Source organism: Hymenobacter aranciens (assembly GCF_030580865.1).
Classification (GTDB): domain Bacteria; phylum Bacteroidota; class Bacteroidia; order Cytophagales; family Hymenobacteraceae; genus Hymenobacter; species Hymenobacter aranciens.
Genome location: NZ_JAUQSY010000010.1, coordinates 1 through 55,884, shown reverse-complemented (window position 1 = coordinate 55,884; position 55,884 = coordinate 1). Strand labels below are relative to the sequence as shown.

Annotated in this window: 53 protein-coding genes (1 of these 53 only partly in view); 34 read left to right on the top strand and 19 right to left on the bottom strand. The window is 61.9% G+C overall.

What is annotated here, in order from left to right; genetic code table 11:
• The 5 genes from Q5H93_RS15650 to Q5H93_RS15630 all read left to right on the top strand — a co-directional run.
• Positions 1-912, top strand: the 3' portion of a protein-coding gene (locus Q5H93_RS15650) for a hypothetical protein (protein WP_305007538.1). 18 nt of this gene lie to the left of the window's left edge; 912 of the gene's 930 nt are visible here — the last part of the coding sequence; the start codon falls outside the window, past its left edge; it ends in the stop codon at positions 910-912.
• 163 nt (positions 913-1,075) lie between these two features.
• The gene (locus Q5H93_RS15645) at positions 1,076-1,789 is read left to right on the top strand and encodes a hypothetical protein (RefSeq protein ID WP_305007537.1); all 714 of its coding nucleotides are present in this window, start codon (positions 1,076-1,078) and stop codon (positions 1,787-1,789) included.
• Positions 1,790-1,813: 24 nt separating this feature from the next.
• Positions 1,814-3,151: a T9SS type A sorting domain-containing protein gene (locus Q5H93_RS15640; RefSeq protein WP_305007536.1), complete on the top strand. Its 1,338-nt coding sequence runs from the start codon at positions 1,814-1,816 to the stop codon at positions 3,149-3,151.
• Between the two features lie 21 nt (positions 3,152-3,172).
• A complete protein-coding gene (locus Q5H93_RS15635) occupies positions 3,173-3,895 on the top strand; it encodes a porin family protein (RefSeq protein ID WP_305007535.1) in 723 nt (240 codons plus the stop codon).
• 371 nt (positions 3,896-4,266) lie between these two features.
• Positions 4,267-6,177 (top strand): ABC-F family ATP-binding cassette domain-containing protein, encoded by a 1,911-nt coding sequence (locus Q5H93_RS15630; protein ID WP_305007687.1) that lies wholly within the window; start codon positions 4,267-4,269, stop codon positions 6,175-6,177.
• Positions 6,178-6,220: 43 nt separating this feature from the next.
• Here the strand turns inward: Q5H93_RS15630 and Q5H93_RS15625 are convergent, their stop codons facing one another.
• From Q5H93_RS15625 to Q5H93_RS15615, 3 genes are all read right to left on the bottom strand, one after another.
• Positions 6,221-6,727, bottom strand: a complete 507-nt coding sequence (locus Q5H93_RS15625) for a GNAT family N-acetyltransferase (RefSeq protein ID WP_305007534.1) — start codon at positions 6,725-6,727, stop codon at positions 6,221-6,223.
• Between the two features lie 72 nt (positions 6,728-6,799).
• The gene (locus Q5H93_RS15620) at positions 6,800-7,363 is read right to left on the bottom strand and encodes a DUF4256 domain-containing protein (RefSeq protein ID WP_305007533.1); all 564 of its coding nucleotides are present in this window, start codon (positions 7,361-7,363) and stop codon (positions 6,800-6,802) included.
• 4 nt (positions 7,364-7,367) lie between these two features.
• A complete protein-coding gene (locus tag Q5H93_RS15615; protein WP_305007532.1) occupies positions 7,368-7,805 on the bottom strand; it encodes a hypothetical protein in 438 nt (145 codons plus the stop codon).
• A gap of 123 nt (positions 7,806-7,928) precedes the next feature.
• On the opposite strand from Q5H93_RS15615, the gene Q5H93_RS15610 reads away from it, so the two are divergent.
• Positions 7,929-9,257, top strand: coding sequence for a type IX secretion system plug protein (locus Q5H93_RS15610; RefSeq protein ID WP_305007531.1), 1,329 nt, complete (start codon positions 7,929-7,931; stop codon positions 9,255-9,257).
• A 301-nt stretch (positions 9,258-9,558) separates the two neighbouring features.
• Here Q5H93_RS15610 and Q5H93_RS15605 read toward each other — a convergent pair whose 3' ends face one another.
• Entirely contained in the window at positions 9,559-10,389 is an 831-nt protein-coding gene (locus Q5H93_RS15605; protein ID WP_305007530.1) for a J domain-containing protein, read from the bottom strand.
• Positions 10,390-10,500: 111 nt separating this feature from the next.
• Between Q5H93_RS15605 and Q5H93_RS15600 the strand changes: the two genes are divergently transcribed.
• Together Q5H93_RS15600 and Q5H93_RS15595 are read left to right on the top strand one after the other, a co-directional pair.
• The gene (locus Q5H93_RS15600; RefSeq protein WP_305007529.1) at positions 10,501-11,907 is read left to right on the top strand and encodes a M48 family metalloprotease; all 1,407 of its coding nucleotides are present in this window, start codon (positions 10,501-10,503) and stop codon (positions 11,905-11,907) included.
• Positions 11,908-11,942: 35 nt separating this feature from the next.
• Positions 11,943-12,413, top strand: coding sequence for a Uma2 family endonuclease (locus Q5H93_RS15595; RefSeq protein WP_305007528.1), 471 nt, complete (start codon positions 11,943-11,945; stop codon positions 12,411-12,413).
• A 70-nt stretch (positions 12,414-12,483) separates the two neighbouring features.
• Here Q5H93_RS15595 and ychF read toward each other — a convergent pair whose 3' ends face one another.
• Both ychF and Q5H93_RS15585 read right to left on the bottom strand, forming a co-directional pair.
• On the bottom strand, positions 12,484-13,584 hold the full coding sequence (ychF, locus tag Q5H93_RS15590) for a redox-regulated ATPase YchF (protein ID WP_305007527.1): 1,101 nt from the start codon (positions 13,582-13,584) through the stop codon (positions 12,484-12,486).
• Positions 13,585-13,801: 217 nt separating this feature from the next.
• Positions 13,802-14,173, bottom strand: a complete 372-nt coding sequence (locus tag Q5H93_RS15585) for a DUF3276 family protein (RefSeq protein ID WP_305007526.1) — start codon at positions 14,171-14,173, stop codon at positions 13,802-13,804.
• 326 nt (positions 14,174-14,499) lie between these two features.
• Between Q5H93_RS15585 and Q5H93_RS15580 the strand changes: the two genes are divergently transcribed.
• From Q5H93_RS15580 to Q5H93_RS15550, 7 genes are all read left to right on the top strand, one after another.
• Entirely contained in the window at positions 14,500-15,414 is a 915-nt protein-coding gene (locus tag Q5H93_RS15580; RefSeq protein WP_305007525.1) for a DUF58 domain-containing protein, read from the top strand.
• A 19-nt stretch (positions 15,415-15,433) separates the two neighbouring features.
• Positions 15,434-15,649, top strand: a complete 216-nt coding sequence (locus tag Q5H93_RS15575) for a hypothetical protein (protein ID WP_305007524.1) — start codon at positions 15,434-15,436, stop codon at positions 15,647-15,649.
• 44 nt (positions 15,650-15,693) lie between these two features.
• Entirely contained in the window at positions 15,694-16,149 is a 456-nt protein-coding gene (locus Q5H93_RS15570) for a hypothetical protein (RefSeq protein ID WP_305007523.1), read from the top strand.
• Between the two features lie 153 nt (positions 16,150-16,302).
• Positions 16,303-17,241 carry a helix-turn-helix domain-containing protein gene (locus Q5H93_RS15565; protein WP_305007522.1) on the top strand — a complete coding sequence of 313 codons (939 nt, stop codon included), beginning with the start codon at positions 16,303-16,305 and terminating at the stop codon, positions 17,239-17,241.
• Between the two features lie 93 nt (positions 17,242-17,334).
• Entirely contained in the window at positions 17,335-18,087 is a 753-nt protein-coding gene (locus tag Q5H93_RS15560) for an SDR family oxidoreductase (protein WP_305007521.1), read from the top strand.
• A gap of 263 nt (positions 18,088-18,350) precedes the next feature.
• Complete coding sequence (locus Q5H93_RS15555; protein WP_305007520.1) at positions 18,351-19,661, top strand: cystathionine gamma-synthase family protein; 1,311 nt, start codon at positions 18,351-18,353, stop codon at positions 19,659-19,661.
• Between the two features lie 205 nt (positions 19,662-19,866).
• The gene (locus Q5H93_RS15550) at positions 19,867-21,264 is read left to right on the top strand and encodes a HEPN domain-containing protein (protein WP_305007519.1); all 1,398 of its coding nucleotides are present in this window, start codon (positions 19,867-19,869) and stop codon (positions 21,262-21,264) included.
• A 204-nt stretch (positions 21,265-21,468) separates the two neighbouring features.
• Here the strand turns inward: Q5H93_RS15550 and Q5H93_RS15545 are convergent, their stop codons facing one another.
• Positions 21,469-22,770, bottom strand: coding sequence for a PQQ-dependent sugar dehydrogenase (locus Q5H93_RS15545; RefSeq protein ID WP_305007518.1), 1,302 nt, complete (start codon positions 22,768-22,770; stop codon positions 21,469-21,471).
• Between the two features lie 106 nt (positions 22,771-22,876).
• Here Q5H93_RS15545 and Q5H93_RS15540 point away from each other — a divergent pair, with 106 nt between their 5' ends.
• From Q5H93_RS15540 to Q5H93_RS15525, 4 genes are all read left to right on the top strand, one after another.
• Complete coding sequence (locus Q5H93_RS15540) at positions 22,877-23,647, top strand: DUF3667 domain-containing protein (RefSeq protein WP_305007517.1); 771 nt, start codon at positions 22,877-22,879, stop codon at positions 23,645-23,647.
• Positions 23,648-23,683: 36 nt separating this feature from the next.
• Entirely contained in the window at positions 23,684-24,124 is a 441-nt protein-coding gene (locus Q5H93_RS15535) for a hypothetical protein (RefSeq protein ID WP_305007516.1), read from the top strand.
• Positions 24,121-24,258, top strand: a complete 138-nt coding sequence (locus Q5H93_RS15530) for a hypothetical protein (RefSeq protein WP_305007515.1) — start codon at positions 24,121-24,123, stop codon at positions 24,256-24,258. Before Q5H93_RS15535 ends, Q5H93_RS15530 begins: the two co-directional genes overlap by 4 nt.
• Before the next feature lie 221 nt (positions 24,259-24,479).
• Positions 24,480-25,214, top strand: coding sequence for a hypothetical protein (locus tag Q5H93_RS15525; RefSeq protein WP_305007514.1), 735 nt, complete (start codon positions 24,480-24,482; stop codon positions 25,212-25,214).
• A 39-nt stretch (positions 25,215-25,253) separates the two neighbouring features.
• Here Q5H93_RS15525 and Q5H93_RS15520 read toward each other — a convergent pair whose 3' ends face one another.
• Positions 25,254-25,991, bottom strand: coding sequence for an SDR family oxidoreductase (locus tag Q5H93_RS15520; RefSeq protein ID WP_305007513.1), 738 nt, complete (start codon positions 25,989-25,991; stop codon positions 25,254-25,256).
• Between the two features lie 76 nt (positions 25,992-26,067).
• Complete coding sequence (locus tag Q5H93_RS15515) at positions 26,068-26,958, bottom strand: AraC family transcriptional regulator (protein ID WP_305007512.1); 891 nt, start codon at positions 26,956-26,958, stop codon at positions 26,068-26,070.
• Between the two features lie 116 nt (positions 26,959-27,074).
• Between Q5H93_RS15515 and Q5H93_RS15510 the strand changes: the two genes are divergently transcribed.
• The 3 genes from Q5H93_RS15510 to Q5H93_RS15500 all read left to right on the top strand — a co-directional run bounded on the left by Q5H93_RS15510 (position 27,075) and on the right by Q5H93_RS15500 (position 29,665).
• Positions 27,075-28,007 carry a helix-turn-helix domain-containing protein gene (locus Q5H93_RS15510; protein WP_305007511.1) on the top strand — a complete coding sequence of 311 codons (933 nt, stop codon included), beginning with the start codon at positions 27,075-27,077 and terminating at the stop codon, positions 28,005-28,007.
• 200 nt (positions 28,008-28,207) lie between these two features.
• The gene (locus tag Q5H93_RS15505) at positions 28,208-28,969 is read left to right on the top strand and encodes an SDR family NAD(P)-dependent oxidoreductase (protein ID WP_305007510.1); all 762 of its coding nucleotides are present in this window, start codon (positions 28,208-28,210) and stop codon (positions 28,967-28,969) included.
• 318 nt (positions 28,970-29,287) lie between these two features.
• Positions 29,288-29,665: a hypothetical protein gene (locus Q5H93_RS15500; RefSeq protein ID WP_305007509.1), complete on the top strand. Its 378-nt coding sequence runs from the start codon at positions 29,288-29,290 to the stop codon at positions 29,663-29,665.
• A gap of 79 nt (positions 29,666-29,744) precedes the next feature.
• On the opposite strand, the gene Q5H93_RS15495 is transcribed toward Q5H93_RS15500, so the two are convergent.
• Entirely contained in the window at positions 29,745-30,347 is a 603-nt protein-coding gene (locus tag Q5H93_RS15495) for an OmpA family protein (protein ID WP_305007508.1), read from the bottom strand.
• 142 nt (positions 30,348-30,489) lie between these two features.
• Here Q5H93_RS15495 and Q5H93_RS15490 point away from each other — a divergent pair, with 142 nt between their 5' ends.
• Entirely contained in the window at positions 30,490-30,870 is a 381-nt protein-coding gene (locus Q5H93_RS15490; RefSeq protein WP_305007507.1) for a PH domain-containing protein, read from the top strand.
• Positions 30,871-31,396: 526 nt separating this feature from the next.
• Here Q5H93_RS15490 and Q5H93_RS15485 read toward each other — a convergent pair.
• The 5 genes from Q5H93_RS15485 to Q5H93_RS15465 form a co-directional block, all read right to left on the bottom strand.
• Positions 31,397-32,368, bottom strand: a complete 972-nt coding sequence (locus Q5H93_RS15485) for a deoxyhypusine synthase family protein (protein WP_305007506.1) — start codon at positions 32,366-32,368, stop codon at positions 31,397-31,399.
• A 129-nt stretch (positions 32,369-32,497) separates the two neighbouring features.
• A complete protein-coding gene (gene hslV / locus Q5H93_RS15480; protein ID WP_305007505.1) occupies positions 32,498-33,040 on the bottom strand; it encodes an ATP-dependent protease subunit HslV in 543 nt (180 codons plus the stop codon).
• A 27-nt stretch (positions 33,041-33,067) separates the two neighbouring features.
• Positions 33,068-34,135, bottom strand: coding sequence for an acyltransferase family protein (locus Q5H93_RS15475; RefSeq protein WP_305007504.1), 1,068 nt, complete (start codon positions 34,133-34,135; stop codon positions 33,068-33,070).
• Between the two features lie 65 nt (positions 34,136-34,200).
• The gene (locus tag Q5H93_RS15470; protein ID WP_305007503.1) at positions 34,201-35,925 is read right to left on the bottom strand and encodes a pyruvate dehydrogenase complex dihydrolipoamide acetyltransferase; all 1,725 of its coding nucleotides are present in this window, start codon (positions 35,923-35,925) and stop codon (positions 34,201-34,203) included.
• A gap of 109 nt (positions 35,926-36,034) precedes the next feature.
• The gene (locus tag Q5H93_RS15465) at positions 36,035-36,658 is read right to left on the bottom strand and encodes a histidine phosphatase family protein (protein WP_305007502.1); all 624 of its coding nucleotides are present in this window, start codon (positions 36,656-36,658) and stop codon (positions 36,035-36,037) included.
• A 140-nt stretch (positions 36,659-36,798) separates the two neighbouring features.
• On the opposite strand from Q5H93_RS15465, the gene Q5H93_RS15460 reads away from it, so the two are divergent.
• The 5 genes from Q5H93_RS15460 to Q5H93_RS15440 all read left to right on the top strand — a co-directional run bounded on the left by Q5H93_RS15460 (position 36,799) and on the right by Q5H93_RS15440 (position 43,636).
• The gene (locus tag Q5H93_RS15460; RefSeq protein ID WP_305007501.1) at positions 36,799-37,212 is read left to right on the top strand and encodes a hotdog fold thioesterase; all 414 of its coding nucleotides are present in this window, start codon (positions 36,799-36,801) and stop codon (positions 37,210-37,212) included.
• A 19-nt stretch (positions 37,213-37,231) separates the two neighbouring features.
• On the top strand, positions 37,232-38,413 hold the full coding sequence (locus Q5H93_RS15455) for a chorismate-binding protein (RefSeq protein WP_305007500.1): 1,182 nt from the start codon (positions 37,232-37,234) through the stop codon (positions 38,411-38,413).
• 87 nt (positions 38,414-38,500) lie between these two features.
• Complete coding sequence (gene menD, locus Q5H93_RS15450; RefSeq protein ID WP_305007499.1) at positions 38,501-40,273, top strand: 2-succinyl-5-enolpyruvyl-6-hydroxy-3-cyclohexene-1-carboxylic-acid synthase; 1,773 nt, start codon at positions 38,501-38,503, stop codon at positions 40,271-40,273.
• A gap of 118 nt (positions 40,274-40,391) precedes the next feature.
• Positions 40,392-41,216, top strand: coding sequence for a 1,4-dihydroxy-2-naphthoyl-CoA synthase (gene menB, locus Q5H93_RS15445; protein ID WP_305007498.1), 825 nt, complete (start codon positions 40,392-40,394; stop codon positions 41,214-41,216).
• 173 nt (positions 41,217-41,389) lie between these two features.
• On the top strand, positions 41,390-43,636 hold the full coding sequence (locus tag Q5H93_RS15440; protein ID WP_305007497.1) for an N-acetylmuramoyl-L-alanine amidase: 2,247 nt from the start codon (positions 41,390-41,392) through the stop codon (positions 43,634-43,636).
• Positions 43,637-43,700: 64 nt separating this feature from the next.
• Here the strand turns inward: Q5H93_RS15440 and Q5H93_RS15435 are convergent, their stop codons facing one another.
• A complete protein-coding gene (locus tag Q5H93_RS15435) occupies positions 43,701-43,892 on the bottom strand; it encodes a hypothetical protein (RefSeq protein WP_305007496.1) in 192 nt (63 codons plus the stop codon).
• A gap of 233 nt (positions 43,893-44,125) precedes the next feature.
• Here Q5H93_RS15435 and Q5H93_RS15430 point away from each other — a divergent pair, with 233 nt between their 5' ends.
• The 5 genes from Q5H93_RS15430 to Q5H93_RS15410 all read left to right on the top strand — a co-directional run bounded on the left by Q5H93_RS15430 (position 44,126) and on the right by Q5H93_RS15410 (position 51,817).
• Positions 44,126-45,493 (top strand): alpha-amylase family glycosyl hydrolase, encoded by a 1,368-nt coding sequence (locus Q5H93_RS15430; RefSeq protein WP_305007495.1) that lies wholly within the window; start codon positions 44,126-44,128, stop codon positions 45,491-45,493.
• 95 nt (positions 45,494-45,588) lie between these two features.
• Entirely contained in the window at positions 45,589-46,737 is a 1,149-nt protein-coding gene (locus Q5H93_RS15425; RefSeq protein WP_305007494.1) for an AMP-binding protein, read from the top strand.
• A gap of 141 nt (positions 46,738-46,878) precedes the next feature.
• Entirely contained in the window at positions 46,879-48,960 is a 2,082-nt protein-coding gene (locus Q5H93_RS15420) for a dipeptidyl-peptidase 3 family protein (protein WP_305007493.1), read from the top strand.
• A 160-nt stretch (positions 48,961-49,120) separates the two neighbouring features.
• Positions 49,121-50,827: a S1C family serine protease gene (locus Q5H93_RS15415; protein WP_305007492.1), complete on the top strand. Its 1,707-nt coding sequence runs from the start codon at positions 49,121-49,123 to the stop codon at positions 50,825-50,827.
• Between the two features lie 105 nt (positions 50,828-50,932).
• Positions 50,933-51,817: a DUF481 domain-containing protein gene (locus tag Q5H93_RS15410; RefSeq protein ID WP_305007491.1), complete on the top strand. Its 885-nt coding sequence runs from the start codon at positions 50,933-50,935 to the stop codon at positions 51,815-51,817.
• Between the two features lie 288 nt (positions 51,818-52,105).
• Here Q5H93_RS15410 and Q5H93_RS15405 read toward each other — a convergent pair whose 3' ends face one another.
• From Q5H93_RS15405 to Q5H93_RS15395, 3 genes are all read right to left on the bottom strand, one after another.
• Positions 52,106-52,684 carry a hypothetical protein gene (locus tag Q5H93_RS15405; protein WP_305007490.1) on the bottom strand — a complete coding sequence of 193 codons (579 nt, stop codon included), beginning with the start codon at positions 52,682-52,684 and terminating at the stop codon, positions 52,106-52,108.
• A gap of 66 nt (positions 52,685-52,750) precedes the next feature.
• Positions 52,751-53,500: a hypothetical protein gene (locus Q5H93_RS15400; RefSeq protein ID WP_305007489.1), complete on the bottom strand. Its 750-nt coding sequence runs from the start codon at positions 53,498-53,500 to the stop codon at positions 52,751-52,753.
• A 219-nt stretch (positions 53,501-53,719) separates the two neighbouring features.
• Positions 53,720-55,129: a TlpA family protein disulfide reductase gene (locus tag Q5H93_RS15395; protein WP_305007488.1), complete on the bottom strand. Its 1,410-nt coding sequence runs from the start codon at positions 55,127-55,129 to the stop codon at positions 53,720-53,722.
• 179 nt (positions 55,130-55,308) lie between these two features.
• Between Q5H93_RS15395 and Q5H93_RS15390 the strand changes: the two genes are divergently transcribed.
• Entirely contained in the window at positions 55,309-55,752 is a 444-nt protein-coding gene (locus Q5H93_RS15390; protein WP_305007487.1) for an ABA4-like family protein, read from the top strand.
• Positions 55,753-55,884 lie beyond the last annotated feature (132 nt).

Sequence of the window (55,884 nt, the reverse complement as noted above, 5' to 3'; positions counted from 1 at the left end):
AGCTGGCCTCTGCTACTAACCCTGCTGACCCTTGCCGCCGCCGGCCCCGCCCACGCCCAGGCCCCGCGCACCGTGCAGGTGCTCACCCGCACCCTTGAGCAGTCCTTTGCCTGCCCGCCCGGCACCCTCGTCCGCATCCGGGCCGAGAAAGCCACCCTGCGCGTGCAGGGCTGGGACCAGCCCACCGTGCAGGTCGTCCTCCGCCTCAGCGCCCGCCATCCCGACCGCGCCATCGCCGGGCAGGACCTTCCCGCCGCCCGCCACCAGCTCCGCCAATCCGGCGGCGTCATCGACCTCGTCAACTACTTCTCCCTGCCCGCCAACGCCCCCGCCCTGCGCGCCGACCTCCGCGCCGAGTTCACCATCCACCTGCCCGCCGCCGCCGCCGTCGAAATCGTCAACGCCTACGGCCAGACCTTCCTGCTCGACCTCACCGGCCGCCAGCAGCTCACCCAGGACTTCGGCCAAATCACCCTCCAGAACCTGCGCGGCAGCCTCCAAACCACCCTCCGCTACGCCGACCTCCAGGCCACCAACACCCACCTCACCTTCACCTGCGACGCCGACAAGTCGGCCCTGCGCCTCACCCAGGCCGCTGGCCGCTACACCATCCGCAACCGCTACGGCAGCGTCTACTTCGCCCCCACCGCCGCCCTGCTCGGCGCCTTCATCGACGCCGAGCGCAGCGCCGTCACCCTCGCCGTGCCCCAGCTCGACCACTTCCGCTACCGCCTCGCCACCGCCCAGGGCACCCTCACCGTGCCCCCCAGCCTCGCCGCCGCCCGCCGCGGCCGCCCCACCCACCCCTCGCTCGACGTGCCCATCCCCGCCCCGGCTCCCCTCATCCGCGTCGAAACCTCCTACGCCCCCCTCACCCTCGAAACCCTCCCCCCGCTGCTCATCAAGTACTGACCAAGGCCGCTGGCGCGCGTCTCCGACGCGTGCCGACTGGGTTCGAGTCTCCGACTCGCGCCCCCGAGCGACTCCTTGCCCGATGTTCTATGTAACGAGCCAGAGGCTCGAACCCAGTCGGCACGCGTCGGAGACGCGCGCCAGCGTCCCTAAACTTTTTCCCATGCTCCCTCGCCTCCTCTCCCTGCTAGCCGCCATCCTGCTGCTCGCCCGCCCCACCCAGGCCCAAACCCTCCCCGACACCACCGGCGTGCGCTATACCCAGGAAACGGTAGCCGACTCCGACCCCGACGCCGCCTGGCTTGCCGGCCTCAGCAAGCTCACCCGCCTCCAAATCGAAGAGCACCGCCTCTGGAAAATCGGCCTCACCCAGTTCGCCTTCGGCAGCGCCAGCACCGATTCCCGCTACGGCCTCAACTTCATCTACGAGCACAAGCTGCGCACCAATTGGTCGGTAATGGCCGAAATCAGCCCCGCCCTGCTGCGCTACCGCCCCCTCCCCACCACCGCCCGGCGCACCGGTGCCGAAGTCGAATCCCAGGTAGCCGCCCGCTACTACTACAACCTCAATCGGCGCATCCGCAAGGGCAAAAGCGCCAGTAATTTCTCGGCCAACTACCTCTCCTTGGCCCTCGGCAGCAGCCTGGGCCGCTACGGCTTCGGCACCCCCTTCACCTCCGACGGCTCTCAGGGCCAGTCCTTCCGCGCCTCAGCCGCCCTGCTCTATGGCTTCCAGCGCCGCCTCGGCCGCTACGGCTTCTTCGACCTCATGGCCGGCCTGCCCCTGCCCCTCAGCCCCCGCCTCGGCCCCCTCTTCCCCAAAAACTCCCTCAACCTCCTCCTCGATTTCCGCCTCGGTCTGGCCCTCGGCCGCTAATCCTTCCTCATCTCCTTTTACCAAATGACCTCCCCCCAATTCATGAGCTCCTACCGCTACTTCTTATCCCTCCTCCTGCTCCTGCTTACCCTCCCCGCCCGCGCCCAGTGGGTGGCCCAGCCCTTCACCTTCGACACCCCCGATGTGCTCGCCTACCGCTTCGCCATCGTCGATGCCAACGTGCTCTGGGCCGCCGGCTACGACGAAAGCTTCGCCAACCGCAGCGTGGCCCTCACCACCAACGGCGGCACCACCTGGACCCGCCGCCCCGTCCCCACCCTCACCGCCACCGAGTTCCTCACCAGCGTCAGCGCCACCAGCGCCCTCGATGCCTGGGTCACCATCGCCAATGCCACCAGCGGCGGCCGCCTGCTCCACACCACCGACGGCGGCACCACCTGGACCGCCCCCGCCGCCGCCCCCAACTTCGGCCCCGCCCTGCCCAACTTCGTCCATTTCTTCACCCCCACCAATGGCGTCGCCGTGGCCGACCCCCTCAGCGCCCCCACCGATACCTTCGCCATCTTCGTCACCCGCGACGGCGGCCTCACCTGGCGCCCCGCCGCCAGCGTGCCCGCCCCCCTGCCCGACGAAAACGGCGTCGTCCTCGCCCCCGTCGCCATCGGCAATTTCCTCTGGTTTGCCACCGATGAAGGCCGCGTCTTCACCTCCCCCGACCAGGGCGACACCTGGCTGGCCGCCGTTTCCAACACCGTGGCCGCCGAGCAGTACGCCGTCGCCTTCACCGATGCCGCCCACGGAATCACCGTCAGCGTCAACGGCGCCACCAGCCAGCAGTACCTCCACGCCACCACCGACGGCGGCCTCACCTGGCAGCTGCTCCCCCACACCGGCCCGCTCTTCTCCGCCGGCATCGCCGGCGTGCCCGGCACCAATCTACTCCTCTCCGTCGGCGCCGGCGACCTCGGCCCGAACGACGTCGGCTCGTCTTACTCCCGCGACTTCGGCGCCACCTGGACCGCCCTCGAAACCTCCCAGTACCACGTCGGCGTGGCCGCCCACGGTCCCACCGCCGTCTGGTCCGGCGCCTCCCGCGCCGATGCCACCAGCCTGGGCATCTACCGCCTCGGCGCCACCGCCCTGGCCACCCGCCCCACCGCCCGCCCCGCCCAGCCTGCCTACCCCAACCCCAGCCTCACCGGCGAGTTCCGCCTGCCCCTGCCCGCCGCCCCCGCCACCGTAGCCATCACCGATGCCCTGGGCCGCGAAGTGTTCCGCACCACCACCCCTGGCCTCCAGCCCGAGCTTGCCCTGTCCCTGCGCGGCCACGCCCCCGGCGTGTACCTGCTCACCCTTAGCACCGCCGCCGGCACCACCCGCCAGCAGCTGGTAGTGCAGTAGCCTTCCGCTTTAGTTAATAGGATGACCGCCGCCTCCCTCCAAGCCACTCTCCTCGGCTTTCTGCTGCTGCCCCTCGCCGCCCCCGCCCAGCGCCTCGAAGCCCTCGGCCTCGGCTATCACTTCACCCTGGGCCAGACCTGGGCCCGCCAGCGCCGCATCCAGGTCGAAGAATACGTCATCGAAACCGACACCGACGCCTCCCGCACCGACGACACCGGCGACCGGTTCAGCGCCTTCGCCCGCTTCGGCCTCGGGGCCGGCCGTTGGTTTGCGCAGCCCGAGCTGGCCTACACCTCCGTGCTCGGCCAGCAGTCCAGTATTGCCTACTACCCCACCGCCACCGCCCCTTACCCCCAAACCGTCAGCTACCTCTACCCCCGCCTCCGCCGGGCCGAAGTAGCCCTGCTGGCCGGCCGCCACCTCGGCAAGCGGCTGCACCTGCTGGCCGGCCCCGTGCTGGCCCTGCACCGCCGCCAAAGCTCCGCCGACTACCCAACCCAGCTCCAGCCGCTCTACGGCAGCCTCTTCGCCGCCACCCGCCCCGTGCAGCTGCTCGGCCAGGTGGGCCTGGGCCTGCAGCTCTGGCGCTTCGAGCTCAGCGCCCGCTACGAGCACAGCCTCACGCCCTTCACCCAATCCTTCACTTACCAGCAGCAAACCTACGCCTACCACCAGCGCACCTCTCAGTTCATGCTCGGCCTGGCCCTGCTTGTCTACGACCGCCACCGCCCCTGGCGGCCTTAATCCCCCCTACCAAAGGCTGCTTCCCCGGAAGCAGCCTTTTTTATTGCCTTCATCTGTTGTTCCGCCTCATCGACATGTTGTCCCGCGTTACCGACACGTAGTCCAGAGCCTTCGACACGTTGTCCCGCCTCATCGACATGTTGTCCTGCCTCATCGACACGTTGTCCCGAGCCTTCGACATGTTGTCCCGCCTCATCGACACGCTGTCCCGCGTTACTGACAGGGCGTCCCGCGCTACTGACACGTTCGCCAGCGCTTCCGACAGGCCGTCCAACGCTACTGACACCTTCGCCAGCCTTACTGACACCTTTGCCAACCCTGCCGCACCCCGCCCCCGCGTGCGTACCTTTGCCCTAATTACCCCGACGCAAATGATATCGATTTCCGATTTAGATTTCCATTTCGGCTCCCGCACGCTCTACGACAGCGCCAGCCTCCACATCAAGCCGAAGGATAAAATCGGCCTCATCGGTCTCAACGGCACCGGCAAATCGACCCTGCTGCGCCTGCTCGTGGGCGAGTACAAGGCCGACGGCGGCTCCATCTCCATGAGCAAGGAAGTCTCCCTGGGCTTCCTCAATCAGGACCTGCTGAGCTACGATACCCACGAAAGCATCCTGCACGTGGCCATGCAGGCCTTCGAAGAGGCGTTGAAACTCCAGGACCAGATTGAGAAAATCCTGGTCGAGTTCGAAACCAACTACACCGACGACCTCGTCGAAAAGCTCGCCGACCTCCAGGAACGCTTCGAAGCCCTCGGCGGCTACACCATGCAGGCCCGCGCCGAGGAAATCCTCGAAGGCCTCGGCTTCAGCACCGAAGAGCTCCAGAAGCCCCTCAAATCCTTCTCCGGGGGCTGGCGCATGCGCGTCATGCTTGCCAAAATCCTCCTGCAACAACCTTCGTTGCTGCTGCTCGACGAACCCACCAACCACTTGGACCTTCCGTCCATCAAGTGGATTGAAAACTACCTCGCCGACTACGAGGGCGCCGTCATCATCGTCAGCCACGACCGCGCCTTCCTCGACCGCACCACCAACACCACCGTCGAAGTCACCGGCGGCAAGCTCGTCCCCTACGCCGGCAACTACACCTATTACCTGGAAGAAAAAGAAGAGCGCAACCTCATCCAAAAGGGCGCCTTCGAAAACCAGCAGGCCCAGATTCGCCAGGCCGAGCGCTTCATCGAGCGCTTCAAAGCCAAAGCCAGCAAAGCCAAGCAGGCCCAGAGCCGCGTCAAAGCCCTCGACAAGCTCGAACGCATCGAAGACGTAGCCCAGGACGCCGCCAAAATCAATATGAAGTTCACCTTCAAAGTTGAGCCCGGCCGCCACATCCTGCGCATGGAGCACGTCACCAAGAAGTACGACCAGAAGCTCATCTTTCGCGACACCAACGTCCACATCGAGCGCGGCGACAAAATCGCCCTCATCGGCGCCAACGGCAAGGGCAAGTCCACCCTCATGCGCCTCGTGGCCGGCACCGAAGCCCCCACCGAAGGCAAGCACCAGCTCGGCCACAACGTCATCATGTCGTTCTACGCCCAGCACCAGCTCGAAAGCTTAACGCTTGACAACGAAATCCTCCAGGAAATGAGCGAAGCCGGCTCCAAGCGCAACGACATGGAGCTGCGCTCCGTGCTCGGCTCCTTTCTCTTCACCGGCGAAGAGGTTTTTAAGAAAATCAAGGTGCTCAGCGGCGGCGAAAAATCCCGCGTGGCCCTCGCCAAAACCCTGATTTCCGAAGCCAACTTCCTGCTCCTCGACGAACCGACCAACCACCTGGACATGGTCTCGGTGAACATCCTCATCCAGGCCCTGGAGCAGTACGAAGGCACGTTCATCGTCATCAGCCACGACCGCTATTTCGTTGAAAACGTGGCCACCAAAATCTGGTTTATCGAAGACTACCAGCTCAAGGAATACCCCGGCACCTACGCCGAATACGAGCTCTGGCAGGAAGACCGCGAGAAAGCCGCCAAGAAAGCCGGCCTCCCCAGCCCCTCGGCCAATAAGCCGCAGCCAAAGGAGGAAAAGAAAGCCGACCCCACGCCCGCCAAAACCCCGTCGCCCGACCAGAAAAAAGCCCTGAAAGAGTTGGCCGAAGTCGAAGCCAACATCGACAAGCTGGAAAAGGAGCTGGCGGGCTACGAAAAAGAGTTGGCCGACCCCAAAATATACCAGAACGCCGCCCAACTCAAGGACACGACCCTGAAATTCGAACTGGTGAAAAAGGAGCTGGTGAAGCTGAATGACCGCTGGGAAATCCTGGCCGAGATGTAAGCAGGTCTCTCTGAAACGGAAAGCCCCGCCAACTGCTGTCAAGCTACTGGCGGGGCTTTCTCGTTACAACCTGTTCGCCATCTGTCCACTTTATTTTTACCGCCGATATTTTTTCAAGCTCAAGCCGGGTATCGTGTAGCACGGCAAACCCGCATTTTTCATAGAATTCCAGCGGTGACTTGTAGGGCTGGCCATCCTTTTTCCGGTCGCAATCGTGGTCTATTACCCAGCCGTTTAGTACGCTTTCTGTTTGCTTTAGCTCATCGAGCATTTTCCTCCCCCACCCCTGTCCTTTTAGTGCTTCGGACAGAATAATTACAAACCACCGCTCAGCTTCCCGGTCAAAAGCAACAGCCCAGCCACCTATCACCCCCGGCTCATTTACTAGCAGCAAATGCATTGCACGGTCCAAGCGTTGTAGATAGATTTCAAACTCTTCCCGGTTGTGGGACAGTTTTTCCGGGTACTCGGTATTCCACAAATCAAGCAGTCGTTCTTTGGCCCCCCCATCCAACTCAGTTAGCCTCGTTAGCGTGAATTCGTTTTTCATATGGCTGCTATTAGGTAGCGGCTAGGTTAGTTTTGACCGCCGCCGTTATTGCTGCAAGCGGGCGTTTAGAGTTCACACCCGCAGCGCCCCCCGAAACCCGCGTCCCCCATAATAGGACTGCGCCCCGTTGTGATACACAAAGACGCGCCCGAACCGGTAATCCGCAAAGATGGCCCCGCCGAGCTTGCGCACGTCCGCCGGCGTCTGCAGCCAGCTCGAGGTCTTGGCATCGAAGGTGCCCAGCTGCTGCAATTCGCGGTACTGCGCTTCGGTGAGCAGCTCGATGCCCATTTCGGCGGCCATTTCGACAGCGCTGTGGGCGGGGCGGTGCTCCTTGCGCGACTCCAGTCCCTGCAAATCATAGCAAATGCTACGGCGGCCGACCGGGCTTTCGGCCGCGCAGTCCACGAACAGGTATTCGCCCGTCGCCGCATCGTGGCCCACCACGTCGGGCTCGCCGCCGGTGGTTTCCATATCGTCGAGCGACCAAAGTTTCTCCGGTTTCGCCTCCAGCAGGGCCTGCACCGCCGCCCACTCCAGGCCGGGGTGGCGCTGCGGGTGCTGCTCGAAACGGGCTTGCAGCGTGCGGAGCAGGTCAATGCGCTGCGCGGGTGACAGCTCTTTTTTGGCAGTCATTATTCTACTTCATATAAGCGCTTTGCACCAGCTGCATGGCTTTTTTTTCGTCCTCGGCGCAGGGCTGGCAGAAGGTACCGATGCCGTTGACGGGGCCTTCGTATTCCCAGCGGTAGGTTTTCTGGGCGGCCAGCTTGTTGTCGGTCACGCGCAGGGTGGTGCCGCTGGGGATGATGTATAGAATGTGCTTATTGGGAAACTGGACCTTGAAGGCGGGCTTGCCGTTCACCTTATCCGGTCCGAGATAGGTGAGCTTGGACTCCTTGCGGTCCTTGCCGTAGGTGTAGCTGAGCTCGCCGCGCTGGCCATCTTGGGTCCAGAAGCTGAAGTGTTCGTAGCTGGCCGTGCCGGGCTTGCCGTAGGAGTAGTTGGCCACTTTGCCCTGGGCGTGGGCCAGCGTGGCACTGCAAAGTAGCAGGGTGGAAATGAGAAGGGCTTTCATAGATAGGAGCGAGACGAAACAGGGAGCGCAACGGCGCATTTAGCGGGCTAAATCTACGCGAAAACGGCGGAGGGGTGGCGGGGCGGAAGGGAACGTAGCGCGGCGCGGCGCTACTTTCGTACCATGCGCCTCCTCCCCTGCCTGTCCTTCCTGCTGCTTGCGGCCGCCTGCGTGCCGCTGGGCACCCCCATCACCGACCCCAACGGCACCGCCACCAGCCAGCGCCCCCCCGAGTACTACGCCGACCGCACCCTGCGCTACGAAGACTACATCTACGACCCTGATATCAAGAGCGTCCAGTGCTACGTGGGCACCGGTGTGAACACCCAGATTTTCCAGCCGCCGGTGGTGCCGCTGGGCCAGAGCCGCGGCATCGTGCTGGAGTTTGACCTGCTGGGTGAGCAGAGCGAGCGGCTCACTACCAAGCTCATTCACTGCGATGTGGACTGGAAGCCCTCTGTGCTCACCGACCTGCAGTTTCTCTACGAAATCAACGAGTTTCTCATCACCAGCTACCAAACCAGCGTGGGCACCAAAACGCCCTACTACCACTACCGCACCACCGCCCCGGCCACCAAGCTGAGCGGCAACTACCTTTGGGTGGTGCAGAACGGGGCGGGCGTGCCCCTGCTTTCGCGCCGCCTGGTGGTGTACGAAAACCAGGTGCAGGTGAGCCTGGCGCCCGGCATTCCGCCCGGCGGCGAGCAGCGCTACACGCTGCAGCAGCTCGATTTCAGCATCGGCTACGGCAGCATGCAGCTCGTAAACCCGGCCGTGGAGGTGAAGGTGGTGCTGCGCCAGAACTTCCGCTGGGATAATGCCCGCTATGGCCTGCGCCCCACCTTCGTGCGCGACGCCGACCGGCGGCTCGACTACCAGTATTTCAACTACGAAAACGCCTTCCCGGGCCTGAGTGAGTACCGCTTTTTCGACACCCGCTCCATCCAGGCCGCCGGCCTGAGCGTGCAGCGCATCAACGCTAAAGTGGCCCCCACCACGGTGCTGCTGGTGCCCGAAATACCCCGCGGCACCACCGCCTACAACCAGTACGTGGATGCCAACGGCCAGCGCGTGTTTGAAAGCCGCGAGTACGGCGACGGCCGCTACAACGCCGACTACGCCGCCACCACCTTTCAGCTCAAGAGCGACCAGCCCGCGCCCGGCCCGGTGTACGTCTTCGGCGCCCTCTCCGACTGGCGCCTGAAGGACGAGTTCAAGATGGAGTACAACGAGGCCACCCAGACCTACACCGCCACCGCCCTGCTCAAGCAGGGATACTACAACTACGACTTCGCCGTGGCCGGCGCCAACGGCCCCAACGAAACCTACTTTGAAGGCACCCACCAGCAAACCGAAAACAACTACGACCTGCTGGTGTACTACCGCCCGCCCGGAACCCGCGCCGACCTGCTCATCGGCTACCAGATGGTGGCCGTGAACAGCCGCCAGTAAGGCCGCGATTGGAGGTATTAAGGCCGGAATTGAGGGCAGTAGCTCCGCTGCGGTTGCCAGCAGGGCTGAATTATTGCTAGTGCGGACCGCTACTGCCACCAGTAAGGCTGACTTATTACTGGGGCGGACCGCAGCTGTCAGCAGCAAGACTGAATTATTGCTAGTGCGGACCGCCACTGCTACCAGCACGACCAGTATACGTGAGTGGCGGTCCGCCACTGTTATCACCGAGGCCAGGATGAGCCACTGGCGGACCGCAATCTTACTCATCGACCACCCGCTGCGGGTCGTGGGCAGCTGTCTACTTCAGTGGCAGGGTGAGGCGCACGCTCACGGGCCGGGCGGCTACGTAGCCCGGCACGAAGCGCAGCTGCCGGGCGATGCCGGGCAAACACTGCCGGGCCAGGGAGTCGGGCACGTTCAGCACCTGCACCTCGCCCACGCGCCCCAGCGAATCGACCACAAAGCGCAGCTGGCCGTCCCGGCGCAGGGGGCGCAGGTCGACACCCGGCCGACAGCCCTGCAGGTGGCTTTCTACCGTGCGCTGCCAGCCCAATAGCCCGCCCTGATACTGCGGCATGGGGTCGGCGGCCTCGTACACCGCCGCCCGCCGCGCCAGGAAAAAGCTGGGTTGGCCATCGGCCACCGGGGCGTAGGGCTCCGATACATCGCGTAACAGGTAGGAGCTGGGCGTGCCCACAAACGAAATCACGATGCGCAGGGCCATAAGGGCGGCGACCAGCGCAATAGCGCGCCACAGCCGTTGCCGGCTATCCGGCAGGCGGTTGATGTTGTCTTCCAGCAGCCCGCCGAAGGCCCGCAGCCGGGCAGATTCGTCCAGTTCGGCATGCAGCTGCCGGCGTTGCAGCTGCAGCTGCTTTTGTTGGTCGGCTACCTGCTGTCGCAGCAGTTTCACTTCCGCGCGCAGGTGAAGCGGGTAGATGGCGGGCGTGTGCAGGCGGGCGGCGTCGTACGCTTCGCGCAGGCGCGGCGAATCCAGCACGCGGATGGCCCGTTGCACCACCGGCCCCGGCGGCAGCGGCACCCGGCGGGTATAGCGCCGGATGGCGCGGGTGATTTCAGTGGCAGTGGCATCGGGCGCCAGCCCCAGCAGGCGGTAGTAGTCGGTCATGGACAGGCCGGATAAGGAGGCGTGAAGATACTGGCGCAACCCTGCCTAAGCTACTGCGTTGGAAAGCCCGGCCGTCGCACCCGTACGCGACTGGCCAGTCTTTTTCTCGCTATGAACCTCCGCTCCCACCGCCTTCTGCGCCTCGGCGCCCTCTCGCTGCTCTTGCTGCCGCTGGGCAGCGCCGTCAACCGCCCCCAGCAGGGCCCGCAGCCCGACCCGCAGGTTATTGCGCAGTTCGGGCTCTATCAGAATTCCACCCTGCAAAGCCTCATCGACACCAAGGGGCAGCAGATGAATAAAGTCTCCGACCGGCCCGGCAACTACGGCTTTACCATCGTCGATTCGCCGGTCATCAACGCCTTTGCCACCCCCGACGGCCACGTGTACTTCACCCGCGGCATCATGGCGCACTTCAACAACGAGGCGCAGTTTGCCGGGGTGCTGGGGCACGAGCTGGGCCACATCACGGCCCGGCACGGGCAGCAGCAGCAGCGCCGCTCCACGGTGGCCGGCATCGGGCTGCTGCTGGGCTCGCTGGCGTCCAAGCGCATTGCCTCCATTGCGCAGCCGCTGTCGCAGGGCGTGGGCGTTTTGTTTCTCAAATACGGCCGCGACGACGAGCGCGAGGCCGACCAGCTGGGGGTGAAATACTCCACCAAAATCGGCTACGACGCCGCCCAGATGGCCGATTTCTTCAACACCCTGCAGCGCTCCGAGGCCCAGAGCGGCGCCAGCAGCACGCCCACCTTCCTCTCCTCGCACCCCAACTCGGCCGACCGCTACAAAACCGTCAAGGCCCTGGCCGCCCAGGCCAAAGCCAGCGTCGGCAACACCACCCTGGCCGTGAACCGCAACGAGTACCTGCGCGCCATCGAGGGCCTGACCTACGGCAACGACCCGCGCCAGGGCTTCGTGGAAAGCAGCACCTTCTACCACCCCGATTTGAAGTTCCAGCTGCCCATTCCCAGCGGCTGGAAATCGCAGAACTCCACCACCCAGTTCCAGATGGCCGAGCCCAACGGCCGGGCCCTCATCGTGCTGGTGCCCGCCGCCGGCGGCTCGCTCGAAGCCGCCGCCCAATCCCTGTCCAAAAGCATCGGCCTAAGTTCGGCCCAGGCCCAGAAAACTACGGTGAACGGCTTCCCCGCCATTGTCTTCCAGGGCGACCAGGTGGCCCAATCGGGTAGCACCAGCGCCCGCGTGCTAGCCTACACCCTGCAGGACGGCAGCAACTACTACGGCATCGTGGGCCTCACCGCGCCCGCCAGCTTCGCCACCTACTCGCCGCAGTTCAGCCGCGTGGCCCAGGGCTTCCAGCGCCTCACCGACGCCAGCAAGCTCAACCGGCAGCCCGAAAAAATCCGCATCAAAACCGCCAGCGGCAGCCAGACCCTCGCCCAGGCCCTCAGCGCCAACGGCGTCGCCGCCTCTCGCCAGGAGGAAATGGCCATCCTGAACGGCATGCAGAAGTCGGACCGGTTGAGTTCGGGGCAGCTGTTTAAGGTGGTTAGCCGGTAGGTTTTCAAGCTTATCTTTGAGAAAACACTCGTGCCATGCAAACGCAAGCTATCGAAATTATCGAAACAGAGATTGTTCTCGAAGAAGTTATGTCTGCCAACCATTCGCGCCTCATCCACCGCATCAGCGTGGCGCTGCTGCCTTACGAGGACCGCTACGATATCATGCCTGAACTGGAGTTTGAGTTAGCGGCTGGCCGTCTCAAACCTGATGTGGCATTGGTTACCCGGCAGCCCTACGATTGGGAAAAGGACATTGTACGCTACCTCGACCCACCCGTAACGGCCATCGAGATTATTTCGCCTACCCAGTCTATTGATGGCTTGATTGCCAAAATTCGGGATGATTATTTTTCAAGTGGCGTGCAGTCGGCGTGGCTGGTGCTCCCGGCAGTCCGTATCATCAACCTTTACCTGCCTAACCAGCCGGTGCAAGTGGTTAGTAGTGGCATCCTGCACGACCCGGCTACTGGAGTTGAGTTGGACTTAACTGCTATTTTTAGATAGGCTAACAAACCATCGAACATGAAAAAGCCCGACTTCACAGCCGGGCTTTTTCGCGTCAGAAAGAATCTGTTTACACGTTAAACCGGAAGTGCATGATGTCGCCATCCTGCACCACGTAGTCTTTGCCTTCCACGGCCATCTTGCCGGCTTCCTTGATTTTCACCTCGGTTTTGTATTCCTGGTAATCGGGCAGTTTGATAACCTCGGCGCGGATGAAGCCCTTCTCGAAATCAGAGTGAATGACGCCGGCCGCCGCCGGAGCTTTGTCGCCGCGGTGGATGGTCCAGGCGCGCACTTCCTGCACACCAGCGGTAAAGTACGTAATGAGGTTCAGCAGCTCGTAGCTGGCGCGGATAAGCTTGTTCAGGCCCGACTCGGTGAGGCCGTACTCGCCCAGGAACATGGCTTTTTCCTCGGGGTCTTCCATCTCGGCAATCTGCGACTCGATGGCGGCCGACACCAGCACCACCTGGGCGCCTTCGGCTTTCACGTGCTGGCGCAGGGCCTCCACGTGGGCGTTGCCATTGGTGGCGATGCTGGCTTCATCCACGTTGGCCACGTAGATGACGGGCTTGATGGTGAGCAATTGCAGGTCGGCCACTGCCTCCAGCTCATCTTCGCTGGCGGCCACGGCGCGGGCATTTTCGCCGGCTTCGAGGGCAGCTTTGAAACGTTGCAGAGCGGCCACTTCCTTCTTGGCTACGGCATCGCCGGCTTTGGCGCTGCGCTCCGATTTCACCAGCTTTTTATCAACGCTTTCGAGGTCTTTGAGCTGCAGCTCGGTGTCGATAACGTCCTTGTCGAACACGGGGTCGACGCCGCCAGCGACGTGCACGATGTTAGGGTCGTCGAAACAGCGCACGACGTGGATAATGGCATCCACCTCACGGATGTTGGCCAGAAATTTATTGCCCAGGCCCTCGCCCTTGCTGGCCCCCTTCACGAGGCCGGCAATGTCGACAAACTCGATGATGGTGGGCAGCACGCGCTTGGGGTTCACCAGCGCCTCCAGGATTTGCAGCCGCTCGTCGGGCACCGTGATGACGCCTACGTTGGGCTCGATGGTGCAGAACGGGTAGTTGGCCGATTCGGCCTTGGCGTTAGATAAAGCGTTGAACAGTGTCGATTTGCCGACATTCGGCAGGCCGACGATACCGCAGCGGAGGCCCATTAGCTGGAATTATGAATTACGAATTATGAAGTATGAATTGAGTCAATTCAGCTACAAAGGTACGGCTTGGGCGTTGGGGCTACTAATAAAGAACGTGTCATGCTGAACGCAGTGAAGCATCCTCTCGCGCCTCAACGATTTCGTTCGGGCGTGAGAGGATGCTTCACTGCGTTCAGCATGACACGTTCTTTAGAAAGCGCCTTGCTGATTGATATACTCAGTAGTTGTCCTCGCTGCGGTTGGCGTCGTAGGCGGGGCGCTCGGCCTGGCCGTCGCGGGGCCGGTCGCGGTCATCATAGTCACGGGGGCGGTCGAGCTCGGCCACCTCTTCGGGGGTCAGCAGCTCTTCGCGCACGTAGTCGACGGCATCCTGCAGGGCGTCAACAAACTTGAGAAAGTCCTCCTTGTAGAGGAAGATTTTGTGCTTTTCGTAGCTCACCGAGTCATCGCCGTTCTGGCGGCGCTTGCTTTCGGTGATGGTCAGATAATAATCCTGGCCGCGGGTGGCTTTCACGTCAAAAAAGTACGTGCGTTTGCCAGCCTTGATGCGCTGGGAATAAATTTCTTCCTGGTCGTGACGGTCGTCCACGGGCTGGGGGTGGGGGTATGGGTGGGAAATAGGTTGGAATGGGAGGGTTTGGAAAGCTAACTTACGAAAGCGGGCACAAATATACGGGTTTCGGAAGTTGGAAATAAAGAACGTCATCCTGAGCGCCGAAGGCGCGAAAGGACCTCGCCCGCGCCGGTCAGGAAAGTAATTTCTATTGTTTAACCGATTGGAATTACTACCATAACGAAGCGGACGAGGTCCTTCCGCCTGCGGCTCAGGATGACGTTCTTTTTTCTCATCTGCCGCGACTCTCTGCGACGTTCTTCCCGCTTCTGCCGTTCTTTACTCTCCCAATCCCCTCCCCCATGCCCCTCGACCTCGCCGCCATCCGCTCCTTCGAAAACCTGGAATTTCTGGCCCGCCAGCTCGTCGATGGCTTCGTGACCGGCCTGCACCAGTCGCCCTACCACGGGTTTTCGGTGGAGTTTTCGGAGCACCGCCTCTACAATCCCGGTGAAAGCACCCGGCACATCGACTGGAAGGTGTTTGCCCGCACCGACAAGCTCTTTGTGAAGCGCTACGAGGAAGAAACCAACCTGCGCTGCCACCTGCTGCTCGACGTGAGCCCGAGCATGTATTACCCCGCCCCCGGCCACGACAAGCTCAAATTCAGCATCCTGGCCTCGGCGGCGCTCACCACGCTGCTCACCCGCCAGCGCGATGCCGTGGGCCTCGTCACCTTCGCCGACACCATCGAGCTGCAAACGCCGGTGCGCTCCACCAGCACTCACCGCCACACCCTGCTGCTCACGCTGCAGCAGCTGCTGGAGCGCCCCGCCACGGCCCCCAAGCGCGGCACCGATGTGGCCAGCACCCTGCACACCATCGCCCAGCAGATTCCCAAACGCTCGCTCGTCATCATCTTCAGCGACATGCTGGGGCGCGGCCCCGAGGAGCAGGACGCTGCCCTGGTCGCCCTGCAGCACCTGCGCCACCAGCACCACGAGGTGCTGCTGTTCCACATCCTCGACCGCCGCACCGAGGCCGAATTCAACTTTGCCGAGCGGCCCTATATTTTCGAAGACGTGGAAACCGGCCAGGAAATCAAGCTCCAGCCCTCCCAGATTCGGGAGCAGTACCGGGCGGCCATGACCACTTTCGAGGCGGATTTGGCGATGCGCTGCGGGCAGCTCAAGATTGATTTTGTGCCGGTGGACGTGCGTGAGTCGTTCGATAAGGTGCTGTATGCGTATCTGGTGAAGCGCGGCAAAGTCAAGTAAATCCCTTCTACCCCGCGCTATGTTTTTCTCCGTTCTGGTTGGTGTCGTTGTCTTTTTCGCCCTGACTTTCCCAGTACTCACGGGCTATATCGCGGCCAGCAACGGCCGCTCGTTCTGGCGCTGGTACGGGCTGGGACTGGTGCTGCCACTGGTGTCGGTGTTTGTGGTGATGGTGGTAGCCACCCGCGACCAGCTGGCCGAGGACAAACGCGCCGCCGGAGTTACTCCAGAGTAACTGCCGGCCGTACCTTTGCGCTCCACGCTAACCCTTCAAACACCATGTACGACTTTCTTCTCACCCTGCATTCCTGGACGCGCTGGCCCGTCGTTATCCTGGGCCTGGTGGCCATCTACCGCGCCTACGTGGGCTGGACCGGCCGCCGCCCCTTCACCAAGGCCGACAACGGCATCTCGGCCGCCTTTTCGGGCTTCATGTGGCTACAGGTACTCATCGGCCTGGGCCTGTATTTCGGCCTTAGCCCCTGGGGGCTCAATGGCCTGAAACAGTTTGGCATGAAAGACCCCACGGCCCGCTTCTTCGGTATGGAGCACGCGCTGATGATGATTATCGCCGCCGCCCTGGCCCAGGTGGGCCGCGTGGCCCTCAAGAAGGCGCCCGAGGACTACCTCAAGCACAAAAAAGCCTTCACCTACTTCGCCATCGCCCTGCTCATCGTGCTGCTGATGATTCCGTGGGGCATCTGGAACCCGGCGCGGCCGCTGGTTCACATGTAGGCCTGCTTTAGCTTGCATTCTGAAAGCCCGACTTTTTCGAAAGTCGGGCTTTTTCGTTGGCCCTCATTTGATACTCATCAGCCTAGCACGTGCCTACAAAACCTCCGCCTGCCCTTAGCAGTTACTGCTTTGAATTTTACAACCCGCCCTGCTATGCCCACTGCCCCACTTGAAGCATATTACCAGGAAATTGCCGACTGCACCGGCACCGACTTGCATACGCTGCTACCCAACGGCATCCGGCAGGACGCCGGGCATTTCAACGTCTTTGAGATGGACGAGCTGTGGCAGTCAACCTCTACCGAGTTGGCCCAGCCCCTGCCCTGCCGCTCGTTCTACAAAATCAGCTTGCTGCACGGCGGCAGCCGCGCTGAATTCCCTAACGCGACCGTCGACATTGCCGCAGATGCGCTGGTGTTTTCTTCGCCCAAAACGCCGTTTTACTGGCGGCGCGGCGTGCCGCAAACCGGCCTGTTCTGCGTATTTACGGCCGAGTTTCTGCGGCCCAGCAGCAGCGGCGTGGTGCTCGATGAACTGCCGCTTTTCAAGGCCGATACCTACCCGATATTTGCCCTGGACGAAGCGCAGCAGGCGCGGGCAACGCTGATTTTCGGGCAGATGCGCGAGGAAATGGCCTCCGACTACGCCTACAAGTACGACTTGCTGCGCACCTACGTGCTGGAGCTCATTCACCTGGGACAGAAGCTGCAGCCGGCTTCGGCGCTGCACCCGGCGCACAGCGCGGCGGCCCGGCTCACTTCGCTCTTCAGCGAGCTGCTGGAGCAGCAGTTTCCCATCGAAACGCCCCAGCAAACGCTGCGTCTGCGCACGGCCAAAGACTACGCCGACCACCTGGCCGTGCACGTCAACCACCTCAACAAAATCCTCAAGGAAACCACCCACCGCACCACCACCGAGCTTATCGCCAGCCGCATCGGGCAGGAGGCCGAGGCCTTATTGCGCCAGACCGACTGGCCCCTGGCCGCCATCGCCGACAGCCTGGGCTTTGCCGATGTAGCGCATTTCTCGCACTTCTTCAAGCGCCACGCCATGCAGTCGCCGGGCGCCTTCCGTAGCGTGGCGCTGGTTTGAATTCTACATAAATTCGATTGACGGCGACAACGCCGCCGCCACCGGGCCGGGGGACCTTTGCAGTGTTCAACACAACACTTCAAAACACTCCCAATGAGCACCCCCAAAATCGCCCTCGTCACCGGCGGCAGCCGCGGTCTGGGCAAAAACATGGCCCTCGCCCTAGCCAAAAAAGGCATCAGCGTCGTCCTCACCTACCACAGTCAGCAGGCCGAAGCCCAGAGCGTAGTGGCCGAAATCGAAGCTCTCGGCCAAAAGGCCGTGGCGCTGCAGCTGAATGCGGCCGCGGTTTCGGGCTTCGCAGATTTTTATGCGCGGGCTACGGCGGCCTTGCAGGCTACTTTTGGCACCACCCGCTTCGATTTTCTCATCAACAACGCCGGCACCAGCCTCAACTCGGCCATTGCCGAAACCACCGAAGCGCAGTTTGACGAGATGCTGAACATCCACCTGCGGGGCGTGTACTTCCTGACCCAAAAGGCTTTGCCGCTGCTCAACGACGGCGGCCGCATCATCAATATCACCTCGGCCGTCACGCGGACTTCCTACCACGGCACGTCGGCCTACGCCATCATGAAAGGCGCGGTGGATGTATTCACGCGTTACCTGGCCCTGGAGCTGGGGCCGCGCCGCATCACGGCTAATTCGGTGGCCCCGGGCGCGGTATTTGGCGGCGGCGCCATGCCCGATACGCCCGAAATGCGGGCTTTCGTGGCCCAGGCCACGGCCCTGGGCCGCGTGGCCGAACCTAATGACATCGGCGGCGTGGTGGCCTTCCTCTGCTCCGACGAAGCCGGCTGGGTAAACGGCCAGCGCCTGGAGCTGACGGGCGGGATGGTGCTGTAACGGGCAATGTCCCACCCGGTGAAACCTCACCCCCGGCCCCGAAGAATGCTTGATGCGCATTCCTCGCGGATAGGGGAGCCTGACGATTTTCTAATTGCGCATAACCGGTGCCCCCTCTTTTTTGGAGAGGGGGTCAGGGGGTGAGGTTCCCCCGAACGAATTCTGAAGCCCGGCTGCCCCCAGCAGTCGGGCTTTTTCGTGCTTTCTCCCCACAAAATCCTACCTTCGTGGCCTATTCTCCCCTCCCACCCAATTCCATTTCCATGTTCCCCAAAGAAGAGCAAGCCTGTATTGGCGGGCAACGCCTGGCGCCCGAAAGTTTGATGATGAGCTACGGCTACAACCCGGCCTGGAGCGAAGGCGCCATCAAACCCCCTATTTTTCAAACGTCCACCTTCGTCTTCAACAGCGCCGAGGAGGGCAAAGCCCATTTTGAGCTGGCTTACGGCCTGCGCCAGGCCAACCCCGACGAGGAGATGGGCCTCATCTACTCGCGCCTCAACAACCCCAGCCTGGAAATTCTGGAGCACCGCCTCTGCCTCTGGGACGGCGCCGAGGACGCGGCCAGCTTTGCCAGCGGCATGGCGGCCATCAGCACCACGCTGCTGGCGCTGCTCAAGCCCGGCGACGTGGTGCTGCACTCGGAGCCGGTGTACGGGGGCTCCGACTACTTCCTCAAGAACGTGCTGCCGAAGTTCGGCATTACCGCCGTGGGCTTCCGGCCCCACGCCACGCCTGCCGAGCTCACGGCCCAGGTGGCCGGCATCGAGCAGGGCCGGCTGGCGATGATTTTCGTGGAGACGCCCGCCAACCCCACCAACCACCTCGTGGACCTGGAGGCCTGCGCCGCCCTGGCCCGCCAGCACGGCTCGGAGGAAAACCCCATCCGCCTGGTGGTGGATAATACTTTCCTGGGCCCGGTGTTCCAGCACCCGCTCAAGCACGGGGCCGACGTGGTGCTGTACTCGGCCACGAAATTCCTGGGCGGGCACTCCGACCTGATTGCGGGGGCCGCGCTGGCCAGCCGCCCGCTGATGAAGGAAATCAAGGCCATGCGCACTTTCATGGGCACTATGTGCGACCCCAACACCGGCTGGATGCTCATGCGCTCGCTCGAAACGCTGAAGCTGCGCATGGAGCGCGCCGCCACGTCGGCCCAGGTGGTGGCCGACTGGCTGCGCCGCCACCCGCTGGTGGAGCGCACCTACTACCTCACGCACCTGGAGCACAACCCCGTCCAGCAGGACATCTACCGCCGCCACTGCCTCTCGCCGGGCTCCATGATTTCGTTCGACATCCGGGGCGGTGAGAAGGAGGCTTTCCGCTTCCTCAACGCGCTGAAGCTAATCAAACTGGCCGTGAGCCTGGGCGGCACCGAAAGCCTGGCCGAGCACCCCGCCACCATGACGCACTCCGACATCTCGGTGCCCGAGCAGGCCGAAATGGGCATCACCCCGCAGATGATTCGCCTCAGCATCGGGGTGGAGGATGCGCGGGATTTGCTACTCGATTTGGGCCAGGCGTTTGCGGCCGTGGGCGTGCCCAGCGAGGTGCCGAAGCTGGAGTTGGCATAGGGTTTCTATTGATGGCGCGGGGGCTACCTCGCGCCATTTGGAGTTTATTCGTTACTATTTCCTGTATAACTTGCCGTGAGGAATCAGCCAAGCTGAGTTTTACATCTTTGGCAGTGTATCTGAGTTATAACACACTATTACTGACTTAGGTACTCTAACCGATTCTTAACACTTTTGCACCATTCTGTTAACCGTGTAAAACAACATGTCACTCCCAACTACTACTGAATTTGCAGAATTTCTAAAAGGACTTTGCTTTAGCAAGCCGACTGGTGGGAAATACAAAAAATTAGTTGTATATGAAGAATCCATAGGTCAAACGGCTACAGGCAAAATCAAGATACCTGAAGTTAGTCTATGGTATTCTGAAGAGACATCACCAATTAGAATGCAATCCTTCATTGAAAAGGTTAAGAAAATACTTGCTAAAAATAAGCATTTAGCTTCTGAAAGTATCGTCAGATGTATTCTGCTAATCTATGCAGGCCACCCCAAAAAATCTACTAAGCCAGTGGAGTCCTTCAATGAGATAGTGGAATTGATTCAGGAGGTTCAAGCATTCCAGTATTTTGTATTACCTGATATAAGAGGATTGTTTCCAGATGACATCAACTTTGGCGATTTTACTATTGGTCGCTTAGATGAAAACGAGCTAAGGTATAAATGCCAAAAGGCTGGTTCCGATTATTATGAGCTATACAAATCCGATTTGCATGGAAAGATGGTTGTTAAGCGGCAAGCCATTAATGTTCATATAATTAACTGGCATCAGTTTTCTTACAAATATTCATTAATTTCAGATGCAACCGGATGGCTAAACAGGGTACTGATATACTTTGAATGTCTATCAAATGAGCTATTTGAAGAATTTTGGAAAGAATTCAACGAACAGCAAAATTTACAAATTGCCCTAGGATTGCCTGATATTTATGACAAAACATTCAGACAACTGCTAAATTCAGAACCGATAACAATTTTTCCAAACATAGAAGCAAACGGAAAAAGGCACGGCTATGTAGTTCCTCAGAAAATCGGAATGCTTGGCATCTCAATGGACTTTGATTTGGGGAAGAAAATTGATTCTCTGAACCAGGAACTTGCTAAGGAATATAATTTTAGTGGCTTCAATGAAACAGAGATACATAAGACAATAAAATCATTTGCCAAATTTGTAGCAAAAGCTCATCGGTATCTAGATGACCAGAAACCAGACGAAGGATTCGTACATTTTATCATTGCTTTAGACCTGCTCCTTGGCGAATCTTCCAGTAGCAGTAAATCTGTTTCGGAAAGAGTTGCTGCATTAGTAAGTTTGAGAGAAGGGAAGGAATTTGAAGACGTTAGAAAACTTGTAGGGAAACTGTATGACGCCAGAAGCAAATATGTCCATGAGGGTCAGTCCGTACCAGATGTTTACATTCAAGATACAAGCAACCTTTGTAAAACTGTTCTAATTTGCCTTTTGTCGTATCAAAAACATGCGATTAAAGACAGAGATTCTACATTTGAAAAATGGAGAAAACAGTTGAATCTTATTGTTAGCAGTTTGGTATTAGAAGAGCCTATTTCCGACGATTTTTTATTAAAAATCGGAGTTAAATAAGCAAAATCCTCAGCCTTATTAGGCAATAAATGTTTTTTGAAACCATAAGTCGCGACGGCCGCTCCGTATGCTGACGGCGGGTAGTATAACTCCCTGGACAGGCGACTTGCGGAGTGCAACTCCGCAAGAGCAATTTTCCACTACTAAAAACACCCCGCGCCGACTGCCGACGCGGGGTGTTTTCATTCATAATAAACGCGAAACCTAATTCCCGCCATAGCTCACGCGCCACACGATGCCCTGGCCGTCTTCGGCGATGAGCAGGGAGCCGTCGGGGGCGGAGAGCAGGCCGACGGGGCGGCCCCACACCTGGGGCGGGGCGGGCTGGCCCTCGTTGGTTTGCCAGCCGGTGACGAAGTCTTCGTAGGCGGCGCCGCGGCCGTCGGGGCCGGCGGTTTCGGGCAGGCCGCTGGCGTTCATGCGCACGCGCACCACTTTGTAGCCCGAGCCGACGGAGCGGTTCCAGGAGCCGCGCATGGCCAGGAAGAGGTCACCGCGGGCGTCTTCGGGGAAGGCGGTGCCGGTGTAGAAGGCCAGGCCCAGGGCGGCGCAGTGGGCGCGCAGCAGCACCTCGGGGGTGCGGGTGGCGGCCACCTGGGCGGGGGCCGGGGCGGTCACGCGGGGGTCGCGCTTGTCGGGGGCGAGGTAGGCCCAGGGGTAGCCGAAGAAGGCATCGCGGGGCACGGCGGTGGCGTAGTCGGGCACGAGGTCGTCGCCGAGGCCGTCGCGCTCGTTGACCACGGTCCAGAGCTCATCGGGGCGGGCGGGGTTGATGCCTAGGCCTTGCGGGTTGCGCAGGCCCGAGGCGTAGGTGGCCGGGCTGCTGCCGTCGAGGTTGAACTCTTGGATGGTGGTGCGGCGGGGGTCCTGCTCGACGGTGGCGTTTTCGGACGAGCCGATGCCGACGTATAGTTTGTTGTTGTGAATGAGCAGCGAGCGGGCGGGGTGCTGGGCACCGCCGGGCAGCTCGGCGAGCTGGGTGGGCGGGCCGCCAGCCTGCGTCTGGCCGCTGTTGTAGTCGTAGCGCAGGATGGCGTTGGAGCAGGCCACGTAGAAATAGTTGCCGTTGAAGGCCATGCCCAGGGGGCGGTTGAGCACGCCGCCGGTGGCCCACACGGTTTGCTGGTCGGCACGGCCGTCGTTGTTGGTGTCGCGCAGCACCGTGATTTGGTTGAGGGCCATCTGCGCCACGAAGATGTCGCCGTTGGGGGCGGCGGCCATCCAGCGGCCCTGGGGCAGGTTGTCCTGGTAGACGTTGACGCGGTAGCCCTGGGGCACTTTGAGGCGGGCCGTGGCGGGGCGCTCGGCCAGCACCTGGGGGTAGTTGGTGACGGACTGCGTGGCGAAGGGCGCCGGCAGGTCGGCCACGCGCAGGGTGGTGGCACTGGGCGTGAGGGTTTCGGTCGGAAACTGACCGCCTTGCAGGCCGGTGCTGTCGTCGTCTTTGTCGCAGGCCGTCAGGCCCAGGGCGGGCAGCAGCAGCAGTAGAGTTGCTTTTGGATTCATGAAGAATAAATGAAATGGCAGGCTCTCTCCTACGGCCGGCCGGGGGTTGTGTTCGGCCGGGCTTGGCGGCGGGGCCTATCTTTGGCATCCTCCCCGCCTGCTGCCGATGCACTCTCCCTCCGACGCTCTCCCCGCGGCCTGCCTCAACTGCGAGGCGGCCCTCACCGGCCCCTTCTGCGCCCAGTGCGGGCAGGCGACCAGCACCCGCCGCTTCACCTGGGGCTACTTGCTGCACGAGGTGCTGCACAGCGTGTGGCACGTCGACAAGGGGGTGGTTTACACCATCTGGGAGATGCTGCGGCGGCCGGGCCACACCATGCGGCGCTACCTGGCGGGGCAGCGCGTGCAGCTGTTTAAGCCGCTGGCGCTGGTGCTGCTGGTGGCGGGCATTGCCTCGTTTCTGATACTGGCACTGCACGTGGAAGTGCTGCCGGAAATGCCCGCCCGCACCCCGGCCGAGCGGCACGGCCTGGCCGTAAGCCAGGTGGCGATGAAGTACCTGGCCTGGTTCACAGTGGCTACGCTGCCGGGGTTTGCGCTGCTCTCGTGGGGGCTGCTGCGGCGGCTGCGCTACAATTTTGTGGAGCACTTCATGGCCAATGCCCTGATGATGGCCACGGTGATGGTGCTGCAAATGCTGTTTCTGCCGCTGCTGCGCTACACCCAGGGCACGCCGCAATTCGGGACGGTGTACGTGGTCGAAAACCTGCTCATGCCGCTCTACCAGGCCTGGGCCTTCACGACCCTGGCGCGGGGGGCTTACCAATTGGGCGGCAGCCTGTGGCGCGGCATCCTGATAACGGCCCTGGGCCTGCTGCTCAACGTGCTGGTGATTGGCGGCCTGGCGGAGCTGATTTTGCGGCTGACGCCGCACTAGGCGCAAGGCTATTTTGCGTTAGTAAAGACTTGAGTAATGGACGAAGACCTGGTTATTCTGGAGCTGAATGCCCGCTGGGGCTGCGATATTCCCTTCGGCTGGATTCCACTTAGCGACAACCACAAGCAGATTCCACACACGGAAGTCTACAACGAAGAAGCTTTCCACGAAGCCGTATCAGACGCTGATTTGCGAGGCATAGTGCGAAAGGTCTTTCAGGCAGCGGAACTATATGAGGTGGTGGAGGGCGGGACAGTGAGCAGAAAATCACTGGATGACTGCTTTTTTGGCTACGATGGTTTAGAGCATCTGCATACCAATGCCACCTTCGATTTCGTCCTTTACTTCTCGCACGAAGAATCCGTAACTGTGGGCGGCCAGCGGCTGCTGGATGCTATTCATGGATTGTGGCCAGACCATGCCAACCATCCCTGGCCGCCGCCCTATTGGGACAACTTACCTCCCCTTGAACTATGAAAACCCGCCTCGCCGCCTTCCTCACCTTTGCCGCCGCCCTGGGCTGGGGCGCGTTCGGGCTGGAGCTGGCGTGGCGAGCGCTGCTGGGGCACAGTCTCCCCCTCCCATCGTCGGGAGGGCCATCTTTGGCCTGAAAGGGAGGCCTCCCGACGATGGGAGGGCTGGGTTTGAAGTGAAAGATGGTGCTCCCATCGTCGGGAGGGTCTGTTTGGGGTGAAAGATGGTGCTCCCGACGATGGGAGGGCCGGGTTTGGGGCCAAAGATGGGCCTCCCGACGCCGGGAGGGGGTGCTGCGGGAATGAAATTAATTTTTTCTAGTACCTTGGCATCCTCACTCACCTAACCGCTTACCATCATGTTTTTACCTTACCTCGACAACCCTTTCGCCAACAAAAAACGGCCCCGCCTGGACTTCCTGGCCCTCATGAACGGCACGCTCGACCGCATGAGCGGCCTCAACACCGGGGACCAGTACACGGCCCAGATTGACGCCCTCACGCCGCACCGCGACGCCTACGCCGCCTTCCTCGGCGTGCAGGACCTCAACCTGAGCGCGCGCTACGGCGACACCGACGCGGTGGAAAAAGTGCTGGCCGATTTCAAAACCTTCGTCAAAAAGGAGCTGCTGGTGGATGTGCCCTACATTTTCACCCGCACCACGCCCAATCCCACGGCCCTCACCCTCTTCCTGCCCAAGGGCCGCAGCGAGTACACCGGCGTGACGCTCGACACCCTCTCCGGCCTGCTCGACCGCGTGGCCACCCTCACCACCACCTATAAAAAGGAGCTCGGCGAGGCCCTCCGTACCCGCGCCGCCGAGCTCAAACAAGCCTACAAAGACGCCCGCAAGGACCAGGGCGAAAGCAAGGGCGAAGTGCAGGACGACAGCAAGGAAGAAAAAAAGCTGCGCCAGGCCGCCGCCCGCCAGTTGAAACTCAACCTGCTCGACCAGGTGAAAATGCACATCGACGAGCCCGAGCGGGTGAAAACCCTCTACGACCAGAAGATTTTCACCCAGCCCAAGCCCGCCAAAAAGGCGAAAGCGAAGAAAACCGACGGAGCCACGCCCCCGGCCGACCCGCAGGCCTAACAAAAAAGCCCCTCTGGCGAGGGGCTTTTTTGTTGGTTTCTACCACGGGCTGATGCCGGTGTCGGGCGCGTTGTCGTCGCTGAAAAACTGGCTGGTGGGGCCATCCGGGCCGAGCACGGCGGCCTTCACCACGCGGGCGGCGGCATCGGCCACGGTGCCGGGGCCGCTGTGGTGGTTGAAGTCGGTGGCGGTGTAGCCGGGGTCCACGGCGTTCACCTTGAAGGGCGTGTCGCGCAGCTCGTAGGCCAGCATGATGGTGTAGGCGTTGAGGGCTGCCTTGGAGGGCGCGTAGGCGGCGCCCTTCACGGCGTAGTATTTCCAGCTCGGGTCGGTGTGCAAAGTCAGCGAGCCCAGGCCCGAGGTCACGTTCACGATGCGCGGGGCGGGCGAGCGCCGCAGCAAGTCGAGAAAGGCCTGGGTGACTTCAATCACGCCAAAGACGTTGGTTTCGAACACCTCTTTGATAGCGCTGACGGGCGTGCTGGTGGCGGGCTGCACCATGCCCCCGAGGATGCCGGCGTTGTTGATGAGCACGTCGAGCACCTCGGTTTGCTGGCCCAGGGCCGTGCGGGCGGCGGCCACGGAGGCTGGGTCGGCCACGTCGATTTGCAGGGGCTCCACCTGGGTGAGGCCTTCGGCGTGGAGCTGAGCCACGGCCTGCTGGCCCCGGGCCAGGTCGCGCGCGCCGAGGTACACGTAGTAGCCTTGTTGGAGTAGTTGCCGGGCGGCTTCGAAGCCAATGCTGCGGTTGGCACCGGTAATGAGGGCGGTTTTCATCGGTAAAGTTGGTGGCTTGATTAACAGCACAAAATTACCGGGCCTGGCAGGCCCCGCTGGCGTCCATTCGGCGGTATTACTGGTACATTTTGCGGGTATTGCTGCGGTACTGGGCCGGCGTGCTGCCGGTTTCGCGCTTGAAGAAGCGGTTGAAGTACGAAGCATCCGAGAAGCCCAGGTCGAAGGCAATTTCCTTGAGCGGCTGCCGGGTGTAGAACAGCAGGCGGCGGGCCTCCAGCACCAGCCGGTCGTGCAGGTGCTTGATGGCGGGCTTGCCGCTTTGGGCCTTCACCACCTCGCTCAGGTGCCCGGCCGAGAGGTGCAGCTGCGCCGCGTAGTCGCCCACCTCGTGCAGCTCGCGGAAGTGCTCCTCCACTCGGGCCTGGTAGGCGTGCAGCAGCCGCTGCTCGGCCGAGGGCTCGGCGCCCGTAAACTGCTCCTTATAAAGCCGGCTCAGGTAGGTGAGCAGCGCCGTGAGGTAGGCCGTGAGCAGGCGGTGCTGCCACTCGCCGGGGCGGGCCTGCTCGGCTTCGAGCCGGGCCAGCAGGTCTTCTACTACCAACGCATCGGCCTCGGTCAGGCGCAGCTCGTGCCCCTGGTGGGGGTTCTGGATGAGCGGCAGGCTGCGCAAATCGGCACTCGGCTGCAGGGCCAGAAACTCGCTCGTGAACGCGAAGTGCGTGCCCCAGAAGGGCGTGGCCTCTTCCTTCACCAGCATCTGGGCCGGGCCCGAGAAGTAAAAGGAGTTGTCGGGGTGCTCGTAGGCTTTCCCGTCGGCCCAGTGCCGGCCCTGGTTGCGCCGCACAAACACCATGAGGTAGTAGTCCTTACGGTGCGGCAGCAGCAAGTCCGCCTCGTACGTCAGCCCACCCTCCGACCGCGTGATGGTAAACCAGTTGTTGCCGCTGGCCTCGTCGCGCTTGAACGCATGGACTGGTACCGGCGGCGTACTGCTGAGCATATTCATGGGCCAAAACTACAGTAGCGCGGACTTTGTAGTCCGCGAGTTCGCGCTGTTCGTTCATACTCGCGGACTACAAAGTCCGCGCTACTACCTTTGAATTTCGCAAACCCGCCCGCTACATGAAAGCCATTGCCCTCGAAGAATTCTACCAGCAGATGACCACCGGCACCGGGGCCGAGCTGCACACGCTGCTGCCCAACGGCATCCAGCAGGAAGTCGGGCACTTCAACGTTTTCGACCTGAGCGAGCTGATGCGCAACAGCCCCGCCGGCAAGCTCGCCATGCCCTACGACCGCCGGGCCTACTACAAAATCAGCCTCATCAGCGGCCGCAACCGCGCCGAGTACGCCGACAAAGTCATCGACATCGAGCACAACGCCCTGCTCTTCGCCTCGCCGCAGGTGCCCTACAACTGGCTGCCCCAGGACGGCCCCCAAACCGCACAGTTCTGCATCTTCACCGCCGAATTCCTGCTGCCCTCCAAGAGCGGCGTGACCGTGGATGAGCTGCCCATCTTCCAGCCCGGCGGCTTCCCCGTCTTCACCCTCACCGACGAGCAGGCCACCGAAATCCGCAGCATTTTCAGCAAGATGCAGCGCGAAATCACCGCCGACTACGCCTATAAGTACGACCTGCTGCGCACCTACGTGCTGGAGCTCATTCACCTGGGCCAGAAGCTGCAGCCCGCCACCGCCCTGCACCCGGCCCACAATGCCTCGGCCCGCGTCACCTCGCTGTTCATCGAGCTGCTGGAGCGCCAGTTCCCCATCGAAACGCCCGGGCAGCGCCTGCGCCTGCGCACCGCCCGCGACTACGCCGACCGCCTCGCCGTGCACGTCAACCACCTCAACAAGGTGCTGCGCGAAACCACCGGCCGCACCACCACCGAGCTCATCGGCGGCCGCGTGGTGCAGGAAGCCCAGGTGCTGCTCCGCCAAACCAACTGGACGGTGTCGGAAATCGCCGACAGCCTCGGCTTCGCCGAAGTGGCGCACTTTTCCAACTTCTTCAAGCGCCAGACGGCCATGGCGCCCGGGGCCTTCCGGCAATAAGGCAGGAACTGTCATGCTGAACGCAGTGAAGCATCCTCTCACGCTATAACGAAATCGTTGAGACGTGAGAGGATGCTTCACTGCGTTCAGCATGACAGACGATTTGAATTTTGCAAAAACCCGATTGCCCGGCGCAAACACCCCGCCCCGCTCCCGCCGGACCTTTGCAGTGTTCCAATCAACCCTTTAATCACTCTCAAATGAGCACTCCCAAAATCGCCCTCGTCACCGGCGGCAGCCGCGGCCTCGGCAAAAACATGGCCCTCGCTCTGGCCAAAAAAGGCATCAGCGTCGTCCTCACCTACCACAGCCAGCAGGCCGAGGCCCAGAGCGTGGTAGCCGAAATTGAAGCCCTCGGCGCCAAAGCCGCCACCCTGCAGCTCGACGCCTCGGCCAGCTCTGGCTTTGCCGACTTCTTCACCCGCCTGGGCAGCACCCTGCGCGACACCTTCGGCACCGGGAAGTTTGATTTCCTCATCAACAACGCCGGCACCGGCGTGTACGCCCCCTTCGCCGACACCACCGAGGCACAGTTCGACGACATGGTGAATATCCACCTCAAAGGCACGTACTTCCTGACCCAAAAGGCCCTGCCGCTGCTCAGCGACGGCGGCCGCATCATCAACATTTCCTCCGGTTTAGTTCGCTTCGCCGGGGCTGGCTACTCAGCCTATGCCACTATGAAAGGCGGCATCGACGTGCTGACCCGCTACATGGCCCAGGAGCTCGGCAGCCGCCAAATTGCGGCCAACGTGGTGGCCCCCGGCGCCATCGAAACCGACTTCGGCGGCGGCATGGTGCGCGACAACGCCCAGGTCAACCAGCACCTGGCCAGCCTCACCGCCCTCGGCCGCGTAGGTTTGCCCGACGACATCGGCGGCGTCGTAGCCTTCCTCTGCACCCCGGAAGCCGGCTGGATTAACGGCCAGCGCATCGAGGTATCGGGCGGCATTCACCTATAGGCGCGGTTACGGGTGGTAGTACGAATTCCCCGCAGGGGTTCGTACTACCACTCTGATGTCTGCGCGGTTCTAACAACGACAAAGTGGTAGTACGAACTCCTGCGGGGAATTCGTACTACCACCCCCAAAAAATCCCTCGTCGCAGCCTACGGCGGGGGATTTTTTATTAAAGCCATTCAGCTGGGAAATGATTTCTCTCAAGTGGCCACTTGATATTCGTCAAGTAAGCACCGGAGAAGCTGCCCCAACTTTGTGGTCATCCTCAATGACCGTTCACTACAGCGGGCATCCACTTCTTTCTCCCCTATTTTCAACGCAATGGCGTATTCTACCTCTACCCCCGCCGGGCAGGTTGTCCAGAACATTCTCAACGATTTGCCCGCCCTGCTGGCCGTCGCCGTCGTCGATATCAGTTCGGGCATGAGCCTGGCCTCGCACTCCAACTCCTCCATTAACCCCGACACGGCGGCCGCCTACAACACGGAAGTCGTCAAGCAAAAGCAGAAAGCCATTTCGGCCCTCAAGCTGCAAAACGAAACTATCGACGACGTTCTCATCACCCTCACCAACCAGCTGCACCTGCTCAAGGTGGCCAACGATGGCAAGAAATTTATCTACCTCGTCGTGAACCCGCGCGATACCAACCTCGCCATTGCCCGCGAGGTAGTACGCAGCCAGACCGACCTGCTGAAGTAGTTAACCTGCTTCGATAACGTAAAAAGCCCCGATACTCAGCAAGTATCGGGGCTTTTTTGTGGCGCTGGCAGCGGGGCAGCTACTTCACGCGCACCGCAATTTCGACGCGGCGGTTCTCCTTGCGCCCCTCGGCCGTGGCGTTGGTGGCGGCGGGCTGCTGCTCGCCGAAGCTTTCGGTGCTGAGCTTATCGGCCGGCATCTTACCAGTTTCGATGAGGTAGGTTTTCACGGCCTCGGCGCGCTGCTTGGCCAGGTCGTAGTTGTAAGCGGCATCGCCGCGGGCGTCGGCAAAGCCCATCACGCGCACGTCGTGCCCGGCAAAGCGCTGGTTGACGGAGCCCGCAATTTCCTGGATGGCCGCCGCCGCGCTGGGCTTGATGGTAGCCTTATCGGTGTCGAAGAGGATGCTTTCATCTACCGAATACACCTGATACGAGCTGTCGCTCTGCACCGTGATGCCGGAGGTTTTGATTTCGGGCAGCTTCACGTCGGCCAGCCGCTCGCGGGTCAGCACGAAGGCGTTGTCGGCGGTCGCGCCGGCCGAGCGGCCGTCGCGGTACACCACGGCCGTGTCGGCGGTAGCTTCCTGGGGCTGGTCCTTGTCCTCGGGTTTCTTGAGGTCGTTGCAGCTGGCGAAAGCGAAAGTGGCGGCGGCCAGCAGTGGAAGAATGATGTTTTTCATGATGTTTCGGGGTTGAGAGAGGATGTGGGGGCGCTTTACGGGCTGGGGTAGCGAAGGTTGGAAAGCAACAGCCCTCTGCCCAACATCCCGTTCCTGATTTAGGCGCTATACTTACACGTTCATTCTTAACCAACGTTTTTTCATGGGATTTTTCTCCGCCCTGCTGGATAACGCCAGCGTCGCTCAACCTGCCGACCTGCAAACTGAATACGGCCTGCTGCTGGCCAACGGCGAAAGCATTGAAATCGGCTTCAAGCTGATGCGTGACGTTTTTATTTTCACCAACAAGCGCCTAATTCTAGTTGATAAACAGGGCATCACCGGCAAAAAAGTCGAGTACCTTTCGATAGCATACAAAAGCATTTCCCGCTTCGCCATCGAAACCGCTGGCCATCTGGACCTCGACGCCGAATTGAAAATCTGGGTATCAAGCGAAGTGGCACCCAGCATCACCCGCAAATTCACCAAGCAGGTTAATATCTACGACGTGCAAAAAGTGCTGGCCCAGCATGTATTAGGCTAGGCCACCACCGATAACGTTTCGGAGTCAGTGCTGGCTCTAACGTCTTCAAAAGCCTGGCGCTCCTGGCAGCGTCAGGCTTTTTTCGTCTTCTGGTTTGAACAGGTGTGGGCGCAAACGAAACATTATTCTTTCGTTACCGCGTACGGCAAAATGCTGCCAGTTGCGTCTATGCTGGTGTCGCACCCCTAAAGCCCCCTTTCTATGATGCTCTATCTGTTCGGCCAGCTGGCCCTGAGTGATTCCCTGCATTCCTCTCAAGACTTTACCGAAGACGACTTTCAGCGCCTGGTGCGGGCCCGTAGCCTATCGTCCGAACATTCATCTGCCAGGTCAGCAGCGGCCGACATTCCTGCTTCCGCTTCGCACGGTTCCCCGCCACCTAGCCGCCAGCCCAACGAGCGGTCGCGTTGAATGCGCTGGCCCGGGACCAAAGAAAAGCCCGCCGCTGAATTCAGCGGCGGGCTTTTTACATTTATGGTCTTCTCACTGGTCGAACGCTTAGGACGTCGGACCGGCAAACGACGAATTACTGCCCCAGCACCATCGCAAAAATCAGCGGGGCCACAATCGTCGCATCGCTCTCGATGATGAACTTCGGCGTGTTCTCGCCCAGCTTACCCCAGGTGATTTTCTCGTTTGGCACTGCGCCCGAGTACGAGCCGTACGACGTGGTCGAGTCCGAAATCTGGCAGAAGTAGCCCCACAGCGGTACGCCGGTGCGGCCCAGGTCCTGGTGCAGCATGGGCACCACGCAGATGGGGAAGTCGCCGGCAATGCCGCCGCCAATCTGGAAGAAGCCGATGGTGCTTTCGTCGGTAGCGGTTTTGGTGTACCACTCGGCCAGGAAAATCATGTACTCGATGCCCGTGCGCACGGTGTGCACATTCTTGATATCGCCCGAAATAACGTGCCCAGCGAAGATGTTCCCCAGCGTCGAATCCTCCCAGCCGGGGCAGATGATGGGCAGGTTTTTCTCGGCTGCCGCCAGCATCCACGAGTCCTTAGGGTCAATCTGGTAGTACTGCTCCAGCTCGCCCGACTTCAGAATCTGGTAGAAAAACTCGTGGGGGAAGTACTGCTCGCCCGCCTTGTCGGCCTTCTCCCAGAATTTTAGCACCGAGTGCTCGAGGCGGCGCATGGCCTCGTGCTCGGGGATGCAGGTGTCGGTCACCCGGTTCATGTGGCGCTCCAGCAGGGCCTGCTCGTCGGCGGGCGTCAGGTCGCGGTAGTTAGGCACCCGCTCGTAGAAATCGTGCGCCACGAGGTTGAAGATGTCCTCCTCCAGGTTGGCGCCGGTACAGCTGATAATCTGCACCTTGTCCTGACGAATCAGCTCGGCCAATTGAATACCCATTTCGGCCGTGCTCATGGCTCCGGCCAGGGTAATCATCATTTTGCCGCCGTCGGCGAGGTGCTTGTTGTAGCCTTCGGCCGCGTCGATGAGGGCGGCGGCGTTGAAGTGGCGGTAATGGTGCTTGAGGAAGTTGGTGATTTGCATGGATTGGTGCTTGATGCTTGATGCTTGGTGCTTGGTACGCAGCAAAGCCCAGCGAGATGTAACAAAAATTTCTGCGTGCTAGCGGCTTAATACCAGATGCACTAAGCACCCGGCACTAAGCACCAAGCACTAAGAAGGTTGCTCAACCATCAGATTATGATTGGTATAAATACAAATATCGGCCGCAATGTGCAGCCCTTCCTCCACCATCTGGCGGGCGGTGAGGTGCGGCGCGTGCTTCTTGAGGGCTAGGGCGGCGGCCTGGGCATACATCGCCCCGCTGCCGATGGCCGCCACGTCAGAGTCCGGCTCCAATACGTCGCCGGTGCCGCTGAGGATGAGCAGCTCGTCCTTGTCGCAGACCACCATCATGGCTTCCAGCTTGCGCAGGTATTGGTCTTTGCGCCAGTCCTTGGCTAGCTCGATGGCGGCGCGCTTCAGGTTCTGGCCGTAAGCGCCGAGCTTCTCCTCGAAGCGGTCGAGCAGCATAAAGGCATCGGCCGTGGAGCCGGCGAAACCGGTCACGACTTTGCCATCGTTAAGCTTGCGGATTTTGCGCACGTTGCTCTTGGCGACGTGTTTATCCATCGTGGCCTGCCCGTCGGCCCCGAGGGCAATTTCGCCGTTGTGGCGGATGCCGAGGACGGTAGTGGAGCGAATTTTTGCTTGCATAGAAGCACAAAAGTACGACGCCCTCTCCTACCGGCGGCGGTCCGGCAGCCAGCGGTCAATTAGGCGCACCCACCAGCCGCGCTGGCGTTCCAGCCCTTGCCCCAGCCCGGCGGCCAGCAGCGTGATAACCGTCACGGCCAACGCCAGTTGCGCAAGGCCATCGGCTTGCCGGCCAAAAACCGTCAGCCACAGCATCAGCAGTGGGAAATGCAGTACGTAGAGCGGAAATGACAAGTCGGCGACGGTACGCAGGGCCGTTCGCCAGGGGCTTCGCCCAGGCTGCCCACTCGCAGGCAAGCTCCAAACAGCCAGGGCAAACAGCAGTCCAACTACCCAATCAGTCAGAAACTGCCCGGCCAGGAATAACGGGGCCTCGCCCAGGTCCAGCGGCCCGCGCGGCACATAGGCGACGGCCAGCGCCGTCAGTCCCAATAAGGCCAGCACCACTGCCCATTCCCGGCCAGCCAGCCACGCTGGTTTTGGCCAGCGGTACGCCGCCACGCCAAATAGCCAGACCGGCAGCAGCAGCAGGATTTTGGGACCTGCCACCAGGCCTGCCAGTCCTACTAGCCCCGCCCGGCGCCAGCCGCCGCGCCCGTAATGCCAGCTACCAAAGAGCACGTAAAACCAGAACTCGAAGCTCAGCGACCACAGCGGCGTGTTGATGGGTGGAGCCGCCGACCACCAACCTATTTCATTGGAAAACAGCAAGCACAATACGTAGCGCGGTATCGATGCGCCGCGTATGTAAGGCGCGGCCAGCGCAGCATCGGTCTGCCGCACGCTGAACTCAATCAGCGCCATCAGCAGCAGAGCTGGCAGCAGCACCGCGTACAGCCGGCTCAGCCGGGCAATAGCAAACTGGCGAGGCCCCCGCCCCGCACTACTGAAGGCAATAACGTAGCCCGAAATCACGAAAAACACCACTACGGCCACGTGCGACAGTCGGCTCAGCTGCGTCAGCACGCCGGGGTAAGCAGTCAGCCAGCGGCTGCCGGCGTGGGCCAGCACCACCGTCAGGGCCGCCACAATGCGAAACGCATCGAGGAAAACGCTGGCGGCTTCGCTGATGGCAGGTTTGGAGGATGGATTCATGGGATAACGCAAAAAAGCCAGCCGGTGAGGGCTGGCTTTTTTGCGCATATAGCGGGTTATCAGCCTCAGATGAGCATCCGCATCGGGTCTTCGAGCAGGCCCTTGAGCGTTTGCAGGAAGGCGGCACCGGTAGCGCCGTCCACCACGCGGTGGTCACAGCTCAACGTCACCTTCATCACGTTGCCGATGACGATTTGGCCGTCCTTCACGATGGGCGTCTGCTTGATACCGCCCACGGCCAGGATGCAGGCATCCGGCGGATTGATGATGGCCGTGAATTCCTCGATGCCGAACATACCCAGATTGCTGATGGTGAAGGTGCTACCCTCCCACTCGGCGGGCTGCAGCTTCTTGCTTTTGGCTTTGCCAGCCAGCTCTTTCACTTCGGTGGCGATTTGGGCCAGACCTTTCTGGTCAGCCGTGCGGATAACCGGCACCAGCAGCCCTTCGTCCACGGCCACGGCCACGCCGATGTTGATGACCTTGTTCTGCCGAATCCGGTCGCCGAGCCACGAGGAATTCACCACCGGGTGCTGGCGCAGGGCCACGGCCGAAGCCTTCACCACCATATCGTTAAACGACAGCTTCACCGGCGACAGCTCGTTGAGCTTCACGCGGGCATCCATCGCGCGGTCCATGTTGATTTCCATCGTGAGATAGAAATGCGGAGCCGTAAACAAGCTTTCCGACAGGCGCTTGGCAATTACCTTGCGCATCTGCGACACGGGTGTGTCGGTGTAGGTGCCTTCGGCCGACGCCGGTGCCGGAGCAGCCGACGGCGCGGCCGCTTTGGGAGCCTCGGCAGCCGGAGCAGCATGGGCCGGGGCGGCTTGCGGCGCGGGCGCGGCACCGGCTTTGAAGTCGGCCACGTCGCGCTGCACGATGCGGCCGTTGTCGCCGCTGCCCTTCACCTGGGCTAGGTCGATGCCTTTTTCCTTGGCAATGCTCTTGGCCAGCGGCGAGGCCAGGATGCGGCCCCCGGGGGCGGCCGTAGCCGGTGCCTCGGCAGCGGCGGGAGCAGCCTGCGCGGCCGGAGCGGCCTCGCCTTGCGACGCAGCGGCCGGGGCGGCTGCCGGAGCCGCGCCACCACCGCCGAGCAGGGCCTGCACATCAGCGCCTTCCTCGCCGATGATGGCCAGGATGCCGTCCACGGCCACGGCTTCACCTTCCTTGGGGCCGGTGTAGAGCAGGGTGCCGTCTTCGTAGTTTTCCAGCTCCATCGTGGCCTTATCGGTTTCGACTTCGGCCAGAATGTCGCCCGATTTCACTTTGTCGCCCACCTTTTTCAGCCAGGCGGCGATGGTGCCCTCGGTCATCGTGTCGCTCATCTTGGGCATGCGTACCACGGTGGCTTTCTTGCCATTGGCAGGCGCCGCCGGGGCGGCGGGAGCAGCGGCCGGAGCCGGCGCAGCTTCTTTGGGCGCTTCGGCGGCGGGGGCTTCGGCTTTGGGAGCGGCGGGTGCTTCCACTTTCGGGGCTTCGGCAGCAGGCGCTGCGGCGGGGGCCGCCGGAGCGGCGCCGCTGCCGTTCAGCAGGGCCGAAATGTCTTCGCCTTCCTGGCCCACGATGGCCAGCACGCCGTCTACGGGCACGGCTTCGCCTTCTTTGGGGCCGATGTGGAGCAGGGTGCCGTCCTCGTAGTTTTCGAGCTCCATCGTGGCTTTATCGGTCTCGACTTCGGCCAGAATGTCGCCGGATTTCACTTTGTCGCCCACCTTTTTGAGCCAGGCCGCGATAACCCCCTCGGTCATCGTGTCGCTCATCTTGGGCATTTTTATGATTTCGGCCATGGGAATTAGGTCGCGCTAGGAAGAGTAATTTAAATTGGGCCAAAATTAGCCTTAAAATTTGGGCAGACAATTCCCCGCCGCGCACATTTCTGCGGCCGGGACGCTTAATTCAGCCCGCCACTTGCAGATGCGATACGTCCAGAAAGTTGCGAATGGTGAACATGGAGCCCGTGAACTCCAGCTTGTACAAACACAAGTTACTGTGCTCAAAGCCATCCATGCAGCTTAAGGGGTAGCCCAGCAGCTGGCACAGCATCACACGCAGGGCGCGGCCGTGCATGCAAACGAGCACGGTTTGCTCGTCGCTCCGGCTTTTCAGCAATTCAATAAAGGGCCGCTGCCGGGCAGCTACCTCGTCGGGGCTCTCGCCGCCTTCGAGGCGGGCAGCCGTATTGCCGGCCGCCCACTGGCCCAGTACGTGGCGGTATTCGGCGTCTTCCTCCAGCGTAATGCGGGTGCCCTCGCGCACGCCCCAGCTGATTTCGTTGAGGCCGGCGTGCGACTCGTGCGGCAGCCCCAGTTCCAGGAAGCGGCGCACCGATTCGTGGGTTCGGCGCAGCATAGAGGTGTACACCTTATCGAAAGCCACGTGGCCGTAGACGGTAAAAAACTGCTCGGCCTGGCGGCGGCCCGTGTCGTTGAGGCTCGAATCGACGCCGCTGCCCTGCACGATGCCGCGCACGTTGAAATCGGTCTGGCCGTGGCGAAGGAAGAAGATGGTCCGGGCGCTCACTTTTGCGGTAGTTTTGCGAAACGATTTCCAAAGTTGGCTGTCAATTACCCGTTGTTCGTTGCGTGAGGAAAATTTGTTCCGGCAAATTTTCGCCATTGCTCAGTCTGACAACTGACAACCAACAACTAATCACTACTTAAATGACCCTCGACGATATCAAAGCCTGGGTAAGCAAGCGCCCCACGCTGGCCGACGCCCTCGGCATAGAGCTGGTGGCTTTCACCGACGACTACCTCGAAGCCCGCATGCCCGTGGACGGCCGCACCCACCAGCCGATGGGCCTGCTGCACGGCGGCGCCTCCGTAGCTCTGGCCGAAACCCTGGGCAGCATCGGCGCCGCTACCCGTATCGACCCCACGAAGCAGGCCTGCGTGGGCCTGGAAATCAATGCCAACCACCTCAAAGGCGTGCGCGATGGCTGGGTGCGCGGCCGGGCCACGCCATTGCACGTGGGCCGCAGCACGCAGGTGTGGGAAATCCGCATTACTCACGAAGAAACCGGCGCGCTGCTGTGCATCAGCCGCATCACGATGGCGGTGATTGACCTTAAATAAGGCGGCTTAAGACTCCTGAATGACAATATCTGAACTGTCAGCCGCTGCCCGCCGGCTTTGCGCCTGGGCCCTGCACAGCGGCCGCCCGCTGGCACTGTGGCGCACGGCCGGGCAAGCGCCGCACTTGCTCGTAAGCCGCTCGCTGGAAGCCGCCTACACCGGCCTACCCCCGGCGCTGGAGCCGGATGCCCCGGCGGGCTTCGCCTTCTTCCCCTTCCGCGACTCGGACCACAACCCGGTGCTGTTTCTGCCCGCTGATGCGGTATTTGACCTAACGCAACCCGCGCAGCCGCTGCGCCTGCTGCCCGAGTTGGCTGCGGAGTTGGCAGCAGCACCCGCTGCCCCGGCTACTCCCCTACCCTGGCACCAAAGCACGCAGCCCGTGCCCGGCACGGCCACCCAGGCCGAGTTTGAGGCACTGGTAACGGCGGGCGTGGCGGCAATTCAGAGCGGAGCGGTGCAGAAGGTAGTGGCCTCGCGGGCGGCCCGCTGGCCCCTGCCGGCAGATTTTGACGCGCTGGCGGCTTTTGATGAATTGAGCCGTCAGCATCCATCAGCCTTCGTGTCGCTGGTGAGCGTGCCGGGCGCGGGCACCTGGCTGGGGGCCACGCCCGAAGTGCTGGCCGAGGTGACGGCCGACGGTCGTTTCTGCACCATGGCCCTGGCGGGTACGCAGCCGCTCACGGCCGAGGTAACGCCGCTCACGGCCACCTGGCGGCAAAAGGAAATCGAAGAGCAGGCGCTGGTGGCGCGCTACATCGTCAGCGCCTTCAAGCAATTGCGGCTGCGCGAGTACCACGAAACCGGCCCGCGCACCGCCGTGGCGGGCCAGCTGCTGCACCTGCGCACCGATTTTGAGGTGAACCTGCGCGAAGTGCCCTTCCCCAACCTGGGCACCGACATGCTGCGCCTGCTGCACCCCACCTCGGCCGTGGGCGGCATGCCCAAAGTGCCGGCACTGGAGTTTCTGCGCCGCCACGAGGGCTACGACCGCGCCTACTACAGCGGCTTTCTGGGCCCCGTGAACGTAGAAGCGCCCGGCGTCTCGCGCCTCTTCGTGAACCTGCGCTGCCTGCAGCTGCGCCCCACCGAGGCCGTGCTCTACGCCGGCGCCGGCCTCACCACCGACTCGGACCCCAGCCGCGAGTGGCGCGAAACCGAATTGAAAATGAATACCGTAGGCAGCGTATTGAGTCAATGAGCAATTGACAATGAGCAATGAACAATATCGTTCTGCTGCTCACCACCAATTGCTCATTGTTCATTGTTAATTGCTCATTGACTAACCATGCAGGCCGTTTATAACATCGCCGAAATCTGTCACCGCCACGGCATTACGGATGTGATATTGTCGCCGGGCTCGCGCTCGGCGCCGCTCACGCTGGCGTTTGCGCGGCATCCGGCCTACCGGGGCCGCCTGCGGGTGGTGCCCGATGAGCGGGCCGCTGCCTTCATTGCGTTGGGCATTGCGCAGGCTACGCGGCGGCCAGTGGTGCTGGTGTGCACCAGCGGCACGGCCGGGCTCAACTACGCGCCCGCCGTGGCCGAGGCTTATTTCCAGCAGATTCCGCTGTTGATTCTGACCGCCGACCGGCCACCGGAGTGGATTGACCAGCTCGACGGGCAGACCATCCGGCAGCGCAATCTGTACGGCGCGCACGCCAAGGGAGCGTTTGATTTCCCGGCCGACACCGCCCACCCCGATGCTAAGTGGCATTCGGAGCGCATTATCAACGAGGCTATTAACCTGACGATGGCTGGGCCCGCCGGACCGGTGCAGGTGAATGTGCCGCTGCGGGAGCCATTTTATCCGAAGGCGGGGGAGGAAATGGGATATGAGGCCGATGTAAGAATCATTCAGCAGGACGCGGCTACTTATGCTGGGACTAAACGACAAACGTACCAGCAGCTAAAGGATGCCAAGCGCTTATTGGTAGTAGTGGGGCAGCATCCAGCTGAAGCTAAATTAACAGCGGCACTAACCCGGTTTGCTGCCGTATTCGGGGTGCCAGTAGTATGCGACGTTATCAGTAACGTAGCCAACCCCGTACCACTACAGGAGAGCGTAACCAGCAGCCCCTATTTTCCGGACTCCTCCAGCCTTTGTCCCTTACCGGCCGAGCAGTTTGTCACCCAGCACGATATTTTTCTGGCCGGTTTGTCAACCGCTCAAAAAGAAGAGCTAAGGCCGGATTTTCTTATTACCTGCGGGCAGTCGCTCATCTCCAAAAGCCTAAAGCTGTTTTTGCGCGAGGCTAAACCTACTCAGCACTGGCACATTCAGGCCGAAGGAGCGGTGGCCGATACTTTCAGGACGCTCACCCGAATCGTGCGTAGTGACCCCACCGAGTTTTTCTCACGATGGACGCCCGCTGAGCTTCCAGCCCGCGACACGCTGCTTCCCTGGCAACAGGCTGAAGCTGCTGCTACGCAGTCCCTGACTAGCTTCTTCGAAACGGAAAGCCATCCTTTCAATGAGTTTTCGGCAATGCGCCAGGCATTGACTTTGCTGCCCGAAGCAACAGCCCTGCACTTGGCCAATAGTATGGCCGTGCGCTACGCCAACATCTTAGGGCTGCCCCAGCAGCGGCAGGTAAAAGTTTTCGCCAACCGCGGCACCAGCGGCATCGACGGCTGCACCAGCACGGCCGTGGGCGCGGCCCTGGCCCAGCCCGGGCGGCCGGTGGTGCTGCTCACTGGCGACGTGGCGTTTTTCTATGACCGCAACGCCTTCTGGCATAACTACCCCACGCCCAACCTGCGAGTAGTGCTTTTTAACAACCACGGCGGCGGCATCTTCCGCCTCATCGACGGGCCGCGGCAGCAGCCGGAGCTGGATGAGTTTTTTGAAACCACCCAAGCCCTCACGGCCGAGAATACGGCGCGGGATTTCAAGCTGCGCTACTTCCCGGTTTCGTCGTTCGATGAACTTGATGCCGCGCTACCGGTTTTCTTTGCAGCCGAAACCGGCGCGGCGATTCTCGAAATCTTTACCGACTCGAAAACCAACGCGGCGTTTTTTGAAGAATATCGTAAGGCGGTAAAGCTTGCTTTTTCTTAATTAACTCTGCGTTTTCTGCGAAAACCTCTGCGCCCTCTGCGGGAGGCACCGTTCGACGATTCCTCCCGCAGAGGACGCAGAGGTTTTCGCAGAAAACGCGGATTTTTTCATCTTTTTTATGTCAGAACAACTCACCTGGACGCCGATTAAGGAATTCCAGGAAATCCTCTTCACGCAGGCCGGCGGCATTGCCAAAATCAGCATCAACCGGCCGCAGGTGCACAACGCCTTCACCCCGCTTACGGTGCAGGAAATGATTGAGGCCATGGACATTTGCCGCAATCGCACCGACATCGGCGTTATCATCCTGACGGGTGAGGGCGGCAAAGCCTTCTGCTCGGGCGGCGACCAGAGCGTGCGCGGCCACGGCGGCTACGTGGGCGCCGACACCGTGCCCCGCCTCAATGTCCTTGATTTGCAGAAGCAAATCCGCTCCATTCCCAAGCCCGTGGTGGCGATGGTGGCGGGCTGGGCCATCGGCGGCGGGCACGTGCTACACGTGGTGTGCGACCTGACCGTGGCCGCCGACAACGCCCGTTTCGGCCAGACTGGTCCTAACGTGGGCTCGTTCGACGGCGGCTTCGGCGCGAGCTACCTGGCCCGCATCGTAGGGCAGAAAAAGGCCCGCGAAATCTGGTTCCTCTGCGACCAGTACGACGCCCAGGAAGCCCTCGACATGGGCCTGGTAAACAAAGTGGTGCCGCTCGACAAGCTGGAGGAAACCACCGTGGCCTGGTGCCATAAAATTCTGCAAAAGAGCCCCCTGGCGCTGCGCATGCTGAAATCGTCGTTCAACGCCGAACTCGACGGACAAGCTGGTATTCAGGAGCTGGCCGGCAATGCCACGCTGCTCTACTACCTGAGCGAGGAAGCTAAGGAAGGCAAAAATGCCTTCCTGGAAAAGCGGCAGCCGGATTTCTCGAAATTTCCCAAATTCCCGTAAGCGCACTATTTGAATAGCTTACTACGAAGCCCTGCCGTATTGCGGTGGGGCTTTTTTGTGGCCGTGACTTCGCAAATTATTTTTGGAGTATTGCAAATAATTTCTACCTTGGGCCCGCCGAAGACCTTCCAAACCTCACCAAACATTAAAAATTCTTCGGTTATCTGCCCCTTATGAAACAAACTCTACTATTGTGGGTAGGCCTGCTGGGCCTGACTCCGACGCTGCAGGCCCAGACGGCCCGCACCGCCACCACCATCGCGGCCGAAACGCCCTACGCGGCCGATTTTGCCGAAGCCTACCGGCGCTATTCGACCGTGCCGCGGGGCATGCTGGAGGCTGTGGCCTACACCCAGACGCACATCCGGCACATCACGGCCGAGGAGACCGAAAGCTGCATGGGCATGCCGCTGCCCTCGGGCGTCATGGGCCTGTTTGCCAATGGCAAAGGCTATTTCCGAGAAAACCTGCAACTGGTGGCCAAGCTCTCCGACGTGAGCGTGGAGGCCATCAAAACCGACCCGCGCAGCAACATTCTGGCCTACGCGGCGGCTTACCACCGGCTGGCTACCGAGCGCAAGCTGTCGGCCAAAACGCCGGCCAAGCACCTGCCGGTGCTGCTGGCCCTGAGCGAATTGCCGCTGGAAAAAGGCGCCGTCAGCAGCTTCGCGCTCGACTCTCACCTCTACAGCGTACTGCTGTTTCTGAGCAAGGCTGAAAACCAGCAGCGCTACGGCTTCCCCGATTATCGCCTCGACCTGGGCGCGATTTTCGGGGCTAACTTTCGGGTACTGAGCGCGGGCACGACGCAGGTATCGGAGCGGCAGGTGCAGGCCAACGGCCAGGTTTTCAACCCGGACGGCTCGGTTTCGTCGGCTACCACTTCGGCTGATTACGGACCGGCGCTGACTGACCTCACGACCTGCAACTACAGCTCGCGCAGCGGCACGGCCATCACGCACTACGCTATTCATACCGTGCAGGGCACGTATGCCGGCTGCATTTCGTGGTTTAAGAATTGCTCGGCGCAGGTGTCGGCGCACTACGTGGTGCGCTCCAGCGACGGACAGGTAACGCAGATGGTGAGCGAGGCCAACAAGGCCTGGCACATCGGCAACGAGAACCCCTACACCATTGGCACCGAGCACGAAGGCTACGTTAATGATGCTTCGTGGTACACCACGGCCATGTACACCAGCTCGGCGGCGCTGGCGCGCGACATCGTGGGCAGCGGCTACGGTATCAACGGGTTGCGCACGTTTTACGGGGCTGCCACTACGGGCACTTTCAGCACCGGTGCCTGCGTGAAAATCAAAGGCCACCAGCACTATCCCAACCAGACGCACACCGACCCCGGCGTGAACTGGAACTGGGAGAAATTTTATACGCTCGTGAACAATGCCCCCACGGTTTCGACGCTGACGGCGGCCTCGGGAACCGTGTACGACGCGGGCGGCGCCAGCGCCAACTACGCTGATGATGTGCGGCAGTGCCAGCTGATTGCGCCCACGGGCGCCACGAGCGTCTCGCTCACGTTCAGCAGCTTCGATTTGGAAAGCAACTACGACCACCTGCTGGTATTCAACGGCGCCAACAACCAGGCGCCGCTGATTGGCAAGTATTCGGGCACCACCAGCCCGGGCACGCTCACGGCCTCGTCGGGCAAGATGTTCCTGGAGCTGCGCAGCGACTGCGCCACCAACCGCCCCGGCTTCGCGGCCAGCTGGGCTTCGACCGGCACCTCCTCCTGCCCCACCGACAGCTACGAGGCCAACGAAACCCTGGCCGCTAGCAAGGCCCTCGGCGTGAACGTGAACAACACCGCCTACATCTGCCCGGCCACGGACGTGGATTGGTATAAATTCACCAGCACCAGCACCAACAACAACCTCAAAATCACCCTCACCACGCTGCCGGCCGACTACGAGCTGGAGCTCTACAACGCCAGCGGCACGCTGCTCTACTCCTCTACCCTGGCCGGCACCAGCGCGGAAACCATTACCTACAACGGCGCCCCGGCCGCCACTTACTACGTGAAAGTGTACGGTTACAGCGGCGCCACTAGCAGCACAGCCTACACCCTGCGTGTATCGACGCAAAGCACGGCCTGGCGGGCCGCGCAGTCGGGTGCCATTGCCCAGGCCAGCCGCCTGAATGAGCGGGAGCCGGCCGTCGTCACCATCACCAACCCGGTGGAGGCCGGCGCCAGCGCCTGGCTGACCGTTTCGGGCTACGACGGCCCGGCCGACCTGACCCTGCGCGACACCCGGGGCCAGCTGGCCAAAGCCAGCATTCACGCCGACATCAAGGCCAACGAGCCGCTGAGCTACACGCTGCCTACTGGCTTGCGCCCCGGCATGTACGTGGTGGCGCTGCAACTGCAAACGCACGTGGAGTACGTGAAGCTACTGGTGCAGTAAGCAGTCTTTAAATCAATAGAAAAGCCCGGCTTGGCAGCCGGGCTTTTTTGTTGTTCTAGAAGCTTTAGAAGCTGAAGCCCAGGGCATGCAGGCCCTCGCACCAGCTGATAAAAAACCGTCGCAGCTCCTGCTTGCGCAGCTTTTTCAGCTGCCTGAGGGGGCTTTTTACGATGGCTGCCACGGGGCAGGGCGCGGTAGCTGCGGGTGGGCCGACGACCATGGCCGACGCGGGGGGCAGTTGCGGGGACGTTTTCATGGGTGGGAGCAGGTTGGTGCGTAGTAATTATACGCGGCTTATTCGCAAAAAGCAAGCATAATCACAATATTTTCAGCATCATTACGGCACGTTGCAGATTCGCCTGCACGGTTGTGGCTGACACTTTTCTTTTTGACCCGGGGCTACGTCTGATTTGGTGAGGCCGCCCAAACGGCCACCGTAACGCAGCGCGGCGGTTACATTTGCAACGCACAATCCCACCGCCCACTATCATGAAAAAACTGTTGCCCGCGCTGCTTGGCGCCTTGCTATGCTCGCAAGCCATCGTTCCGGCATTTGGCCAAAAGGTCACCAAGCCGGCGCCAACGGCCACCGCCTCGCTCAAGCACCCGAGCTGGATTCCACAGGGCAACATCTACGAGGTGAACGTGCGGCAGTACACGCCCGAGGGCACCCTCAATGCCTTCGCCAAGCACCTCGACCGGCTGAAGGAAATGGGCGTGGAAACGCTGTGGTTCATGCCCTTGAACCCCATCAGCAAGCTGGAGCGCAAGGGTAGCCTGGGCAGCTACTACGCCGTGAGCGACTTCACGAAAATCAACCCCGAGTTTGGTACTCTGGCCGACTGGAACGCGCTGGTGACCAAGATTCACGCCAGGGGCATGAAGGTCATCATCGACTGGGTGCCCAACCATACCGGCGCCGACCACCCCTGGCTGACCCGGCACCCCGACTTTTTCGTGCTCAAGGATGGCAAGCCGGCCGTGGCCTTCGACTGGGCCGACGTACGCCAGCTGAACTACCAGAACCCCGTAATGCAGGATAGCATGGTGGCCGCCATGCGCTACTGGGTGACGAAAACCAACATCGACGGCTTCCGTTGCGACGTGGCCTGGAACGTGCCTGGCAGCTTCTGGCAGAAGGCCATTCCGGAGCTCAAGAAGAGTAAGGAGCTGTTTATGCTGGCCGAGGGCGACAGCGCCTACCTGCCCAAGAGCGGTTTCGATGCGGTGTATCCGTGGCACATGTTTAAGGCCATGGAGAAGGTGGCGGCGGGCACCCGCACCGCCCTGAGCCTCGACAGCGTGCACCGCGGCTGGCAGGCCATGTACCCCAAGGGCACCATCCAGCTGTACTTCACCAGCAACCACGACGAAAACACCTGGAACAAGGCCGATTACGGCTCTTTTGCCGGTGCAAAGCACGCGCCCTTTGCGGTATTCACGCAGACCATGGCCGACGCCGTGCCGCTGATTTACAGCGGGCAGGAGGAGCCCGTGCTGCGCCCGTTGCAGTTCTTCGACAAAGACCCCATCAAATTCGAGAAGTACCAGCGGGCCAAGTTCTACAAGACGCTGCTGGCCCTGCGCAAGCGCACTCCGGCCCTGGCCTCGGACGCCAGCTTCCGCAAGCTCAGCGTGGGCGACGACCAGGCCCTGTATGCCTACGTGCGCGAAAAGGCCGGCAAGAAAGTGCTGGTGATTCTTAACCTCTCGGCCCGGGAGCAGACGGTGACGGTGCCGGAGAAAGCGCTGTGGGGCAAGCCGTACAACACCTTTATGTACACCACCGAGCCGCTGACGGGCAAGCCCTGGAAGCTGGAGCCCTGGGGCTACGTGATTTACGAGTACGGGAAATGAATAAGCGGGGCGGGCTGTAAAGTCCGCCCCACTTTTTTGCCTGATATTTAGCAATGGCTGGCGCTGCCGTCAGCGAGGCCAGTAACTTCGCCCCCATGTCCGACAACCTCCCCACTTCCCTCCTGCTCAACGGCCGCGAATTCAGCTACGAGGCCATCCGCCAATACCCCGCCCAGCTCGACGCGCCGGTGAACGGCTACGAGGCTCGTGTACTCGACTTCATCAGGCAGTGGCTCAATGGGGCCCAGGAGTTTGGCTTGCGCACCTCGGGCAGCACGGGGGCGCCGCAGCTCATTCAGCTGCGGCGGCGGCAGCTGGAGGCCTCGGCCCGGCGCACCGGCGACTTCTTTGACCTCGGGCCCGGCGACCGGGCGCTGGTGTGCCTCAACTGCGAGTACATCGGCGGGCTGATGATGCTGGTGCGCGGGCTGGAACGGAACATGCACCTGACCATCGTGGAGCCCCACGCCGACCCGCTGGCGCTGGTGCCGGCCGAAGTGCGGTTTGACTTTGCCGCCTTCGTGCCCCTGCAATTGCGCACGCTGCTCGATGCCGGCCACGCCCCGCGCCTTAACAAAATGAAGACCCTGCTGGTGGGCGGCGCCACCGTCGACTCGACCCTGCACAAGGATATTCAGCAGCAGCTGACGGTGCCCGTGCTGCACACCTACGGCATGACCGAAACCTGCTCGCACGTAGCCCTGCGCCGCCTCAACGGGCCCGAGGCCAGCCTCCGCTACCGGGTGCTGCCCGGCATTGCGGCGGCCGTGGATGCGCGCAACTGCCTCACCCTGCGCGGCGACGTGACCGACGACCAGCTCATCATCACCAACGACGTGGTAAGCCTCGACCCCGCCACCCACACCTTCGAGTGGCTGGGCCGGGCCGACTTCACCATCAACTCGGGCGGCGTGAAGGTGCAGGCCGAGAAGGTGGAGCTGGTGCTGGAAGTGGCCCTAGCCGAGCTGGGCCAGCCGCGCCGCTGCTTCGTGGCCGGGCGGCCCGACGAGCGCCTGGGCGAGCAGGTGACGGCCTTCGTGGAAGGCCCCGCCCTGCCCGCCCCCCTGGAAGAGCAGCTGCACCAGCTACTGGCCGCGCGCCTCGACCGCTACGAGCGGCCCCGCCAGCTGGTGTACGCGCCCGAGTTTCGGACCACCGCCACCGGTAAGCTCGACCGGCCGGGCACCCTGCGTGGCATCGGTCCGGAAGCCTTCGCGCCCAGCGCGCCGGTGCGGCGGCGGTAAAGCAACCGGCTGTTGTGCTTCACTACGTTCAGCATAACACGCTTTTACCTCTTTACCGCCCCTTTTTCCTCCTTCATTACCCCTTCACCCCACTACCTTTACGCGTCTTCCTGTTGGCTTAGTGTTTTTCTTATGAAGTTTATGATATTGCCGGCAGCCTTGCTGTTCGGAGCAATCACCGGTCAGGCCCAGACGATGGTGCCGGCCAAACCAGTGGCCCCGGCCGCCAGCCAGTCCAAAGAGCCGCCTTTCAAGATTATCAGCGAGCAGTTTGCCGATTTGCGGATGCTGCGCTACCAGGTGCCGGGCTTCGAGGCGCTGTCGAGCAAGCAAAAGGAGTTGCTGTATTACCTCTACGAGGCGGCCCTGAGCGGGCGCGACATCAACTACGACCAGAACTACAAGCACAACCTGCGCGTGCGCCGCACCCTGGAAGCCGTGTGGGACGCCAACCAGACCAACCTGAGCGTGCCGGCCCAGGCCGAGCAGGCCAAAAAGTTCAACGTGTACGCCAAGCGCGTGTGGTTTTCGAACGGCATTCACCACCACTACTCCACCAAGAAATTCGTGCCCGAGTGCAGCCCGGCTTACTTTGCCGAGCTGGTGCGCAAGGCCGAGGAGAAGGCCCTGCCGCTGCTGCAGGGCGAGTCGGTGGAGAAGTTTATCAAGACGATGACGCCGATTGTGTTCGACCCTATCCTGGACGCCAAGCGCGTGGTGCAGGAGGGCAAGGACTTGATAACTGCGTCGGCCAACAACTTTTACGAGGGCGTGACGCAGGCTGACGTGGAGAACTTCTACGCCAAGAAAATCGACAAAAACGACCCGCAGCCCATCTCCTACGGCCTCAACTCGAAGCTGGAGCGCGCCACGCCCAGCAGCCCGGTGGTGGAGCGCGTGTGGCACACCAAGGGCATGTATGGCCCGGCCATTAACCAGATTGTGTACTGGCTGGGCAAGGCCGTGGACGTGGCCGAAACCGTGGAGCAGAAGAAGGCCCTGGGCGAGCTGATTCTGTTTTACTCGCAGGGCGACCTCAAGATGTGGGACCAGTACAACATCTCGTGGGTGAAGGATACCCGCTCGCGGGTGGACGTGGTGAACGGCTTCATCGAAGTGTACGGCGACCCGCTGGGCTACCGCGCCAACTACGAGTCGGTGGTGTCGTTTAAGGACCTGGTGGCCAGCGAGCGGATTGCCGCCCTGGCCAAGGAGGCGCAGTGGTTTGAGGACAACTCGCCCATCAAGCCCGAGCATAAGAAGAAGAACGTGGTGGGCATCACGGCCAAGGTGATTACCACCGTGGTGGAGGCCGGCAGCACCGCCCCCAGTACGCCCATCGGCATCAACCTGCCCAACTCGGAGTGGATTCGCAAGGAGCACGGCTCGAAATCGGTGAGTTTGGGCAACATCGTGGAAGCCTACGATTTGGCCAGCGCGGGCTCGGGCATGCTGGAGGAGTTTGCCTTCTCGAAAGCCGAGGTGGCCCGCGCTAAGGCGCACGGCGCCCTGGCCGGCAAGCTGCACACCGACATGCACGAGGTAATCGGCCACGCCTCGGGGCAGCTGAACGCGGGGGTGGGCACGCCCAAGCAGACGCTGAAGGAAAACGCCTCGGCCCTGGAAGAGGCCCGCGCCGACCTGGTGGCCCTGTATTTTCTGCCCGATGCCAAGCTGCAGCAGCTGGGCGTGACGCCCTCGGCCGACGTGGCCAAGGCCGAGTATGACAGCTACCTGCGCAACGGCCTCATCACCCAGCTTACCCGCCTCACGCTGGGCGACAACGTGGAGGAAGCCCACATGCGCAACCGCCAGCTGGTGGCCAAGTGGGTGCTGGCCAAAGGCCAGAAGGAGAAAGTGGTGGAAATGGTGAAGCAGAACGGCAAAACCTACGTTCGCATCAACAACTACGACAAGCTGCGGGGCCTGTTTGGCCAGCTGCTGCGCGAAATTCAGCGCATCAGCAGCGAGGGCGACTACGCCGCCGGCCGCAAGCTCATCGAAACCTACGCCGTGAAGGTGGACCCCGTGCTGCACAAGGAGGTGCTGGCCCGCTACGCCAAGCTCAACATCGCGCCCTACCAGGGCTTTATCCAGCCGCGGCTGGTGCCGGTGGAGCGCGACGGCCGCATCTACGACGTGAAGCTGGAGTACCCGAACGACTTTGCCCAGCAGATGCTGGAGTACGGCCGCAAGTACAAGACGCTGCCGGACTATAACTAAGCCCAGCAGCCGGTAAGCCAAACGTTCTCTCACCTAACGGCGGGAGGGCGTTTTTTTTGCCCCCTGGCCGCGAGCAGCAACAGCGTCAGAGTTTTTGCTTAATATTGAGTTTAAATCCCAAGCTACGCTTATCTTCCTCACCTTTACCTTTTTCTTCACCATGAAGCATCGCTTTAACCGTCCCATCTGTGGGCTACTGCTGGGCTCATTGCTACTGCCTGGCTGTGCTACTATCATCAGCACCCCCTACCAGACCATCCGGGTGGTGGGCTTGCCCGTGGGCAGCACCATTTATGTAAATAACGAGGCAGCTAAAACGAAGCCTGTACCCACCGACCCTACTGCTGCCGGAATCCGTTTATCACGCAAGAAGAACGCCGAGATTAAGGTCAAGCTGGACGGCTACAAGGACTACATTACTTTTCTGCAGCCCGATAAAGTCAACCCGGTCGTATACGCCAACGTTGCGGCCGGGCTGGCTAGTATTCCCTTCTGGTTTTCCGAATCCACGTCCACCTACCAGCTCAGCAGCTCGCCCCGCGTTTATACCAGAACGAGAACTGATTTTAATGTCGGGGCGGCTTCGGTGGGCCTGGGCATGGTATTGATAGCCCCACTCATTGACTTTGGAACCGGCGCAGGCCTGCGGTTTTCGGTTACCGAAATTCGCCCGCAGCTCGTGCGCCAGCCCCGGGCAGTGGCTGGCAGTGCCAGCATTCAGGCCGGCACCGTTAATGTGCGCTTCAAAGGCGGCGACAAACTGGGCAACCTGTACGTCGCCAACGAAATCAAGGAAATCCTGTATTTTGGCAAATCGCTGGATGTGAACTCAGAAAAACTGAAGGCCAACGTCAACGGCACGTTGAAGGAGCTGGGCTATTCGGTGCCAGCAACAGAAGGGCAAAGTGTTTTTGCGAAAACGCCCAGCACCCGCTTTACCGTGCAGGGCGAAATGCGGGAGCTCAAATACGATGTTCGCGCCTCCAGCCCGTTTGTGCCGCAAGCCCACTACGAAACCAACTGCACCGTGGAGGTAACGTGGAAGCTGGTCAACCAAAACCGCCAGACGGTGACAGAACAAAAAACCACTGGTACGGCGGTGGCTTTTGAGGAAGGCGGCACGGCTGCTTTCGAAAATGCGTTTGAGAATGCCCTTTATGGCTTTCTGGAAAAGGCGGAGGTGGTAAGCGCCCTCAGCAAAACGGCGGCTTCGGCCGAAGCCAGCGAAAAACCGTTAGCTGAACAACCCGCCACCAATAAACTGGCAGCTATCACCATACACCGTTCCAAAGTTCCTCCCGTTCCGGCCGATGGCAACGGCCTGGGCGCCGCCGCCAGAAGCGTAGTCACCATCGAAACCACCGACGGCCACGGCAGCGGCTGCCTCATCTCGGCCGACGGCTACCTCATCACCAACGCCCACGTGGTGGGCGACGCCGAAACGGTGCAGGTGCGCTTTGCCGACGGCGTGGAGGCCACCGGCAAAATCGTGCGCGTGAACACCGACATGGACCTGGCCCTGGTGAAAACCGAGGTGGATGGCCTCACCGGCTTCCAGCTGCCCACTACCAGCATTGCCGACCTGGGCTCCGACGTATTCGCCATCGGCACGCCGGCCGATAAGGAGCTGGGCCAGTCCATCACCAAAGGCATTGTGAGCGGGCGCCGCAAAATCGAGGGCCACTCCTTTCTGCAAACCGACGTGAGCATCAACGGCGGCAACAGCGGCGGCGCGCTGGTGACGCGCAGCGGCCAGTTAGTGGGCATCGTGAATGCCAAGCTGGTGGGCAAAGGCATCGAGGGCATTGGCTTTGCCATCCCGGCCGAGCAGGTGAACGACGCCCTGCAGCTGAAATTCGTCGACTAAAGCGCCGGTAAGGGCGTATGTTCGTGGCCGGCCGTTCGCTCCTGAACGGCCGGCCATTTTGCTTGTGTGGCCCGGGTGGGCCGCTGATATTTCTATTTGCTGCTGTTGAAAAAACAATTGCTCCCCTCTTCCCTTCGGGCAGCCGCCCTGGTTGGCCTCGCCCTCGGCCTGCTGCCGACGCCGGCCGCCCAAGCCCAAACCGCCCCGGCCGACACCGCCAAAACCGCCGTGGTGCGGGCCGATACCACCGCCACGCCGGCCATGCCGCCGCCCGCCGGGGGCGCCGCCAGCGTGCCCAGCACCGAGTTTGAAACCTACAACGCCAGCGGCCGGGGCCTGCGCTACACGGCCACCCTCACCGGTCTCTACACCACGGGCACCGTGGAGCGCACCTTCGTGAGCGCCAGCCAGACGGCCAATATGGCTTTTCGGGGCGGGCGCCTGCGGCTGCCCATCGGGCTGAACTACAGCTACGGCCGGCAGAGTGGGCTGCTCAAGGAGCGCGAGATTCTGGCGCTGCTCACGCCCAGCTACCGCCTCGGCCGCTGGAAGGGCTACGGCCTGGCCGAAGGTGCCCGCAGCAACCTGCGCGCCATCGACTACCGGCTGGTGACGGGCCTGGGCGCCGGCTACACCTTCCACCTCGACTCGCTCAAGAACGAAATCGGCCTGAGCTACTTCGCCTTGTATGAGGATACGCGCTACCTCACCGAGCTACACCGGCAGGTGGCCCGCCACTCGCTGCGCCTCAAAACCAAGTGGACCTGGGGCGTACTCACGCTCGACGCGCTGCTGTTTTACCAGCCCGCCATGCGCTATTTCCGCACCGACTACCGGGTGAACGGCACGGCGGGCCTGGGCATCCGGGTGTCGCAGCGCCTGGCCCTCACGGGCACCTATGCCTACTCCTACGAGCGCATCAGCGTGGCCGGGCGCAGTCCGGCCAATGGCAATTTGTCGGTGGGCCTGACGTATGCAACGGGCGACTAGCCCAGGAGGGCTAGCTGGGCGAAAATCGGACTTTTTAGGCGCAAAATCGCTACTAATGGCAATGGAAACGCCGATTCATTGAATAGAAATGCCAGTTCATTAACTGGAAATGGCATTTCCATCTAATGAATTGGCGTTTCCATTAGTAGCATTGCCGTTTCCAATGCTGACAATGCCATTTCCGAGGCTGGAAACGGCATTGTCAGCATTGGAAATGCCGTTGCCAACGTTGGAAGTGGCACTTCCAACGCCGACAATGCCATGACCAGAACCAGGCAATGCAATTCCTTAGCCCCCGAAGCCGGCGTAGCGGGCCACCTGCCGGCGGCCGGGCAGCCAGGCCAGACGGTAGCCGTCTTCCTTGCCCACGATGAACGAGAAGCCCACCGTGCCGGGCTGCTGCAGGGCGCGCCACTCGGCGGCCGTCACGAGGCCGGGGCGGTAGGGCGTGCCGGGCTTCACGGCGGGGGTGGTGAAGTTTTTATCCGCAAAGAAGGTGCTCAGGCGCTGGCGCACATAGGCTTCGCGGCGGGCGGTGGTGGCGGTTTCGCCGGGCTGCAGCTCATACACCAGGGCCGCTTCGAGCGTGCCGGGAGGCAGGGCCTGGCGGTAGATTTCGGCCCCGGTGGCCGTGTGGATGGTGAGCACGGCCGGGGCCGTCAGCAGCGAGTCGCCGCTGATTTCGAGCTCAAAAACATCGGGCGCGGCCGGGTCGGAGAACACGCGGCGGCGCTCGACGGACGTGGGCACGGGAGCGGTGGAAGTGGCCGCGGCCGGGCCGGTCGATACCGACTTAGCTTCGCGGGCAGGGGGCGTGGCGCAGGCGGCCAGCAGCAGCGTGGCGCTCAGTAGAAGGCGTTGATACATGCCGCTTGCTTACGCCAGGACCGGGCCAAAGTTGGCGGCCCGGGCAGGTAGGATTGACGGCGCCGCTTAGGCCTGGCGGCGCAGGCCATCCTGCGTAAACAGCCGCTCGCGGCCCTTCACCACCTTCAGCAAGTCGCCCAGAAAGAGCTTGCCGCGCAGGTAAAACACCGGGCCATTGAGCTCGCGCTGCAGCGTGGTGGGGATGAACACCGGCTGCCGCCAGCCCACGCCGGCGCCCACGCCGGCCCAGCGGAACACCCGCATCTGGGCGGCCATGCTGGGCTCGACGACGCCCAGAAACTCGGTGGGCGTTTTGTTGAACGAGCCGTCGGTGCTCAGGTAGCGCACGTACACCGAGCCCATGCCCAGCTGCATGTTGGCGCTGAGCTCCCAGCGCGGCGTTTCGATGATGACGTACTCGGCGTAGGCGGCCAGGTAGCGGAAGCGCAGCTCGGCCAGGGCCAGCAGGGCGGCATCGTCGGGGCGGGGCTGGCGCGTGGGAATGCCCGTGCTCAGGAAGTAGATGGCCGCGCCGGTGCGCATGCGCCCGCGCCATTCGATGCCCGCCTTGAGGCCGTTGATGGTGCAGAAATGATAGTTGATGATGGAGTAGCGCGAGTCGTACTGCACCACCACTTTGCGGTGGGGCAGCAGCGGGGGGCGGCGGTCTTCGCGCTCGGTGGGGCGGTGGCGCACGGTGGTATCGCGCGGGGTCACGTTCTGGGCCACGGCTGGGGCCGCGCTCCACAGCAGCAGCACCAGCGCCCAGGCCCAGCGCCACCGGCTACATCGACTTTTTTCCACTACTACTAACATGACGAGGCGGGTACGGCCGGGATGGCGGGCAAGTTGTGCCCCGGCCGCTCCCGCTGACGACGAAGCGGCCGCTTTATTGCACGCCCCATCCAAAAAAATAATCCTGTGCGGTCGATAAGTCCGCAGGCAGGCTTTTTGTTTGCTTGCAGGGAAATACCAACGGCCGGCCGCTCCCCCAGGGGAACGGCCGGCCGTTGGGTGGGGGCAACCGCGTAATGCTTACTTAGCCAGGGCGGCCGTGAGGGCCGTGGTGGTTTTCTCGCCCTCGCTGGGGCGCGGGGCGTTGTTGCTGATAAGCTTGCCGTCGCGGCCGATGAGGAAGTAGGCTGGGATGCCGGTTACCTGGTAAGCCACCGGGGCGGGGTCTTCCCAGCCCTTGGCCCAGCCGTGCACGCTGTTGGGGCTAGTGAGGGGGTGGTTGGCGAGGGCCTTTTTCCAGTTGGCTTCCTCATCATCAATGGATACGTAGAGAAACACCACGTCCTTGCCTTCAAACTGCTTTTTCAGCGTTTCGCCGGCCGGCACTTCGGCCAGGCAGGGGCGGCACCAGCTGGCCCAGAAATCGAGGTACACCACCTTGCCACGGTAATCGGCCAGGCTCACGGGCTTGCCGCCGGCATCGCGCACGCTGATGCCCGGGGCCGGCTGGCCGTTGGCCAGCAGCAGGCGCTTGGCGTAGGTGGCGCGCACCTGCCGGGCCAGGGTCGAGTCGCGTAGGGTGGGGCGCAGGCCGGCGAGCAGCGGCCCCACCTGGCTGACGTCCTTGTTCATTTCGGCGGTGAGGTACTGCGTCAGCACCACGTCGCGGCTGGGGCTGGTGCCAAACTGTTTGGTGGCCGCGGCCAGCAGCGCCTGGCTGGTGCCGGCCCCGGCCAGGCGCGGCAGCACGCCGGTGTAGTACTGCAGATACTGCCGGTAGGCGCTGCTGCCGCTGGCCTGGGCCGAGTCCTGGAAGGGCCGCACGGTGGCCAGAAAGTCGAAGTAGTCGCCGGGCAGCTTTTCGCTGCCCGGCGCGGCGCCCAGCTGCAGGGGCAGCAGCAGCATGTTGGCCGCGTAGCTGAGGGCGATGCTCTGCCGGGCGAAGGCGCGGGCGGCGGGCGGCAGCGGGTGGGCGGCGGCGTAGGTTTTCAGAAAAGCCTGACGCTGGCGGCGCTCGGCGATGGCCGCGTTGCGCACTTTTTCGGCGGGCGTGGTGCCGGCGGCGGGCTTGGGCTCGGGCAGGTTTTCGTAGTCATCGAACTTCAGAAAGGCCTGGGCCAGGTAGTTGTTGACGTTGGCGCCGGTGCCGGTGTAGCGCAGGCTTTCGTCGAAGCGGGCGGGGTCGAGCTCCAGGCGCAGGTTGTCGCCGGGGGCCAGAAACAGCACGGTGCTTTCCTCGCCGTGGGCAAAATTGGCCTCGGTGGGCGTTTTCAGCGCGGGCAGCTCCAGGCGGAAGTTGCCCTTGGCATCGAGCTGGCCCTTGGCCACGCCCGTCGGCTCGCCGGTGATGAGGTCGTGGCCGTAGTACACGACCACGCCCTTGCCTTTGGGATGGCTGACGTGGCCGCTGACAATCGTGGTGGCCTGCGCCGCCCAGGTCATCCCCAGGCCCAGCACCGGCAGGAGACAACGGAAAGAAAAAGCTGACATAGTAAGAATACAGTAAGGTGAGCTGCAAACCTAAGCCCGGTTTGGCGCCGGCGCAATACCCGGTAGCGGGTATTTCTGGCGGGCGCTTCACGGCGCCGGGCCGACGGTTCACCCCGGCGGGGCGCCGCTTCACCCCTTTTTAGCTGGCGGCCGGGCGGGCGCAGCGCGTAGTTTTGGCCATGCTTACTCCCGACCTCCTCTTCCAGATTGCCAACCCGGTCGCCATGCTGGGCTGGGTATTGCTGCTAATAGCCCCGCGCTGGCGCGGCACCCGCCTGCTGGTGCGCAGCGGGGCGCTGCCGCTGCTGCTGGCCGCTACTTACGCCGCCGTCATCGGCTACCAGACGCTGGCGCACCCCGCGCCGGGGGGAGGCTTCGGTTCGCTGGCCGAGGTGGCGGCGCTATTCCGGCAACCCTGGGCGCTGCTGGCCGGCTGGGTGCACTACCTGTGCTTCGACCTATGGGTGGGCCTCTGGGAATTGCGCGACGCCGAGCGGCGCAACGTGCCGCACCTGGCCCTGATACCCTGCCTGTTTCTCACGTTTATGCTGGGGCCGGTGGGGCTGGGAGTTTATCATCTCATCCGATTGAGGTGGCCCGAGGTGAAAGGCAGTGTAGAGTAAGCTTCGGCTGGTCGTTTTAGGTGTCGGGTTTTTGGTTTTAGGTATTGGGATAATCGGAACCCAACACCCAACACCCAACACCCAACACCCAACACCCAACACCCAACACCCAACACCCAACACCCAACACCC

What these genes read in the sequence shown, in the direction of transcription:
- menD (WP_305007499.1), top strand. Translation starts at nt 38,501, where the DNA reads ATGCAGGCCGTTTATAACATCGCCGAAATCTGTCACCGCCACGGCATT.
- Q5H93_RS15600 (WP_305007529.1), top strand. Translation starts at nt 10,501, where the DNA reads ATGAACCTCCGCTCCCACCGCCTTCTGCGCCTCGGCGCCCTCTCGCTG.
- Q5H93_RS15615 (WP_305007532.1), bottom strand. Translation starts at nt 7,805, where the DNA reads ATGAAAGCCCTTCTCATTTCCACCCTGCTACTTTGCAGTGCCACGCTG.
- Q5H93_RS15415 (WP_305007492.1), top strand. Translation starts at nt 49,121, where the DNA reads ATGAAGCATCGCTTTAACCGTCCCATCTGTGGGCTACTGCTGGGCTCA.
- Q5H93_RS15595 (WP_305007528.1), top strand. Translation starts at nt 11,943, where the DNA reads ATGCAAACGCAAGCTATCGAAATTATCGAAACAGAGATTGTTCTCGAA.
- Q5H93_RS15510 (WP_305007511.1), top strand. Translation starts at nt 27,075, where the DNA reads ATGAAAGCCATTGCCCTCGAAGAATTCTACCAGCAGATGACCACCGGC.
- Q5H93_RS15395 (WP_305007488.1), bottom strand. Translation starts at nt 55,129, where the DNA reads ATGTCAGCTTTTTCTTTCCGTTGTCTCCTGCCGGTGCTGGGCCTGGGG.
- Q5H93_RS15555 (WP_305007520.1), top strand. Translation starts at nt 18,351, where the DNA reads ATGTTCCCCAAAGAAGAGCAAGCCTGTATTGGCGGGCAACGCCTGGCG.
- ychF (WP_305007527.1), bottom strand. Translation starts at nt 13,584, where the DNA reads ATGGGCCTCCGCTGCGGTATCGTCGGCCTGCCGAATGTCGGCAAATCG.
- Q5H93_RS15435 (WP_305007496.1), bottom strand. Translation starts at nt 43,892, where the DNA reads ATGAAAACGTCCCCGCAACTGCCCCCCGCGTCGGCCATGGTCGTCGGC.
- Q5H93_RS15610 (WP_305007531.1), top strand. Translation starts at nt 7,929, where the DNA reads ATGCGCCTCCTCCCCTGCCTGTCCTTCCTGCTGCTTGCGGCCGCCTGC.
- hslV (WP_305007505.1), bottom strand. Translation starts at nt 33,040, where the DNA reads ATGCAAGCAAAAATTCGCTCCACTACCGTCCTCGGCATCCGCCACAAC.
- Q5H93_RS15400 (WP_305007489.1), bottom strand. Translation starts at nt 53,500, where the DNA reads ATGTTAGTAGTAGTGGAAAAAAGTCGATGTAGCCGGTGGCGCTGGGCC.
- Q5H93_RS15470 (WP_305007503.1), bottom strand. Translation starts at nt 35,925, where the DNA reads ATGGCCGAAATCATAAAAATGCCCAAGATGAGCGACACGATGACCGAG.
- Q5H93_RS15560 (WP_305007521.1), top strand. Translation starts at nt 17,335, where the DNA reads ATGAGCACCCCCAAAATCGCCCTCGTCACCGGCGGCAGCCGCGGTCTG.
- Q5H93_RS15630 (WP_305007687.1), top strand. Translation starts at nt 4,267, where the DNA reads ATGATATCGATTTCCGATTTAGATTTCCATTTCGGCTCCCGCACGCTC.
- Q5H93_RS15500 (WP_305007509.1), top strand. Translation starts at nt 29,288, where the DNA reads ATGGCGTATTCTACCTCTACCCCCGCCGGGCAGGTTGTCCAGAACATT.
- Q5H93_RS15625 (WP_305007534.1), bottom strand. Translation starts at nt 6,727, where the DNA reads ATGAAAAACGAATTCACGCTAACGAGGCTAACTGAGTTGGATGGGGGG.
- Q5H93_RS15530 (WP_305007515.1), top strand. Translation starts at nt 24,121, where the DNA reads ATGAAAACCCGCCTCGCCGCCTTCCTCACCTTTGCCGCCGCCCTGGGC.
- Q5H93_RS15515 (WP_305007512.1), bottom strand. Translation starts at nt 26,958, where the DNA reads ATGAATATGCTCAGCAGTACGCCGCCGGTACCAGTCCATGCGTTCAAG.
- Q5H93_RS15620 (WP_305007533.1), bottom strand. Translation starts at nt 7,363, where the DNA reads ATGACTGCCAAAAAAGAGCTGTCACCCGCGCAGCGCATTGACCTGCTC.
- Q5H93_RS15485 (WP_305007506.1), bottom strand. Translation starts at nt 32,368, where the DNA reads ATGCAAATCACCAACTTCCTCAAGCACCATTACCGCCACTTCAACGCC.
- Q5H93_RS15455 (WP_305007500.1), top strand. Translation starts at nt 37,232, where the DNA reads ATGACAATATCTGAACTGTCAGCCGCTGCCCGCCGGCTTTGCGCCTGG.
- Q5H93_RS15605 (WP_305007530.1), bottom strand. Translation starts at nt 10,389, where the DNA reads ATGACCGACTACTACCGCCTGCTGGGGCTGGCGCCCGATGCCACTGCC.
- Q5H93_RS15490 (WP_305007507.1), top strand. Translation starts at nt 30,490, where the DNA reads ATGGGATTTTTCTCCGCCCTGCTGGATAACGCCAGCGTCGCTCAACCT.
- Q5H93_RS15635 (WP_305007535.1), top strand. Translation starts at nt 3,173, where the DNA reads ATGACCGCCGCCTCCCTCCAAGCCACTCTCCTCGGCTTTCTGCTGCTG.
- menB (WP_305007498.1), top strand. Translation starts at nt 40,392, where the DNA reads ATGTCAGAACAACTCACCTGGACGCCGATTAAGGAATTCCAGGAAATC.
- Q5H93_RS15535 (WP_305007516.1), top strand. Translation starts at nt 23,684, where the DNA reads ATGGACGAAGACCTGGTTATTCTGGAGCTGAATGCCCGCTGGGGCTGC.
- Q5H93_RS15545 (WP_305007518.1), bottom strand. Translation starts at nt 22,770, where the DNA reads ATGAATCCAAAAGCAACTCTACTGCTGCTGCTGCCCGCCCTGGGCCTG.
- Q5H93_RS15440 (WP_305007497.1), top strand. Translation starts at nt 41,390, where the DNA reads ATGAAACAAACTCTACTATTGTGGGTAGGCCTGCTGGGCCTGACTCCG.
- Q5H93_RS15525 (WP_305007514.1), top strand. Translation starts at nt 24,480, where the DNA reads ATGTTTTTACCTTACCTCGACAACCCTTTCGCCAACAAAAAACGGCCC.
- Q5H93_RS15425 (WP_305007494.1), top strand. Translation starts at nt 45,589, where the DNA reads ATGTCCGACAACCTCCCCACTTCCCTCCTGCTCAACGGCCGCGAATTC.
- Q5H93_RS15570 (WP_305007523.1), top strand. Translation starts at nt 15,694, where the DNA reads ATGTACGACTTTCTTCTCACCCTGCATTCCTGGACGCGCTGGCCCGTC.
- Q5H93_RS15550 (WP_305007519.1), top strand. Translation starts at nt 19,867, where the DNA reads ATGTCACTCCCAACTACTACTGAATTTGCAGAATTTCTAAAAGGACTT.
- Q5H93_RS15640 (WP_305007536.1), top strand. Translation starts at nt 1,814, where the DNA reads ATGACCTCCCCCCAATTCATGAGCTCCTACCGCTACTTCTTATCCCTC.
- Q5H93_RS15405 (WP_305007490.1), bottom strand. Translation starts at nt 52,684, where the DNA reads ATGTATCAACGCCTTCTACTGAGCGCCACGCTGCTGCTGGCCGCCTGC.
- Q5H93_RS15520 (WP_305007513.1), bottom strand. Translation starts at nt 25,991, where the DNA reads ATGAAAACCGCCCTCATTACCGGTGCCAACCGCAGCATTGGCTTCGAA.
- Q5H93_RS15475 (WP_305007504.1), bottom strand. Translation starts at nt 34,135, where the DNA reads ATGAATCCATCCTCCAAACCTGCCATCAGCGAAGCCGCCAGCGTTTTC.
- Q5H93_RS15505 (WP_305007510.1), top strand. Translation starts at nt 28,208, where the DNA reads ATGAGCACTCCCAAAATCGCCCTCGTCACCGGCGGCAGCCGCGGCCTC.
- Q5H93_RS15495 (WP_305007508.1), bottom strand. Translation starts at nt 30,347, where the DNA reads ATGAAAAACATCATTCTTCCACTGCTGGCCGCCGCCACTTTCGCTTTC.
- Q5H93_RS15580 (WP_305007525.1), top strand. Translation starts at nt 14,500, where the DNA reads ATGCCCCTCGACCTCGCCGCCATCCGCTCCTTCGAAAACCTGGAATTT.
- Q5H93_RS15540 (WP_305007517.1), top strand. Translation starts at nt 22,877, where the DNA reads ATGCACTCTCCCTCCGACGCTCTCCCCGCGGCCTGCCTCAACTGCGAG.
- Q5H93_RS15460 (WP_305007501.1), top strand. Translation starts at nt 36,799, where the DNA reads ATGACCCTCGACGATATCAAAGCCTGGGTAAGCAAGCGCCCCACGCTG.
- Q5H93_RS15565 (WP_305007522.1), top strand. Translation starts at nt 16,303, where the DNA reads ATGCCCACTGCCCCACTTGAAGCATATTACCAGGAAATTGCCGACTGC.
- Q5H93_RS15575 (WP_305007524.1), top strand. Translation starts at nt 15,434, where the DNA reads ATGTTTTTCTCCGTTCTGGTTGGTGTCGTTGTCTTTTTCGCCCTGACT.
- Q5H93_RS15430 (WP_305007495.1), top strand. Translation starts at nt 44,126, where the DNA reads ATGAAAAAACTGTTGCCCGCGCTGCTTGGCGCCTTGCTATGCTCGCAA.
- Q5H93_RS15645 (WP_305007537.1), top strand. Translation starts at nt 1,076, where the DNA reads ATGCTCCCTCGCCTCCTCTCCCTGCTAGCCGCCATCCTGCTGCTCGCC.
- Q5H93_RS15420 (WP_305007493.1), top strand. Translation starts at nt 46,879, where the DNA reads ATGATATTGCCGGCAGCCTTGCTGTTCGGAGCAATCACCGGTCAGGCC.
- Q5H93_RS15390 (WP_305007487.1), top strand. Translation starts at nt 55,309, where the DNA reads ATGCTTACTCCCGACCTCCTCTTCCAGATTGCCAACCCGGTCGCCATG.